This is a genomic window from Peribacillus asahii, assembly GCF_003570725.1.
In the GTDB taxonomy this organism is placed as follows: domain Bacteria; phylum Bacillota; class Bacilli; order Bacillales; family DSM-1321; genus Peribacillus; species Peribacillus asahii.
This window is the reverse complement of record NZ_QWVS01000004.1, coordinates 1-47453: the sequence shown is the minus strand read 5'-3', so window position 1 is coordinate 47453 and position 47453 is coordinate 1. Positions and strand designations below refer to the sequence as shown.

The 47453-nt window shown below is 39.9% G+C and carries 54 protein-coding genes; 51 read left to right on the top strand and 3 right to left on the bottom strand.

Translation table 11 applies throughout. The features are described from left to right. Positions 1-295 precede the first annotated feature (295 nt). The 40 genes from rho (at position 296) to murA (ending at position 37500) form a co-directional block, all read left to right on the top strand. Entirely contained in the window at positions 296-1576 is a 1281-nt protein-coding gene (rho, locus tag D1953_RS03610; RefSeq protein WP_119115803.1) for a transcription termination factor Rho, read from the top strand. Between the two features lie 151 nt (positions 1577-1727). Next, positions 1728-1931, top strand: coding sequence for a 50S ribosomal protein L31 (rpmE, locus tag D1953_RS03605; RefSeq protein ID WP_119115802.1), 204 nt, complete (start codon positions 1728-1730; stop codon positions 1929-1931). A 155-nt stretch (positions 1932-2086) separates the two neighbouring features. Beyond that, positions 2087-2659 carry a thymidine kinase gene (locus D1953_RS03600; RefSeq protein WP_119115801.1) on the top strand — a complete coding sequence of 191 codons (573 nt, stop codon included), beginning with the start codon at positions 2087-2089 and terminating at the stop codon, positions 2657-2659. A gap of 244 nt (positions 2660-2903) precedes the next feature. Then, on the top strand, positions 2904-3974 hold the full coding sequence (gene prfA, locus D1953_RS03595) for a peptide chain release factor 1 (RefSeq protein ID WP_119115800.1): 1071 nt from the start codon (positions 2904-2906) through the stop codon (positions 3972-3974). After that, positions 3967-4836 (top strand): peptide chain release factor N(5)-glutamine methyltransferase, encoded by an 870-nt coding sequence (gene prmC / locus D1953_RS03590; RefSeq protein ID WP_119115799.1) that lies wholly within the window; start codon positions 3967-3969, stop codon positions 4834-4836. The genes prfA and prmC overlap by 8 nt, the downstream gene beginning before the upstream one ends. Before the next feature lie 219 nt (positions 4837-5055). Then, the gene (spoIIR, locus tag D1953_RS03585; RefSeq protein ID WP_119115798.1) at positions 5056-5934 is read left to right on the top strand and encodes a stage II sporulation protein R; all 879 of its coding nucleotides are present in this window, start codon (positions 5056-5058) and stop codon (positions 5932-5934) included. Between the two features lie 232 nt (positions 5935-6166). Next, on the top strand, positions 6167-7210 hold the full coding sequence (locus D1953_RS03580) for an L-threonylcarbamoyladenylate synthase (protein ID WP_119115806.1): 1044 nt from the start codon (positions 6167-6169) through the stop codon (positions 7208-7210). 136 nt (positions 7211-7346) lie between these two features. Then, positions 7347-7901 carry a manganese efflux pump MntP gene (locus D1953_RS03575; protein ID WP_119115797.1) on the top strand — a complete coding sequence of 185 codons (555 nt, stop codon included), beginning with the start codon at positions 7347-7349 and terminating at the stop codon, positions 7899-7901. A 373-nt stretch (positions 7902-8274) separates the two neighbouring features. Then, positions 8275-8718, top strand: a complete 444-nt coding sequence (locus D1953_RS03570) for a low molecular weight protein arginine phosphatase (protein WP_119115796.1) — start codon at positions 8275-8277, stop codon at positions 8716-8718. Positions 8719-8742: 24 nt separating this feature from the next. After that, positions 8743-10032 (top strand): methyl-accepting chemotaxis protein, encoded by a 1290-nt coding sequence (locus D1953_RS03565; protein WP_119115795.1) that lies wholly within the window; start codon positions 8743-8745, stop codon positions 10030-10032. A 99-nt stretch (positions 10033-10131) separates the two neighbouring features. Then, on the top strand, positions 10132-10572 hold the full coding sequence (rpiB, locus tag D1953_RS03560) for a ribose 5-phosphate isomerase B (protein WP_119115794.1): 441 nt from the start codon (positions 10132-10134) through the stop codon (positions 10570-10572). A gap of 34 nt (positions 10573-10606) precedes the next feature. Then, on the top strand, positions 10607-11194 hold the full coding sequence (locus D1953_RS03555) for a TIGR01440 family protein (protein WP_119115805.1): 588 nt from the start codon (positions 10607-10609) through the stop codon (positions 11192-11194). A gap of 408 nt (positions 11195-11602) precedes the next feature. Further along, entirely contained in the window at positions 11603-12844 is a 1242-nt protein-coding gene (gene glyA, locus D1953_RS03550; RefSeq protein WP_119115793.1) for a serine hydroxymethyltransferase, read from the top strand. 257 nt (positions 12845-13101) lie between these two features. Next, positions 13102-13731 (top strand): uracil phosphoribosyltransferase, encoded by a 630-nt coding sequence (gene upp / locus D1953_RS03545; RefSeq protein WP_119115792.1) that lies wholly within the window; start codon positions 13102-13104, stop codon positions 13729-13731. 97 nt (positions 13732-13828) lie between these two features. Further along, positions 13829-14965, top strand: a complete 1137-nt coding sequence (gene wecB, locus D1953_RS03540) for a non-hydrolyzing UDP-N-acetylglucosamine 2-epimerase (RefSeq protein ID WP_245979887.1) — start codon at positions 13829-13831, stop codon at positions 14963-14965. 165 nt (positions 14966-15130) lie between these two features. Next, positions 15131-17347 carry a S8 family serine peptidase gene (locus D1953_RS03535; protein WP_119115790.1) on the top strand — a complete coding sequence of 739 codons (2217 nt, stop codon included), beginning with the start codon at positions 15131-15133 and terminating at the stop codon, positions 17345-17347. 221 nt (positions 17348-17568) lie between these two features. Then, positions 17569-17781: an AtpZ/AtpI family protein gene (locus tag D1953_RS03530; RefSeq protein ID WP_119115789.1), complete on the top strand. Its 213-nt coding sequence runs from the start codon at positions 17569-17571 to the stop codon at positions 17779-17781. A 17-nt stretch (positions 17782-17798) separates the two neighbouring features. Next, a complete protein-coding gene (locus D1953_RS03525; RefSeq protein ID WP_119115788.1) occupies positions 17799-18167 on the top strand; it encodes an ATP synthase subunit I in 369 nt (122 codons plus the stop codon). Positions 18168-18189: 22 nt separating this feature from the next. Beyond that, a complete protein-coding gene (gene atpB / locus D1953_RS03520) occupies positions 18190-18906 on the top strand; it encodes a F0F1 ATP synthase subunit A (protein WP_119115787.1) in 717 nt (238 codons plus the stop codon). Positions 18907-18977: 71 nt separating this feature from the next. Continuing rightward, positions 18978-19202: a F0F1 ATP synthase subunit C gene (gene atpE / locus D1953_RS03515; RefSeq protein ID WP_119115786.1), complete on the top strand. Its 225-nt coding sequence runs from the start codon at positions 18978-18980 to the stop codon at positions 19200-19202. Between the two features lie 150 nt (positions 19203-19352). Beyond that, complete coding sequence (gene atpF / locus D1953_RS03510) at positions 19353-19874, top strand: F0F1 ATP synthase subunit B (protein ID WP_119115785.1); 522 nt, start codon at positions 19353-19355, stop codon at positions 19872-19874. Further along, complete coding sequence (locus tag D1953_RS03505; RefSeq protein WP_119115784.1) at positions 19871-20407, top strand: F0F1 ATP synthase subunit delta; 537 nt, start codon at positions 19871-19873, stop codon at positions 20405-20407. The genes atpF and D1953_RS03505 overlap by 4 nt, the downstream gene beginning before the upstream one ends. Before the next feature lie 25 nt (positions 20408-20432). Further along, positions 20433-21941, top strand: a complete 1509-nt coding sequence (gene atpA / locus D1953_RS03500; RefSeq protein ID WP_119115783.1) for a F0F1 ATP synthase subunit alpha — start codon at positions 20433-20435, stop codon at positions 21939-21941. Between the two features lie 36 nt (positions 21942-21977). Further along, positions 21978-22838 (top strand): F0F1 ATP synthase subunit gamma, encoded by an 861-nt coding sequence (locus tag D1953_RS03495; RefSeq protein ID WP_119115782.1) that lies wholly within the window; start codon positions 21978-21980, stop codon positions 22836-22838. Positions 22839-22929: 91 nt separating this feature from the next. Then, positions 22930-24330 carry a F0F1 ATP synthase subunit beta gene (atpD, locus tag D1953_RS03490; protein WP_119115781.1) on the top strand — a complete coding sequence of 467 codons (1401 nt, stop codon included), beginning with the start codon at positions 22930-22932 and terminating at the stop codon, positions 24328-24330. A 25-nt stretch (positions 24331-24355) separates the two neighbouring features. Further along, positions 24356-24757 (top strand): F0F1 ATP synthase subunit epsilon, encoded by a 402-nt coding sequence (locus D1953_RS03485; RefSeq protein WP_119115780.1) that lies wholly within the window; start codon positions 24356-24358, stop codon positions 24755-24757. A 262-nt stretch (positions 24758-25019) separates the two neighbouring features. Further along, positions 25020-25397 carry an NADH-quinone oxidoreductase subunit A gene (locus tag D1953_RS03480; RefSeq protein ID WP_119115779.1) on the top strand — a complete coding sequence of 126 codons (378 nt, stop codon included), beginning with the start codon at positions 25020-25022 and terminating at the stop codon, positions 25395-25397. Continuing rightward, positions 25388-25900, top strand: a complete 513-nt coding sequence (locus D1953_RS03475; protein WP_119115778.1) for a NuoB/complex I 20 kDa subunit family protein — start codon at positions 25388-25390, stop codon at positions 25898-25900. Before D1953_RS03480 ends, D1953_RS03475 begins: the two co-directional genes overlap by 10 nt. After that, on the top strand, positions 25901-26608 hold the full coding sequence (locus D1953_RS21900) for an NADH-quinone oxidoreductase subunit C (protein ID WP_119115777.1): 708 nt from the start codon (positions 25901-25903) through the stop codon (positions 26606-26608). A gap of 3 nt (positions 26609-26611) precedes the next feature. Beyond that, positions 26612-27712 (top strand): NADH-quinone oxidoreductase subunit D, encoded by a 1101-nt coding sequence (locus tag D1953_RS03465; protein ID WP_119115776.1) that lies wholly within the window; start codon positions 26612-26614, stop codon positions 27710-27712. Next, positions 27712-28710 (top strand): NADH-quinone oxidoreductase subunit NuoH, encoded by a 999-nt coding sequence (nuoH, locus tag D1953_RS03460; RefSeq protein ID WP_119115775.1) that lies wholly within the window; start codon positions 27712-27714, stop codon positions 28708-28710. The genes D1953_RS03465 and nuoH overlap by 1 nt, the downstream gene beginning before the upstream one ends. A 24-nt stretch (positions 28711-28734) precedes the next feature. Further along, positions 28735-29154, top strand: coding sequence for an NADH-quinone oxidoreductase subunit NuoI (nuoI, locus tag D1953_RS03455; RefSeq protein ID WP_119115774.1), 420 nt, complete (start codon positions 28735-28737; stop codon positions 29152-29154). Further along, positions 29151-29660, top strand: coding sequence for an NADH-quinone oxidoreductase subunit J (locus D1953_RS03450; protein WP_119115773.1), 510 nt, complete (start codon positions 29151-29153; stop codon positions 29658-29660). The genes nuoI and D1953_RS03450 overlap by 4 nt, the downstream gene beginning before the upstream one ends. Positions 29661-29663: 3 nt before the next feature. Next, positions 29664-29978, top strand: a complete 315-nt coding sequence (nuoK, locus tag D1953_RS03445) for an NADH-quinone oxidoreductase subunit NuoK (RefSeq protein ID WP_119115772.1) — start codon at positions 29664-29666, stop codon at positions 29976-29978. A 46-nt stretch (positions 29979-30024) separates the two neighbouring features. Further along, on the top strand, positions 30025-31866 hold the full coding sequence (gene nuoL, locus D1953_RS03440) for an NADH-quinone oxidoreductase subunit L (RefSeq protein ID WP_119115771.1): 1842 nt from the start codon (positions 30025-30027) through the stop codon (positions 31864-31866). Beyond that, positions 31863-33377 carry a complex I subunit 4 family protein gene (locus D1953_RS03435; protein ID WP_119115770.1) on the top strand — a complete coding sequence of 505 codons (1515 nt, stop codon included), beginning with the start codon at positions 31863-31865 and terminating at the stop codon, positions 33375-33377. Before nuoL ends, D1953_RS03435 begins: the two co-directional genes overlap by 4 nt. 4 nt (positions 33378-33381) lie before the next feature. Next, positions 33382-34911: an NADH-quinone oxidoreductase subunit NuoN gene (gene nuoN, locus D1953_RS03430; protein ID WP_119115769.1), complete on the top strand. Its 1530-nt coding sequence runs from the start codon at positions 33382-33384 to the stop codon at positions 34909-34911. Between the two features lie 148 nt (positions 34912-35059). Further along, on the top strand, positions 35060-35299 hold the full coding sequence (locus tag D1953_RS03425; protein WP_119115768.1) for a DUF1146 family protein: 240 nt from the start codon (positions 35060-35062) through the stop codon (positions 35297-35299). Positions 35300-35422: 123 nt separating this feature from the next. Continuing rightward, the gene (locus D1953_RS03420; protein WP_119115767.1) at positions 35423-36169 is read left to right on the top strand and encodes a YwmB family TATA-box binding protein; all 747 of its coding nucleotides are present in this window, start codon (positions 35423-35425) and stop codon (positions 36167-36169) included. A gap of 32 nt (positions 36170-36201) precedes the next feature. Next, complete coding sequence (gene murA / locus D1953_RS03415) at positions 36202-37500, top strand: UDP-N-acetylglucosamine 1-carboxyvinyltransferase (RefSeq protein WP_119115766.1); 1299 nt, start codon at positions 36202-36204, stop codon at positions 37498-37500. On the opposite strand, the gene D1953_RS21130 is transcribed toward murA, so the two are convergent. Beyond that, the gene (locus D1953_RS21130) at positions 37490-37642 is read right to left on the bottom strand and encodes a hypothetical protein (protein WP_182480486.1); all 153 of its coding nucleotides are present in this window, start codon (positions 37640-37642) and stop codon (positions 37490-37492) included. The two genes, murA and D1953_RS21130, sit on opposite strands and share 11 nt — an antisense overlap. 87 nt (positions 37643-37729) lie before the next feature. Between D1953_RS21130 and spoIID the strand changes: the two genes are divergently transcribed. Further along, the gene (spoIID, locus tag D1953_RS03410; protein ID WP_245979881.1) at positions 37730-38761 is read left to right on the top strand and encodes a stage II sporulation protein D; all 1032 of its coding nucleotides are present in this window, start codon (positions 37730-37732) and stop codon (positions 38759-38761) included. 18 nt (positions 38762-38779) lie between these two features. Here spoIID and D1953_RS03405 read toward each other — a convergent pair whose 3' ends face one another. Then, positions 38780-39205: a VanZ family protein gene (locus D1953_RS03405; protein ID WP_119115765.1), complete on the bottom strand. Its 426-nt coding sequence runs from the start codon at positions 39203-39205 to the stop codon at positions 38780-38782. Between the two features lie 303 nt (positions 39206-39508). Between D1953_RS03405 and spoIIQ the strand changes: the two genes are divergently transcribed. The 8 genes from spoIIQ (at position 39509) to D1953_RS03365 (ending at position 45448) form a co-directional block, all read left to right on the top strand. Then, on the top strand, positions 39509-40321 hold the full coding sequence (spoIIQ, locus tag D1953_RS03400) for a stage II sporulation protein SpoIIQ (RefSeq protein ID WP_119115764.1): 813 nt from the start codon (positions 39509-39511) through the stop codon (positions 40319-40321). Between the two features lie 392 nt (positions 40322-40713). Continuing rightward, positions 40714-40986 carry a sporulation transcriptional regulator SpoIIID gene (spoIIID, locus tag D1953_RS03395; RefSeq protein WP_119115763.1) on the top strand — a complete coding sequence of 91 codons (273 nt, stop codon included), beginning with the start codon at positions 40714-40716 and terminating at the stop codon, positions 40984-40986. Positions 40987-41277: 291 nt separating this feature from the next. Then, positions 41278-42279 carry a rod shape-determining protein gene (gene mreB, locus D1953_RS03390; protein WP_119115762.1) on the top strand — a complete coding sequence of 334 codons (1002 nt, stop codon included), beginning with the start codon at positions 41278-41280 and terminating at the stop codon, positions 42277-42279. A 215-nt stretch (positions 42280-42494) separates the two neighbouring features. Then, positions 42495-43331 (top strand): flagellar hook-basal body protein, encoded by an 837-nt coding sequence (locus D1953_RS03385; protein WP_119115761.1) that lies wholly within the window; start codon positions 42495-42497, stop codon positions 43329-43331. Positions 43332-43366: 35 nt separating this feature from the next. Next, the gene (locus D1953_RS03380) at positions 43367-44200 is read left to right on the top strand and encodes a flagellar hook-basal body protein (RefSeq protein ID WP_119115760.1); all 834 of its coding nucleotides are present in this window, start codon (positions 43367-43369) and stop codon (positions 44198-44200) included. A 111-nt stretch (positions 44201-44311) separates the two neighbouring features. Then, on the top strand, positions 44312-44563 hold the full coding sequence (locus tag D1953_RS03375) for a DNA-directed RNA polymerase subunit beta (RefSeq protein WP_119115759.1): 252 nt from the start codon (positions 44312-44314) through the stop codon (positions 44561-44563). Between the two features lie 33 nt (positions 44564-44596). Then, entirely contained in the window at positions 44597-45028 is a 432-nt protein-coding gene (gene fabZ, locus D1953_RS03370; RefSeq protein ID WP_119115758.1) for a 3-hydroxyacyl-ACP dehydratase FabZ, read from the top strand. 108 nt (positions 45029-45136) lie between these two features. After that, on the top strand, positions 45137-45448 hold the full coding sequence (locus D1953_RS03365) for a hypothetical protein (RefSeq protein WP_182480485.1): 312 nt from the start codon (positions 45137-45139) through the stop codon (positions 45446-45448). 123 nt (positions 45449-45571) lie between these two features. Here the strand turns inward: D1953_RS03365 and D1953_RS03360 are convergent, their stop codons facing one another. After that, positions 45572-46006 (bottom strand): YwpF family protein, encoded by a 435-nt coding sequence (locus D1953_RS03360; protein ID WP_119115757.1) that lies wholly within the window; start codon positions 46004-46006, stop codon positions 45572-45574. A 318-nt stretch (positions 46007-46324) separates the two neighbouring features. Between D1953_RS03360 and D1953_RS03355 the strand changes: the two genes are divergently transcribed. Together D1953_RS03355 and D1953_RS03350 are read left to right on the top strand one after the other, a co-directional pair. Continuing rightward, a complete protein-coding gene (locus tag D1953_RS03355) occupies positions 46325-46687 on the top strand; it encodes a single-stranded DNA-binding protein (RefSeq protein WP_119115756.1) in 363 nt (120 codons plus the stop codon). A gap of 21 nt (positions 46688-46708) precedes the next feature. Then, positions 46709-46912, top strand: coding sequence for a hypothetical protein (locus D1953_RS03350; protein WP_119115755.1), 204 nt, complete (start codon positions 46709-46711; stop codon positions 46910-46912). Positions 46913-47453: the final 541 nt, after the last annotated feature.

Sequence of the window (47453 nt, the reverse complement as noted above, 5' to 3'; positions counted from 1 at the left end):
AAAATAATACATTTATTTTCCCTCTACTCGATTAAAAATTTTTTAAGTTGAATATTTAATTTAAAGGAAGTACAATAAAACTTAATTTCCTATAATATAAAAAAATATTCTACCTTTAACTCCTAACTTCAAGAAGCCTTCCATTTATTTCTTCATTAAAGTGAGAGTGTATCATCCTTTCTAAAAGAGAAAAGCCGGTTCAGGTACAAGATTATGGTTTTTCTTTCTATCCATTAATCATTTCTTTTTTCAGTATGGGTGAAATATGTCTAATTAACTAAAGTGTGGTGTCAGAATGAATTTAACTATTTCTAATTTAGAAAACATGAAACTAAAAGATCTATATGAGCACGCACGTCAGTATAAAGTGTCTTATTACAGCAAGCTCTCGAAGAAGGAACTGATTTTTGCTATTTTGAAGGCTCAAGCTGAACAAGACGGGTTGCTGTTTATGGAGGGTGTATTAGAAATTATTCCTTCAGAGGGATTTGGCTTCTTACGTCCGATTAATTATTCTCCTAGTTCGGAAGATATTTATATTTCTGCGTCGCAAATTCGCAGATTTGATTTACGTAATGGGGATAAAGTATCGGGGAAAGTACGCCCACCGAAGGAAAACGAGCGTTATTATGGACTCTTGCACGTGGAGGCGGTTAATGGAGATAATCCGGAGTCCGCTAAAGAGCGTGTGCATTTCCCTGGTTTAACGCCGTTATATCCAAATCGTCAAATTAAATTGGAAACGACTCCTAGAAACTTATCAACAAGAATTATGGATGTGTTAGCCCCTGTTGGATTTGGTCAACGTGGTTTAATTGTTGCCCCTCCAAAAGCAGGGAAAACGATGCTCATTAAAGAAATTGCTAATTCCATTACAACGAATCATCCTGATGCGGAATTGATTGTTTTACTTATTGATGAGCGTCCGGAAGAGGTAACAGATATTGAACGTTCGGTAGCGGGCGATGTTGTAAGTTCAACGTTTGATGAAGTGCCTGAAAATCATATTAAAGTAGCTGAACTTGTGCTGGAACGTGCAATGCGTTTAGTGGAGCATAAACGCGATGTTATTATTTTAATGGATAGTATTACGCGTTTGGCTCGTGCCTATAACCTTGTCATTCCACCAAGTGGACGTACATTGTCCGGAGGGATTGATCCAGCGGCTTTCCATCGACCAAAGCGCTTCTTTGGTGCTGCGCGTAATATTGAAGAGGGCGGCAGTTTAACGATTTTAGCTACGGCATTAGTCGATACAGGTTCGCGTATGGATGATGTTATTTATGAAGAATTTAAAGGGACAGGTAACATGGAGCTTCATCTAGATCGTTCATTGGCAGAAAGACGTATTTTCCCAGCGATTGATATTAGACGTTCTGGAACAAGGAAGGAAGAGCTTCTGATTCCGAAAGAACATTTAGACAAGCTGTGGGCTATCCGTAAAACGATGTCTGATTCTCCTGATTTTGCCGAGAAGTTCCTGCGTCGCTTAAGACAAACGAAGAGCAATGAAGAATTTTTTAGCAAGTTAGATGAGGAAATGAAAAAGGGAGTTGCAAGTGCAAAACGCTCTTAGTCAGGAGTATTCATGAAACTACTTGCACAACGCCCTTGGACTTGTTATAATAGATTCATGTGTTTTTACAATAAATGTGTGGTTATTGCAATCACATCTTGGTTAATATAACTCTGTTTCGCAAGATTCAGGGCAGAAGGAGCTGAAAAGAATGAAAGCTGGAATCCATCCAAATTATAAAACTGCAAAAGTTATTTGCTCTTGTGGTAACACATTTGAAACAGGTTCAGTAAAAGAAGAGATCCGAGTTGAGACTTGTTCTGAATGTCATCCATTCTACACTGGACGTCAAAAATTCGCTGAAGCTGGCGGACGTGTTGACCGTTTCAACAAAAAATACGGCCTTAAATCATAAGGTGAAGTTAAAAAACAGGCAAGTGCATTATCTTGCCTGTTTTTTTATGGCTTTAAACGGATAAACGAAAAGGGATTTTTGTATTTGGCTTGGTAAAATGGATAGAAAGCAAGTCATTCGGTATGCTGTGAAGTAAGTGAGCAAGGAGGATTTTAATGGCACAATTATTTTTTAAATATGGGGCTATGAACAGCGGGAAGTCTATTGAAATTTTAAAAGTAGCGTACAATTATGAAGAACAAAATAAGCCGGTCTTAATGTTTACTTCTGGTATCGATACAAGGGATGAGGTAGGGCATGTTTCGAGTAGAATAGGACTAAAACGAAAAGCAATTCCTATTTTTGATGAAACGAATATTGTGAATATCGTCAAAGAGCATGCTGAAAAGCCGTATTGTGTATTAGTAGATGAGGTGCAGTTCTTAAAAAAAGAGCATGTTCTGCAATTAACAGAAATCGTCGATGAATTAGATATTCCTGTTATGGGATTTGGTCTTAAAAATGATTTCCAAAATGAATTATTTGAAGGAAGTCGCTATTTATTAATATACGCTGATAAAATTGAAGAAATGAAAACTATATGCTGGTTCTGCCATAGAAAAGCCATTATGAATTTAAGAGTAGATGAACAAGGGAAACCAATTTATGTAGGGGACCAAATACAAATTGGCGGAAATGATACCTATTATCCAGTTTGTAGGAAGTGCCATGCTCATCCACCGCTATAACTTTGAAAATGAGCGAGAAATAAAGAATATTCCATGATAAAGCTGATTTTTCCTGCGCTAAGAGAGATCAGCTTTTTATATATAGGAAGGATAAGTTCTTGATGTTCGTTTCGTTTTTTAGTATTGTTTGCAGTTCATTTGAATCTCTTTGACGTTCATTATTTGCATATACTATAATGAAAGAAGTGTGATTACAAAGTCGAGTTCTTGGTGTACGGCAGAGAACATAATGAGGTGAATAAGCGTGTTTGATCGATTACAAGCAGTAGAAGATAGATATGAACGATTAAATGAATTATTAAGTGATCCGGAAGTAATTAATGATTCGAAAAAACTTCGTGAATATTCGAAAGAGCAATCAGATATTCAAGAAACGGTTATGACATATAAAGAATATAAATCAGTAAAAGAACAAATTCAAGATGCGAAGGCGATGCTTGAAGAGAAGCTGGATGCAGATATGCGAGACATGGTAAAGGAAGAGCTTAGTGAGCTAGAAGAAGCAGAAGAACAGCTTCAAGGGAAATTGAAAATCTTGCTGATTCCGAAAGACCCAAATGATGATAAAAACGTTATTATGGAAATTCGAGGTGCGGCTGGTGGAGATGAGGCTGCTTTATTCGCTGGGAACTTATACCGCATGTACAGCCGTTATGCTGAAATGCAAGGCTGGAAAACAGAAGTCATTGAGGCGAATGCAACAGGTTTAGGCGGCTTTAAGGAAATTATCTTTATGATTAATGGTCAAGGGGCGTATTCGAAGCTGAAGTTTGAAAATGGCGCTCATCGAGTTCAACGTGTTCCTGAAACAGAGTCAGGCGGCCGCATTCATACGTCTACGGCAACAGTAGTCGTTTTACCTGAAACAGAAGAAGTAGAAATTGAAATTCATGATAAAGATATCCGTTTTGATACATATGCATCTTCTGGTGCAGGTGGTCAAAGTGTTAATACGACGATGTCAGCTGTTCGATTAACCCATATTCCTACAGGCGTCGTTGTTACGTGTCAAGATGAAAAATCGCAGCATAAAAACAGAGAGAAAGCGATGAAAGTGTTGCGTGCTCGTGTGTATGATAAGTTTCAAAGAGAAGCTCAAGCGGAATACGATCAAAATCGAAAGCTTGCGGTTGGTACCGGAGACCGTTCAGAACGTATTCGTACGTACAATTTCCCGCAAAATCGAGTAACTGACCATCGTATTGGTTTAACGATTCAAAAGTTAGATCAAATTATGGAAGGGAAACTAGATGAAGTAATTGACGCATTAATTTTAGAAGATCAATCTTCGAAATTGGAGCAAGCTAATGAGTAGTTCCGTGCGTAAAGTATACGAAGCCCTCAATTGGGCTTCTTCTTTTTTAAAGGAATACGGTCGTGATGCAAATGCTGGGGAGCTGTTATTGCAGCATGTTTTACAAATGAGTCGCTCGCAGCTATTTGCAAGCTTGCGTGATGAATTATCGGGTGATGCATTCACTGCTTTTGAAAAAGCTGTCAAACAACATGCAGAAGGAATGCCAATTCAATATATTATAGGAAGCGAAGAGTTTTATGGACGAACGTTTTTGGTTAATGAAGAGGTACTTATTCCAAGGCCGGAAACAGAAGAATTAGTCTATCATACACTGCGCAAAATTCAATCGATGTTCCCTAAAGATAAAGAAGTGCATGTAGTGGATGTAGGTACTGGCAGCGGAGCAATTGCCATTACCATGAAGCTTGAAGAACCGCGTCTACAAGTCACGGCGACGGATATCGCTAGTCCTTCCCTGCAAGTAGCGAGGCGGAATGCTCAAGCTTTAGAAGCGGATGTCCAATTCATTCAGGGAGATTTATTGAAGCCCTTTATAGAAGCAGGTCAACAATTTGATGTGTTATTGTCCAACCCGCCTTATATTCCGGATGCTGATAGGATGGAGATGTCTGAAGTGGTGACGGAGCATGAACCGCATCGTGCGCTATTTGCAGGTATGGATGGCCTCGATTTTTATCGACGGTTTATGGAAGAATTGCCATCTGTAATGAGTATTCCTGGATTAATTGGCTTTGAGGTTGGTGCGGGTCAAGGTGAACGTGTGGCCGAGCTTTTGCGCGGTGCGTTTAGCCAGGCTGAAGTATCGGTGGAATATGATATAAACGGAAAAGATCGTATGGTATTTGCGAGGCTGGTCTAGACTCTTTAGGCAGCCTTTTTATCCTGCGCTGTAAAACTCTGCTGACGTAAGTTTCACTTTATGGGAGAGTCTTTTTTGAAATAGGCTGTCTACACAGCCGGTCCATATGAGGAAGTTTTTCAAGCCCCTTTCCCATCTCACCATTTAGAAAATATATTAATTTACTAGTTTAAGATATGGAAAAATTGGTGAGACTGTGGGTACAAGGGGGCGAGAGGAATGAAGAAACGAAACTTAGCTATTATATATCTATTAATCTTAACAATAGGAACAATTATTAGTTTATATATACCGAAGCAGGAAACGGCACAAGCGGATACGATGGTTATTCCGGATGAGGCGATTCGTTTAAGAATACTAGCTAATAGTGATCGGGAAGCAGATCAGGCTGTTAAACGTTTAATTCGGGATGAAGTGAATAAAGATATTACAGAATGGGTGGCGGAATTAACGTCATTAGAGGAAGCAAGGAAAGTGATTACGTCACATTTAGATGATATTCAGGCAACGGCTGAGCGTGTAATGGCTGAGGAAGGATTGGATCAGTCGGTACAAGTAGATTTTGGTCAAGCAGAATTTCCGACAAAACTGTATGGTCAATATTTATATCCAGCAGGTGATTATGAGGCTGTCATTATTACATTAGGTGAAGGGGATGGAGCGAATTGGTGGTGTGTGTTATTTCCACCGATGTGTTTCCTTGATTTTTCAAATGGGACAGCAGTAAGTCAAACTCCATTTGAAGAGGAACAAGTACCTGCTGAATCTGTGTCTGTACAACCCATTGAGACAGAAAATAGTCAAGTGGAAGAAAATAAGACTGATGCTAATGTTGAAGAGCAGGAAGAACAACAGCAAATCGCGCCAAAGAAAGCTGCTGAAAGCCAACCTGTACACGATGAGGAAAAACCACAACAGGAAGAACCAGCACAAGAAGTGGTTACGGCTAATCAACCTGTATATGATGAGGAAGAAAGACAACAAGAAGAACCGGCACAAAAAATCGTTACCGCCAGTCAACCTGTATATAACGGAGAAGAAGAGCCGCAAATCGTAGAAAAATCTTTATTTGCAGAAATCTTTTCTAAAGTGTTTTAGGTAAGTTATACACAAATTTATCCACATTATGTACACAGCTATCAAAGTCACTGTGATATATTTATCCACAGTCTATACACAGTTTGTGGATAATATTTGTATTATAGGGTGTATTCTTCTATACTTTCTAAGTGTATGAGAGGATAATTGTTGATAATTTATGTCGATATTTGTTGTTTTAATAACAATTTGAAGTAAGATGAAATGTGAAGATGAAATGAAGGTGTTAGTTGTGGAAACAAAGCTTTGGATAGTGGATAAAAATGTGGATAATATACAGTCTTATCCACAGATAATAGAGGCTGCTCATTTATTAGCTAAAAATGAAGTAGTGGCCTTTCCAACAGAGACGGTATATGGATTAGGAGCAAATGCGAGAAGTGAAGAAGCTGTTAAAAAAGTGTTTGAGGCAAAAGGGCGCCCGAATGATAATCCGTTAATTGTCCACATTGCATCCCAATCTCAGCTTGAAGAGATTGTTATGGATATTCCGCCTATTGCGAAACAATTAATGGATGCATTTTGGCCGGGGCCTTTAACACTTATTTTGAAGCAAAAGCCTGGAACCCTAGCTGCAGCGGTTACAGCTGGACTAGATACAGTAGCTGTTCGTATGCCTGATCATGCTGTAGCTCGTCAGTTAATTGAGGCAAGTGGTCTTCCTATCGCTGCACCAAGTGCTAATACATCTGGAAAGCCTAGCCCTACTTTAGCGAAACATGTTCAAGATGATTTATATGGTCGTATAGCCGGTATTGTGGATGGTGGTCCTACGGGAGTAGGGGTGGAATCGACGGTATTAGATTGTACAGAAGATATTCCAATCATTCTTCGTCCGGGTGGTGTGACGAAAGAACAATTAGAAACGATTATTGGACCGGTAAAAGAAGACCGAGCATTCGTAAAAAAAGACGAGGCTCCAAAGGCACCAGGGATGAAATATACTCACTATGCCCCAAAGGCACCACTTATATTAGTAAAAGGTGAGAATGCTTTTATACAGCAATTGATTAATGAGAGACGAGCAGAGGGAATGAAAGTAGGTCTGCTTGCGGCTAGCGAGCATCAAGCGTTGTATGAAGCAGACTATATTGTAGCTCCAGGATCTTTAGCGGAGTTATCCACAGTTGCGAGCGGTCTATATGATGCACTGCGGCAATTTGATGATGTACATGTGGATATTATTTATAGTGAAGTGTTCCCGGAGGCAGGCATTGGTCAAGCGATTATGAATCGTTTGTGTAAAGCGGCGGGTCAACAAATGATTGAACAATAATCGAGTGTATTTTAAAGGGAAGCGCCCAGCTAATCATTAGCTGGGTGCTTCCCTTTTTTATGGTTTCATTTTGATTCTAACTTTTCTCCGATGTACATAGCTTGTATAAGTACAAGCATATTCGAGGAGGAATCGTATGCAGGCTGTTATGGGTGAACTGATTACATTAATCATTATGGCATTTGCTTTAGGGATGGATGCTTTTTCTATAGGATTAGGTATGGGAATGTTTAAATTACGTCTAAAACAAATATTCAAGATTGGGCTGACAGTTGGATTCTTTCATATCTGGATGCCCTTGTTAGGTATGATGTGCGGTCGGTTTTTATCGGAACAATTTGGTACATTTGCTGCTTATGCGGGAGGGATATTGCTTATTCTTCTTGGAATTCAGATGTTGTTTTCAGGTATAAAAGGCGGGGAAAGTGCTGCGCTTGCACCAGTCGGCAAAGGGTTGCTAGTATTTGCTTTAAGTGTGAGTTTAGATAGCTTTTCCGTTGGTTTAACACTTGGGATTTATGGAGCGAGGACTATTCTGGCACTTACATGCTTTGGTTTGGCGGCGATGATTTTAACATGGAGCGGGCTATTGATTGGAAGGAAGATTCAAGGTCTTTTAGGGTTATACAGTGAAATATTAGGTGGAAGTATTCTTTGTGCGTTCGGACTAAAATTGTTACTGTTTAATTAGATACTAATACAGTTGTAGTTGTGAAAAAGTTCATAAAAATTTAATAGTGCGTGAATTGTTTCTGCTCTTGATATGCGTTACGATTAGGGATGTGGGTAATTATCCCTATTAAACCGCGCTTTTGATGTAGTGTCCCGATTGCTGATGCAATAGTAGAGCGATATACATAACAAAACTTCGTAAGCTCTGAGATTTTGAAGTTTGTTGAATAAAGGGGGATGTCGGAAATGTGAAATTACTGTAAAAATTACAGAGAAAATCTAGTTTTTTACAGTAATGATATGTTACATTTTAATAATAAGTAGGCCAAAAGTATCAACAAGACTCATAGGGCTGTCATGTATAATTATAAAAATAAAGGAGGTTCGATAAAATGATTAAAATACTTTTCGTTTGTACAGGGAATACATGTAGAAGTCCTATGGCAGAAGCGATTTTGAAAGACAAGAATATTCCAGGAGTTCAGGTGAAATCAGCAGGTGTATATGCAGCTACGGGTCAAGAAGCCTCCGTATATGCCGAAAAAACATTACGTGAGCATAATATTATACATCATCATTCCTCTATGTCGTTGTCAGAAGAAGAATTGGAGTGGGCTACTCATATTCTTACGATGACAGAAGGACATAAATCCACCATTATTAATTCTTTCCCAAATACTTTGGATAAGGTTTTCACTTTAAAAGAGTACGTAAATGACGATATAAACAATACGGATGTTATGGATCCCTATGGTGGTTCGCAAGATGTATATCGAGAAACATTTAGGGAGCTTGAGTCCTTAATTACTAAACTAATTAAGAAATTAGGAGTGTAGGCACGTGTACAAGGGGGAAAAGCAATGGCAGAGAGAAAGCAATTTAAGTTCGGCTTACGAAAACAAATGGCCATTTTTATTACATTGGTAGCCTTAGTTACTTATACAACGTCAGGTTTGTTTATTTTTGTTCTACAACCATTATTTTTTCCAGAATGGAATTTAGTTGCTTTTATTATTATTACATTATCATTAGGAATTATTTGGTCGGGTATACTTGCCTTTTTTGCAGCAGGCGTGATTATTAATCCATTGCGCAAATTAGAGGCAGTAGCATTAGATGCAGCGAATGGAAATATTACAGAAGAAGTTGAATTAGCGAAGGCGGATGATGAAATTCGTTCTCTAGGTGTTGCTTTCAATCATATGTTGTTTAACTTAAGAGAAATGGTTCAAAGCATTGAGGAGAATTTTCAAGAAACGAATCGTAAAGTCATCCATATTTCAGAAGAAGCGAAGAAGGCTTCTCAGCAAGCGGAAACTATTGCAGCTACAATTGATGATATTTCAAAAGGTGCAGATACTTCAGCTGTATCTATTATGAGTACGGCTGAATCTATGGAAGATGTCACGATGATTGCACATCAAGTACAAAGTAAGGCGAAGGCATCCGTTGCTTCTTCAAGTGAAATGATGAATGAACTGCTGAAGAGTAAAGAAGTGATTGTTTCCCTCGTACAAGGAATTGAGAGTTTAGCTGAAGAAAATCGAGCATCCTTAAAGTCGGTCAAGCGTTTAGAGGAAAATGCAAATAAGATTGGCCAAATTATCGAGCTTGTTGGCGATATTGCAGCACAGACGAATTTGCTTGCTTTAAATGCCTCTATTGAAGCTGCTCGTGCTGGAGAGCATGGGAGAGGCTTTGCGGTTGTGGCGGAGGAAGTTCGTTTATTAGCCGACGAAAGTGCGAAAGCGGTTCAAGGTATCACGGGCTTTATTCAAAATATTCAGCACGAAGTTCAAGTTGTTGTTAGACAAATTACAGAGCAAGTGGCAGCGGCTAATGAAGGTGCGCAAAAAGGGGCCAAAACCGATGTGGTCATTGCTGATATGACGAAAAAGGTTCACGCTGTGGTAGCGGAAGTTCAAGATATTACTGAGCTTGTCGATCGTCAAATGGAGAGCATTGAGCATACGTCTCAGCAAACGGAGGAAGTAGCAGCTATTGCAGAAGAAACGTCAGCAGGAGCAGAGGAAGTAACGACAACTACACATGAACAAGCTTTAATTATGGAGAATGTAGATAGTTTGGCTTCGGATTTAAAAGATCAAGCAGAGAAATTGAAGCAAACTATTACTCGATTTCGGATTTAATAGTGGAGCAAGAAATCATGATAAGATTTCTTGCTTTTCTTTATCTTTTTATACTTTTGTGACACAATACATATATCAAATATCTAGGGGGATATAAGGATGAAAGTAGCAATTGCATCAGATCATGGAGGAATTAAAATCCGTGAAGAAATTAAACAATTAATGGATGAATTACAAATTCCATATGAAGATTTTGGCTGTGAATGTTCAACATCAGTGGACTATCCAGATTATGCACTACCGGTTGCTGAGAAGGTAGCTCAAGGAGAATTTGATCGTGGTATTCTTATTTGCGGCACAGGGATTGGAATGAGTATTGCTGCGAATAAAGTAAAGGGTGTTCGCTGTGCACTTGTGCATGATGTGTATAGTGCAAAACTAACACGTCAACATAATGATAGCAATGTATTAGCTATGGGAGAGCGTGTTGTTGGACCTGGATTAGCACGTGAAATTGCACAAGCTTGGCTGACAAATGAATTTGAAGGCGGACGCCACGCAAATCGTATCGGCAAAATTGCTGATTATGAAGGGAAATAATTAAGTAAGCATTTTTGAAAGGATGCGCTAGATGATGGATGAGGCTTCTTTTTCAACAGAATTGAACAAGTGGAGAGAGCAACTTCGTACGATTTTAACAGAGTTTCAAGACGCTGCTCATTTAAATGATAAGCATTTGTTTGTGATTGGATGCAGTACAAGTGAAGTCATCGGTAAGCGAATTGGTACGGAGGGAACACTTGCCGTAGCTGAAATGGTTTACGGTGAGTTGCAGGCCTTTCAACTGCAAACGGGGGTTGGGCTTGCGTTTCAATGTTGTGAACACTTAAACCGTGCGCTCGTTTTACCGCGTGAAATTGCTGAGCAACGGGGATATGAAGAAGTATCTGTCGTTCCTGTTCGTAAAGCGGGCGGCTCCATGGCTACGTATGCTTATCAGCAGTTAAATAATCCTGTTGTTGTGGAGCATATTACAGCTGAAGCAGGTATCGATATTGGGGATACATTTATTGGAATGCATGTGAAACATGTTGCTGTTCCAATTCGAACATCAATCAAAGAGGTTGGGCACGCTCATGTAACCCTCGCTAAAACGCGTCCGAAACTAATTGGCGGCGAAAGAGCAGTTTATACGAATGATGTTATGAATACCAGTTGTTAAATAAAGCTGATGCAAGGGGTTGTAGTGAACAATCGTTTGCATCAGCTTTTTCTGTTTTATTTTCTAAGCTTTGTTAAACACTATTATTAAACACGCGATTTTTGGCTCGTTTGTCTTTACATAAATGAGCAGAAGTCAACAACATCCCATTTTTATAATTCACGTTGTAAAATAACGGTATAAGGAAGGATTATAACGGTGGAAGATGGAAAAAGCGAACGATTTTTTCTTGTTTAATTTTAAATGTTCGCAAAAAGAGACTATCGTTTCCAAAAAAGACGTGTTAAAATGGAGTAGAATTTTCGAAATAATTAAGCACTAGGCTTTTTCATGCCTATTTTGAGGGCATGTTGTCCATAAGTAAAAAAGCGAAGATACCCGCAACAATAACTTAGGAGGCTTTACGTAATGAGTATTTTAGAAAAACAAGATGAACAAGTGTTTAAGGCGATTCAACTTGAATTAGGTCGTCAAAGAAGTAAAATCGAGCTAATCGCTTCTGAGAACTTCGTAAGCGAAGCGGTAATGGAAGCACAAGGATCTGTATTAACAAATAAATATGCAGAAGGCTATCCTGGTAAACGTTATTATGGTGGCTGTGAGTATGTTGATATCGTGGAAGATTTAGCTCGCGACCGTGCGAAACAAATCTTTGGAGCGGAGTATGTAAACGTACAACCTCACTCTGGAGCACAAGCGAATATGGCGGTTTACTTTACAGTTCTTAAACCGGGAGATACAGTTCTTGGAATGAACCTTTCTCATGGTGGTCACTTAACACACGGAAGCCACGTAAACTTCAGTGGTGTAAACTACAACTTTGTTGAGTATGGTGTAGATGAAAAAGACCACCGTATTGACTATAACGATGTATTAGAAAAAGCACGTGAGCATAAACCAAAATTAATCGTAGCTGGTGCGAGTGCTTACCCACGTCAAATCGACTTCAAGCGTTTCCGTGAAATCGCAGATGAAGTAGGTGCATACTTAATGGTTGATATGGCGCACATCGCAGGTCTTGTTGCTACAGGTTTACATCCAAGCCCAGTGCCGCATGCACATTTCGTAACAACAACAACACACAAAACACTTCGTGGACCACGTGGTGGAATGATTCTTTGTAAAGAAGAGTTTGGTAAACAAATTGATAAATCAGTCTTCCCTGGTATTCAAGGCGGTCCATTAATGCACGTTATCTCTGCGAAAGCTGTAGCATTTGGTGAAACACTTCAAGACGATTTTAAAGAGTACGGAAAACAAATTATTGCAAATGCAAAACGTCTTGGCGAAGGCTTGAAAAAAGAAGGCTTTACACTTGTTTCTGATGGAACAGATAACCATCTTCTTCTAGTAGATGTTCGTTCCGTTAACTTAACAGGTAAAGTAGCTGAGATTGTGTTGGATGAAGTAGGGGTTACAGTTAACAAAAATGCGATTCCATTTGATCCGGAAAAACCATTCGTTACAAGCGGAATTCGTATCGGTACAGCTGCGGTTACTTCTCGTGGCTTTGTAGAAGAAGATATGGACGAAATCGCGTCTATCATCGGTCTTGTATTGAAAAACCATGAAGATGAAGCGAAACTAGAAGAAGCAAGACAACGTGTAGCGGCTCTTTCTGGTAAATATCAATTATATCCATCACTTTAATCAAATAAGAGAGTGACGTAAAGGGACTAGCTTCCACAACATGACCATATCAACATGGTCTTGTAGAGGCTGGTCCTTTTTCTTTTTGAAAAATCAGACTTTTAAACCTTTATTGAAGATTGATAGGTTTTTCTGTACAATGAGTTGATGTGAATATTAGAAGTGAAAAACATACGTACACATTTTATCAATATTTAATATTTGCTTAGTAAAATGTTAATAATGGAGTAGTAACATAAATGAAGGAGAGATGCAAAATGGGAAAAGTATATGTATTTGATCACCCGTTAATCCAACATAAATTAGCTTACATACGCGATGTAAATACAGGAACAAAGGAATTTCGCGAACTTGTTGATGAAGTAGCTTCTTTAATGGCTTTTGAAATTACAAGAGATATGCCGTTAGAAGAGGTAGAAATTCAAACACCTGTTAGTAAAGCAAAAGTAAAAATGCTTTCAGGGAAAAAATTAGGCATTGTTCCGATTTTGCGTGCAGGTATTGGAATGGTTGACGGGATTATTAAGCTCATTCCAGCTGCAAAAGTAGGTCATGTTGGTTTATACCGTGATCCGCAAACATTAAAGCCGGTTGAATATTATGTGAAGATGCCAAGTGATTTAGAAGAAAGAGAATGCATCGTTGTAGACCCAATGCTTGCAACAGGCGGATCTGCGATTGAAGCTATTCATTCTATTAAAAAACGCGGTGCGGTCAATATTAAATTCATGTGCTTAATTGCAGCTCCAGAAGGCGTAGATGCACTTAAAGAAGCGCATCCAGATGTTGATATTTATATCGCAGGTCTTGATGAGAAATTAAATGACCATGGCTATATTGTACCGGGACTTGGCGATGCCGGAGATCGTTTGTTTGGTACAAAATAAGCTGAGCGAAGAAAGCGACTGTACATGTTAAACAGTTGTTATTTTGTTTGACTATATGAAAATTGGGGTGTTTGATGTGATAAAACCAATTAAGGTTATGACCATTTTTGGGACAAGGCCAGAGGCTATTAAAATGGCTCCGCTTGTTCTTGAATTTCAAAAGCACCCAGAATTTTTCACGCCAATTGTGGCGGTAACGGCTCAACATAGACAAATGCTCGATCAAGTGCTTGATTTATTTTCTATCCAGCCTGATTATGACTTAAATATTATGAAAGACCGTCAAACACTGGCGGATATTACAACAAAAGCACTGTCTGGCTTAGACCGTGTGATGAAAGAAGCTGAGCCGGATATTGTCCTTGTACATGGAGATACGACGACGACATTTGCGGCAAGCCTCGCTGCCTACTATAACCAAATTATTATTGGTCATGTTGAAGCTGGTTTACGAACGTGGAATAAATACTCTCCATATCCCGAAGAGATGAATCGCCAGTTAACGGGTACGCTGGCTGACCTTCATTTCGCTCCAACGCTCCAAGCTGAACAAAATTTAGTTCAAGAACATAAAACGAACCATATTTTTGTTACAGGCAATACCGCAACCGATGCGTTAAAAACAACCGTTCAAGCTGCCTATTCTCATCCAGTTTTATCGGCACTTGGAGAGGATCGTCTCGTTTTATTAACGGCCCATCGTCGTGAGAACTTAGGGGAGCCGATGCGAAATATTTTTCGTGCAGTAAAGCGGATTGTGATGGAGCAAGAAGATGTTCAAGTCGTATACCCGGTTCATCTGAATCCAGCTGTTCGGGAATTGGCAGAGGAGATACTAGGCAATGATCCGCGCATTCATTTAATTGAACCATTAGATGTGTTAGATTTTCATAACTTTGCAGCAAGAGCGTATTTGATTTTGACAGACTCGGGCGGTATACAAGAGGAAGCTCCTTCACTTGGGGTACCGGTGCTTGTTTTGCGAGATACGACAGAGCGTCCAGAGGGGATTGCGGCTGGTACGTTACGCTTAGCTGGAACGGATGAGGAAACGGTTTATAAACTAACGCGTGAATTGCTGACGAATCCTTCTGAGCATGACAAGATGTCAAAAGCTTCGAATCCATATGGAGATGGACATGCTTCAGAGAGGATAGCAAAAGCCATTCGTTATTACTTTAAACAAATTGATACGCCGCCAAATCGATTTGAACCTGAGAAAGAGGTTGTCTAGCTTTAGACAGCTTCTTTTTTATGTGTATTATTTGGAAGTATTTTAATGAAATCCCGCCAAATGGCTGGGTAATCCCGCTAATTATAAAGAAAATCCCGCCAACTTTCTACGTATACTCTCTCTTTGTTGTGAAATTATAACCCTAAAGGGGGGAGGCGACTGCATGTGAAAAAGCTGATTTGTTTAATAAGCTTCTTGTTAGTTTTAGGAAATGGTAGTGGATTTGCGGCGATTCATGTACCGCCATTACCAAAGGTTTCAGAATTAACACATACAACAGCGGTTGTGATTCTTAAGGACCCAATGAAGAAAGAGCAAATTGAGCAGGTGTTAAAAAAATATCCCAAACTAAAGCTAAGGACTATATATAAACATGCGATTACAGGCTTTTCTGTATCTGGGAAAAAGCGTGATGTGGCCAAATTACAACAAGAATCGTTTATTCAAGCAGTAACGGAAATAGCAGTTTATCATGCTGCGTTAGATGAGAGTGTCCCTTTTATCGGAGGCGATCAAGTAAGAGGGATATATGATTCAAGGAAACAACGAATAACAGGAAAAGGAATTAAAGTGGGGGTTATTGATACAGGGATTGATTATACGCATCCAGACTTAAAGCATGCTTATAAAGGGGGAAAAGATCTTGTCGACCATGATAATGACCCAATGGAAACGAAGGGGAACGCGGAGTTAGCGACGATTCATGGAACACATGTTGCTGGAATTATTGCAGCGAACGGAAAGGTGAAAGGGGTTGCCCCTGAAGCTGAAATTTATGCCTATCGTGCTTTAGGACCAGGAGGAGCGGGGGATACAGAGCAAGTGTTGTTAGCGATTGATGCCGCTATTGAAGATGGGGTCGACGTATTAAATTTGTCACTTGGTAATGAAGTGAATGGTCCAGATTTACCAATATCTTTGGCTCTGAATAAAGCCGTAGGGCAAGGTATTGTTGCGGTTACTTCAAACGGCAATTCAGGTCCAGCCGTTTGGACAGTCGGTTCTCCGGGAACATCAGAAAAAGCGATATCTGTTGGAGCCTCTACACCACCGATGAACGTTCCATACCTTATATACGGGCTCGGAGTGGAAAAACGTGAAGTAAGTCTGCTGCCTGTACAAGGGGCGAAAGAGTGGTCTATCGCTTCTTCAGAAAACATAGTAGACGGCGGACTTGGTGAACGAAAAGAACTAAAAGGCGTTCAAGGGAAAATTGTTCTTATTCAAAGAGGAAAATTAAGTTTTTTGGATAAGGTAAAAAATGCGAAAAAAGCAGGAGCTAAAGCTGTTGTTATTTTTAATAATACAAAAGGATCTTTTACAGCTGGATTAGGGAAAAATGTCAACCTTCCTGCCGCAACGATTCCCAAAAAGGATGGAGAGCGTATCAAAAGGATGATTGCTAATAAAGAAGGCCGGACCGTCCGTTTTGTTTATCGAAAGGAACAAGATAGACTAGCTGATTTTAGCTCAAGGGGGCCAGTGACCGTAAGTTGGGATATTAAACCTGATATCCTCGCTCCGGGTGTCGGGATTTATAGTACGATTCCTAATGGATATACGAAACTTGCTGGAACAAGTATGTCAGCTCCCCATGTTGCTGGAGCTTGTGCTCTATTACTGCAAGCTCACCCTAATTGGACACCAGACCAAATTAAATCAGCCTTGATGACAACAGCCAAGCCTTTAAAGAATAAGAGTCAAGACTGGTATCATACGTTTGAACAAGGGGCAGGCCGCTTGCAGATTGCGGAAGCTCTTAAGGCAGATACTTTGTTGTATCCAAGTTCTCTTTCGTTTGGGATGTATACACGAAAAGAAGGAATTGACGAACATCAAGAAGAAATTGTGGTAGAAAATACAGGGCCGACAGAGCAGCATTACTCATTTCGTATGCCATTAAAAGAACCAGGTATTACTTGGAATATGCCAACGATCTTTACCGTTCAGCCAGGTGAAAAGAAAAAACTGATAATCGGATTACAAATAAACCCATCTGAAATGAAGAAAGGGGTCTATGACGGATATCTTACTTTAATGGAAGGAACTAGAGAAATTAACTTGCCATTTTTGTATGTAAAAGAAGAACCAGATTACCCTAGAATTATGGGATTTGAATTTGGCCAAGGAGATAAAATAGGTACGTATCGCTATGAAATGTATTTACCTCGCGGAGCAGATGAATTTGGCATTGCCCTGTATGATGTAGATAGCTTAGCCTTTGTTGGGTTTTTGGACTGGAAAAAAACAGTCTCACCAGGACTTATTAAACGAGAAGTGAAAGGAAAGAAACTACCTCCATCTGGGATATATAAAGCCATTATTTTTGCTAAAAAAGGTACAAGAGAAGATCGGATTGAAACGATGATACACATCGATTGAAAAAGTTGTCAAGTCAAAATTCGACAAAAGATGTGAACAATTCGTTAAAACTTACGAATCTGTGACAAATTTCACTAACCACTCATTGACATTGATTCTAGCCTATTGTATGCTAACTAAGGATATGAAATGAGAGGGTTTTCAAGTGCGAAAAATGTCGTTTGAGTGCCACTTTCTTCCTTGATTTATCCATCACCAAATTCAACCACGAGGATGCGATTATGAGTCAGAACAAGCGCCACCCATTTAAGGCCATGGCATTGATTTCAGTGATTCTTTCACAATTAGTCGGTCCAATCTTGATAGGCATTTTCTTGGGGAAATGGCTTGATAGCACATTTAATACCGAACCGCTGCTTTTAGTGGTAGGCCTTCTAATAGGACTTGCTACCGGCATTATTGCAATGCTCAGCACAGTTCGACAATATTTCTAGGGAGATTATATGACAACATGCCAGAATTAGATGCTATGTTCATTAGGCAACGAAAGTACATTTTGTATTTATTGAGTATTTACATACTAGGAGCAGCCTTTACTCCGTATGATACAGTTTTCCAAGGACTTATGCTTGGAACAATGTGCAGCCTAATTAATTTCTGGTCAATGGTCAAAAAAAACAGAAAATTCACTGAGGCAGCAGCAGCAGGCAGAAAGATGAAGTCCCTTGGCAGTGTAACAAGAATGTCAGTAGGAGCCCTAGCTGCGGTGATCGCTTTACAGTATCCTGACAAGTTTCAAATAGCAAGTGTGGTTATGGGATTAATGACATCCTATTTTGTCATTATGATAGATTATTTTATACAAATTTTACGTCGCTAGTAAAGAAGAGAGGTGAATACTGTTGAATCATGAAGCTCCTTTGTGGGAACTTATGGATACCGGGATATATTTCAATTTGGCCAACGTCCTTATGATTACTGTCGCAAGTCTTATAGTCTTTATTATCGCTGTAGCGGCAACTCGTCAACTTGCGATGAAGCCAACGGGAATCCAAAACTTTATTGAGTGGGTTATGGATTTTGTTAAAAATATCATCAACAGCAATATGGATTGGCGTACAGGTGGTCGTTTCCTTATGTTAGGGATGACATTAATCATGTACATCTTCGTATCCAACATGTTGGGATTACCGTTCGCGGTTGTAGTCGGGCATGAATTATGGTGGAAATCACCTACAGCCGATCCAGCGATTACGTTAACATTAGCCGTAATGGTAATGGGATTAACTCATTATTATGGTATTAAAATGCGAGGCGGAAAAGCTTACGCGAAAACTTATGTTCAGCCAATGGGGTTCTTATTCCCGCTGAAAATAATTGAAGAGTTCTCTAACACGTTAACGTTAGGTCTGCGTCTTTACGGGAACATCTATGCGGGTGAGTTGCTTTTAAGCTTACTTGTAGGATTAGGAACAAGTAGTGTTTTTGGTGCACTTGGTGCTGTTATACCAATGTTAGCTTGGCAAGGATTCAGTGTCTTTGTTGGTTCCATTCAAGCGTTTATCTTCACTATGTTAACGATGGTTTATCTTTCTCATAAAGTAAGTGACGACCATTAATTATAAACTTTGTTCAATATTTGAACATTCTATTTAAAAACTAATAAACATTTTCAAGGAGGAAATTTATCATGACAGGTTCTTTAGGTCTTATCGCTGCTGCAATCGCAGTTGGTTTAGGTGCATTAGGTGCTGGTATTGGTAACGGTCTTATCGTTGGTCGTACAATCGAAGGGATGGCTCGTCAGCCAGAAGCTCGTGGTATGCTTCAAACTACAATGTTCGTTGGGGTTGCGTTAGTTGAGGCCCTTCCAATCATCGCGGTAGTTATCGCATTCATCGTTATGGGTCAATAGGATAATTTTAAGAAGTTTAATAATGGCGAAGAGCATTCCAGGAGAACCTTCGCCATTGCTTTATGTTAACTTGAAACTTTTCTAGAATGGTATTGTGAAATAGAAACTTAAAGCTTCAATAGTGAATCTCATGAAGGGAGTGAATCGAGCGTGTTAACAAGCAATTTTGTACTTGGTGCAGCAGCAGCGCACTTTAATGGTGGAGATATCATTTATCAGCTTGTCGTGTTTATTGTTTTGTTAGCTTTGCTTAAAAAGTTTGCGTGGGGTCCTTTAATGGGCATCATGAAAGAACGTGAACAACATGTTGCTAGTGAAATCGAAGCAGCAGAGGCAAGCAGAAAAGAAGCGCTTCAATATTTAGAAGAGCAACGTGAAATCGTGAAACAATCACGCACGGAAGCAGCTCAACTAATCGAAAACGCGAAGAAACAAGGCGAGGCACAACGCGAAGATATTATCAATCAAGCTCGTGCAGAAGCTGAGCGTGTGAAAGAATCAGCAAAACGTGAAATCGTACAAGAGAAGGAAAAAGCAGTTGCGGCATTACGTGAGCAAGTGGCATCCTTATCTGTTATGATTGCGTCGAAAGTGATTGAAAAAGAACTTTCAGTAGCGGATCAAGAGAAATTAATTAATGAATACATTCAAGAGGTAGGAGAAGAGCGATGAGCGATTTAGCAGTAGCCAAACGTTATGCTGTAGCTCTTTTCCAAATTGCGAAAGAGCAAAATCTTCTTGACCAAATTGAAGAAGAGCTTCGCACCGTTAAAGAAGTATTCTCAAATGATACGGACTTGTTAGGCTTTTTAGCGCATCCAAAATTAACAAGTGATGCAAAAAGAGACATTATCTCTAGTGCTTTTTCTAGTCTGTCAACATATGTTCAAAACACATTAAAGCTAATGGTTGAGCGTCATCGTTCTGATATGATTGCGCCAATGGCGGATGAGTTTGTTGAATTAGCAAATGAAGAAAAATCAGTAGCGGATGCAACTGTATATACAGTGCGCCCACTAACTGAAGCAGAAACAGAAGCGGTTTCTACTTCATTCGCAAAGAAAATCGGTAAGAAAACTTTACGTATTACGAACATTACAGATAGCAATCTGTTAGGCGGAATCAAGTTGCAAATTGGCAACCGTATTTATGACGGTTCAGTGAGCGGAAAGCTTGATCGTTTAAGCAAACAACTATTAGGTTAGTATTCACAAGATAGGGGTGAAATTCATGAGCATCAAAGCTGAAGAAATCAGTGCACTGATTAAAAAACAGATTGAAAATTATCAATCTGAAATTAAAGTGAGCGATGTTGGTACGGTAATCTCTGTTGGTGACGGTATCGCACGTGTTCACGGTTTAGATAATGCGATGGCGGGAGAGCTTCTTGAATTTTCAAATGGTACAATGGGTCTAGCACAAAACCTTGAAGAAAATAACGTAGGTATCGTTATTCTTGGACCATTCAGAGACATTCAAGAGGGCAGCGAAGTACGTCGTACAGGTAAAATCATGGAAGTACCAGTTGGTGAAGAATTAATTGGTCGTGTTGTAAACCCACTTGGACAACCATTAGATGGTCTTGGCCCAGTTAATACAACAAAAACTCGTCCAATCGAGAGCCTTGCAACAGGTGTTATGGATCGTAAATCTGTTCATGAGCCACTACAAACTGGAATTAAAGCGATCGATGCTCTTGTACCAATCGGACGCGGACAACGTGAGTTAATCATCGGGGACCGTCAAACAGGTAAAACATCTGTCGCAATCGATACAATCCTTAACCAAGCAGACCAAGATATGATCTGTATCTATGTTGCTATTGGTCAAAAAGAATCAACAGTTCGTGGAACAGTTGAAACTTTACGTAAAAATGGTGCATTAGATTACACAATCGTTGTATCTGCATCTGCATCACAACCATCTCCAATGTTATACTTAGCTCCTTATGCTGGTGTATCAATGGCTGAGGAATTCATGTTCAACGGTAAACACGTGTTAATCGTATATGATGATCTTTCTAAACAAGCATCTGCATACCGTGAACTTTCCCTGCTACTTCGTCGTCCTCCAGGTCGTGAAGCATTCCCAGGGGATGTATTCTACTTGCACTCACGCCTACTTGAGCGTGCTGCGAAATTGAACGATACATTAGGTGCTGGTTCAATTACAGCTCTTCCATTTGTTGAAACACAAGCAGGCGATATCTCTGCTTACATTCCAACAAACGTAATCTCCATCACAGATGGACAAATCTTCTTACAATCTGATTTGTTCTTCTCAGGTGTACGTCCTGCGATTAACGCTGGTCTTTCTGTATCACGTGTTGGTGGTTCAGCTCAAATTAAAGCAATGAAAAAAGTTGCTGGTACATTACGTCTTGACTTGGCTGCTTTCCGTGAGTTGGAAGCGTTCGCTCAATTCGGTTCAGATCTTGATAAAGCGACAAAAGCGAAACTAGATCGCGGTGTTCGTACAGTTGAGGTTCTGAAACAAGACTTGAACAAGCCAATTAAAGTAGAGAAGCAAGTTATGATTCTTTTCGCTTTAACAAAAGGTCACTTAGATGATATTCCAGTAGCAGATATTCGTCGCTTTGAAGAAGAGTACTATGTATTCTTAGATAAAAATCATCCTGAATTATTAGATCATATTCGCACGACAAAAGGTCTTCCTGAAGATGCTGATATCGTAGCTGCGATTAACGAATTCAAAAAATCATTCGTAATCTCTGAATAATGAACTTTAAATAATTGAAAAGGGTGGTGAGAATCAATGGCCTCTTTACGCGATATAAAGACTCGAATTAATTCGACTAAAAAGACAAGTCAAATTACGAAAGCGATGCAAATGGTATCTGCCTCGAAAATGAACCGTGCTGAAGCAAATGCAAAAGCATTTGTGCCATACATGGAGAAAATTCAAGAAGTAGTAGCTAGTATCGCAAGCGGTAGTAATAATGCGTCGCACCCAATGTTAGTATCCCGTCCTGTAAAGAAAACTGGTTACCTTGTTATTACATCGGACCGTGGATTGGCAGGGGCATACAACAGTAGTGTGCTGCGTCATGTTTATAAAACCATTCAAGAACGTCATACATCGAGTAATGAGTATGTCATTATCGCAATTGGAAGAATGGGTCGCGATTTCTTCGTCAACCGTGGTATCAATGTAGAGCTTGAAGTAACGGGAGTACCAGATCAGCCAAGTTTTGCTGATATCAACTCTTTAACGAAATCAACAGTGAATTTATACTTAAATGAACTGTGTGATGAGCTATACATGTATTACAACCATTATGTCAGCCCAATCCAACAAGATGTAACGGAGAAGAAAGTTCTTCCGTTATCTGACATTAATTCTTCCGGCGGCAAATTGACTTCTTATGAGTTTGAACCGGATGAGGAAGCAATTCTTAAAGTCTTACTACCTCAATACGCGGAAAGCTTAATTTATGGTGCGTTGTTAGATGGTAAAGCAAGTGAGCACTCTGCACGTATGACAGCTATGAAAAATGCAACCGACAATGCGAAAGAGTTAATCTCAGCATTAGACTTGCAATATAACCGTGCACGTCAAGCAGCAATTACTCAAGAAATTACAGAAATTGTTGGCGGAGCCGCTGCTTTAGAATAGAACATTTTAGAATGGACGGGCAGCTTCCGACGATTTGCTGCTCGCTCCCTAATCTTGAATAGTCGTCACAGTAATGATAGGAGGGAAAACGATGAATTTAGGACGCGTTACCCAAGTTATGGGTCCAGTTGTTGACGTTAAATTTGAAGATGGTCAACTTCCTAAGATCTATAACGCTTTAAGAATCGAAAAAACAGCGTCTGGCGGTGAAGGTTTAACTCTTGAAGTAGCCCTTCAACTAGGCGATAACACTGTTCGTACAGTCGCAATGGCTTCTACTGACGGCTTAACTCGCGGTCAAGAAGTTGTAGATACAGGAGCTCCAATCTCTGTACCTGTAGGTGAAGTGACTCTAGGACGTGTATTCAACGTACTTGGAGAAAACATTGACCTTGCAGAAGCAATCCCTGCTGATGCTCGTCGTGATCCAATTCACAGACAAGCTCCAGCATTTGATAACTTAACAACACAAGTTGAAATTCTTGAAACAGGTATTAAAGTAGTAGACCTTCTTGCTCCATATATCAAAGGTGGTAAAATCGGTCTATTCGGTGGTGCCGGTGTAGGTAAAACCGTATTAATCCAAGAATTAATCAACAACATTGCACAAGAGCACGGCGGTATTTCTGTATTCGCCGGCGTTGGTGAGCGTACTCGTGAAGGAAATGACCTTTTCCACGAGATGAGCGATTCTGGCGTTATCAGCAAAACAGCGATGGTATTCGGTCAAATGAATGAGCCGCCTGGAGCACGTATGCGTGTTGCCTTATCTGGTTTAACAATGGCTGAATATTTCCGTGATGAACAAGGACAAGACGTTCTTTTCTTCATCGATAACATCTTCCGTTTCACACAAGCAGGTTCTGAGGTTTCCGCCCTTTTAGGTCGTATGCCTTCTGCGGTAGGTTACCAACCAACACTTGCTACTGAAATGGGTCAATTACAAGAACGTATTACATCTACTAATGTTGGTTCTGTTACATCAATCCAAGCGATTTATGTACCAGCCGATGACTATACGGATCCAGCTCCAGCGACTACTTTCGCTCACTTGGATGCGACAACAAACCTTGAACGTAAATTATCTGAGATGGGTATCTACCCTGCGGTTGATCCATTAGCATCTTCTTCTCGCGCTCTTAGCCCTGAAGTTGTAGGTGCTGAGCACTATGAAGTTGCTCGTAAAGTTCAATCTACTTTACAAAAATATAGAGAGCTTCAAGATATCATTGCGATCTTAGGTATGGATGAATTAAGCGAGGAAGACAAACTAACAGTTGCTCGTGCTCGTAAAGTTCAATTCTTCCTATCGCAAAACTTCCACGTAGCTGAGCAGTTCACTGGTCAAAAAGGTTCTTATGTACCTGTTAAAGAAACAGTTAAAGGATTCAAAGAAATCCTTGAAGGTAAATATGATGACCTTCCAGAAGATGCTTTCCGCTTAGTAGGAAGAATCGAAGAAGTTGTTGAACAAGCTAAAAAAATGGCTTAATTAAAGGGACCAAGGAGGGAATGAAATGAAGACCATTAAAGTCAGTGTAGTAACTCCCGATGGCCCAGTATATGATGCAGAAGTTGAAATGGTAAGTACAAAGGCAAAAAGCGGCGAGCTTGGAGTCATGGCTGGCCACGTTCCGATGGTCGCGCCTCTTGATATCGCAGCTGTACGTCTAAAAAAGGAGAATGGCACTGAGTATGTTGCCGTTAACGGTGGCTTCTTAGAAGTTCGTCCAGATGTCGTAACCATTTTAGCTCAATCTGCTGAAAGAGCTGAAACTATCGACGTTGCCCGCGCACAAGCTGCTAAAGCACGGGCTGAAAAAAGATTAGCAGACAATCAAGGAGCGATTGATGTGGAAAGAGCTGAATTAGCTTTAAAACGCGCAATTAATCGAATCCAGATTTCTGAAATGAAATAATAACTACCAAAGTACCTAGCTTTCTTTTATAAGAGGGTTAGGTGCTTTTTATTTTTCCCCTATATTATGTGAATGTGTTTTTTTATTAGGTTAGGAATCTCATCAGTTTCTGTCGAATACTGTCCATTTAGTTCTCCTATTGAATGCATACGCTTACATCCTTATTTCCTCAAGTCTTTTACTCATATCCACACTCTCTTGTGCATAATAATGAACCATAGCTAAATAGACAAGCCGATACTTTTTTAAAAAGGAGCCCAACATGGATTCTCAATGGTATCTTTATCAGAATAATTATGTGATGGTGTTTGTTTTCCTTTGCCTTGGGATTTTATTACCTGTAATCGCTCTTTTTCTTGGTAAGCTGCTTCGACCGCATAAACCGACTGAAGCAAAATATACCACTTATGAAAGTGGAGTCGAACCATTTCATGATTCTTGGGTTCAGTTTCATGTACGTTATTATTTATTTGGCTTACTATTTGTCATTTTTGATGTAGAAACCATTTTTCTTTATCCATGGGCCGTTGCCTATGAGAAATTAGGAATCTTTGCGTTAGTAGAAATGCTCATTTTTGTGATGATGCTGCTCATTGGACTACTCTATGCTTGGAAGAAGAGGGTGTTAACATGGAAATGAATGTGCCGGGTGTTACGGATGCTGAATTACATGAGCTTCGCCAAAGCGTTTTTTTATCCACGCTTGAACAGCTTAAAGGCTGGGCAAGAAGCAACTCTTTGTGGCCGATGACGTTTGGGTTAGCGTGCTGTGCCATTGAAATGATGGGTGTTGGCTCATCGCATTATGATCTGGATCGCTTCGGTTCTTTCTTTCGTACCTCGCCTCGTCAATCGGATGTCATGATTGTATCAGGGACGGTAACGAAAAAAATGGCTCCCATTTTAAGAAGGCTGTATGATCAAATGCCTGAGCCGAAATGGGTCATTGCGATGGGCTCCTGTGCAACAGCTGGCGGGCCTTATGTATATTCTTACTCCGTCGTCAAAGGCGTCGATCAAATCGTTCCGGTGGATGTGTACATTCCAGGATGTCCACCGAATCCAGCAGCACTCATCTATGGTATCCATAAGCTAAAAGAAAAGATTCGCTATGAAGCCAAAACGGGGAAGCGAGTGATGTAAATGGATAAGAACGAACTAACCCGATTAAAAAAAGAAGCCGCAGAAAAAGCGAAAGCAGCAGCTATCAAAAGAAGACAGGAGAAAGAAAGGCAAGCATCAGAAAGCGGACAGGATTTAGAACTGGCTAAGAAGAAAGCCGCCGCCGCCGCTAAAGCGAAGGCTGCCGCTGCTGCAAGGGCGAAAGCGAAAGCAGCTTCCACTGAGAAAAAAGAAGAGGAATCAAGCGTTGAACCATCACCGAATGAACCGCTTCTTCAACGCTATATACAGATTATTGAAAGACAAGTAGGTACGGATTCATATGAAGAATACTATATTAATAGATTATCAAAAGACGTGCCAACCATTTTAGCCAAGCCGCACACCTATATGGATATCGCACAAGTGTTGAAGCAGCAATTGCACTTTGACTTTCTAGCTGAACTACATGGAACGGATTTCGAAACACATATAGAAGTGTATGTTTATTTATGCTCTTTACAGAATGGACAGTCTGTCGTTTTAAAGGTAAAGCTTGACCGAGACAATCCAATGATTCCATCGTTAGTTCCATTATGGAAAGGAGCTGATTGGCCAGAATGTGAGGCGTACGATTTAATTGGAATTAAGTTTAGCGGGCATCCGAATTTGAAACGAATTCTCCTCGGTGAAGACTGGATTGGGTACCCGCTTCGAAAAGATTATAAGCCGCATGATGAGGGAGTGTAGTGTATGTTACGTACAGAGGAAATGCTTCTGAATGTAGGTCCGCAGCACCCTAGTACACACGGTGTGTTTCGACTTGTGATTAAAATTGAAGGAGAAATCATTAAAGAAGCAACACCTGTCATTGGCTATCTTCATCGTGGTACCGAAAAACTCGCAGAGAATTTACAATATACGCAAATTATTCCCTATACCGATCGTATGGATTATTTAGCAGCCATGACTAATAACTATGTATTGTGTCATGCAGTGGAAACGATGGCGAATATTACAGTGCCGGACCGTGCCGAATACTTACGAGTTATCACAATGGAACTTGGACGAATTGCCAGTCACCTTGTATGGTGGGGAACGTATTTATTAGATTTAGGAGCAACTAGTCCTTTTTTATATGCGTTTCGTGAACGAGAAATGATTATTAATCTATTAAATGAACTATGCGGTGCCAGACTTACCTTCAACTATATGCGCGTTGGCGGGGTAAAATGGGATGCACCGGACGGGTGGCTCGAGAAAGTCGCGGAGTTTATTCCATATATGAGAGAGCAGCTTCACGGGTATCATCAGCTTGTAACTGGGAATGAAATTTTTTTAAATCGAGTGAAAGGAGTCGGTACGTATACGCGAGAAGAGGCGATTGCTTATTCTTTAAGTGGTGCTAACTTACGGTGCACAGGAGTAAAAAGGGACTTGCGTAAAGATGAACCGTATTCGATTTATAATCGCTTTTCCTTTGGGGTTCCTACACGTGAAGCGGGTGATGCATGGTCGCGCTATGAGTGTCGTATGGAAGAAATAGAAGAATCATTGAAAATTCTAGAGCAAGCGGTTGCTCAATTCCCGAGTGACGGTCCTATTTTAGCTAAAGTTCCGAAAATCATTAAACCACCAAAGGGAGAAGCCTTTATTAGAATTGAATCGCCGCGTGGCGAAATTGGCTGTTATATTGCGAGCGATGGGAAAAAGGAGCCCTATCGACTTAAATTTCGTCGCCCTTCTTTTTATAATTTGCAAATTCTCCCGAAGCTGTTGGAAGGAGAAAATATGGCGAACTTAATTGCCATTTTAGGAGCGATTGATATTGTGCTCGGGGAGGTCGATGGATAATGATGCAAGAATTGCTGCAATCGGCTCCAAGCTGGACGAAAGTAGGCATCTTCTTCGGTTTAGCGGTCCTCTTTTTGTTTGTTGTACTAGGGTTTGTCACGTTTGCGATTTTATCAGAGCGGAAGATTATGGGGTTTATGCAGATGCGGATTGGACCTAATCAGGTTGGGGGAAGCTGGGGGCTTTTGCAGACAGTAGCGGATGTGCTAAAGCTGCTGTTAAAGGAAGATACAATCCCGAAAAAAGCCGATCGTCCACTTTATATATTAGCTCCTGTTCTCGCCTTTGCTCCCGCTTTTATGGTGCTGGCGACACTTCCGTTTACGAATCAATTTCAGTTCGCAGATATCGGTGTAGGCCTTCTTTATTATATTGCCATCTCAGGGATTACGACCATCGGGGTTGTAACAGCAGGCTGGGCTTCTAACAATAAGTATTCATTAATGGGTGGCATGCGTGCAGCTGCTCAAATGATTTCTTATGAAGTTCCTCTTGTGATGTCACTTGTAGGCGTAGTGCTATTAGCAGGTAGTTTAAATTTAAGAGAAATTGTGGCGGCCCAAGAAGATATTTGGTTTATTTTTTTACAACCAGTTGGATTTATCGTGTTCTTTATCGCAGCGATTGCTGAATTAAATCGAGTTCCATTTGATCTTCCAGAAGCAGAGTCAGAGCTTGTAGCTGGATTTCATGTAGAATATTCCGGTTTTCGCTGGGCGTTTTTTATGCTGGCGGAGTATGTGTATATGTTTGCGATGGCGGCCTTAACGACACTGCTCTTTTTAGGCGGATGGCATTCGCTTCCGTTTTTAGACTTTATTCCAGGTGCTGTCTCCTTTGCTCTAAAATTTAGCGTTGTTATTTATGTCCTCATTTGGATTCGAGTTTCTTTTCCACGTCTACGTGCAGACCAGCTTATGGAATTTGCTTGGAAGGTATTACTGCCGATTGCTTTAGCGAATATCTTCTTAACGGCTCTTTTAAAGGAATTATTTTAAAAAAGCGAAGGGAGGTTCACCCCCATGTTCGGACTAGCAAAAGGATTGGCCTATACATTAAAAAACTTATCGCGAAAAAAAGTGACCTATTCCTATCCTGATGAACCATTGCCGCTTCCTGATCGGTTCCGTGGTATTCAAAAGTTTTATCCAGATAAATGCATCGTCTGCAATATGTGTGTGAATATTTGTCCAACGGATTGCATTCAATTAACAGGTGTGAAAAATCCAGATCCAACGAAGAAGGGAAAAGTGATTTCCACCTATGATATCAACTTTGAAATTTGCATTTTATGCGATCTTTGCACAGAGGTCTGTCCAACGGAAGCGATTGTGATGACGAATAAATTTGAGTTAGCGGAATATAGCCGGGATGAACTATTTAAAGATTTACAATGGCTTGATGAAAATGATCAGCATGTTCGAAAGGAGAATAAAGTATGAGTGTTTCCGGTGAAATGCTCGCTTTTCTAGGGTTAGCCTTTGTTGCTGTTTTAGGAGGCATTTTACTGATTCAGTTAACGAAAGTCGTTCATATGGTTCTTGCGCTTGTGTTTACTTTTGTTAGTATTGCGGGAATTTACTTGTTGTTATCAGCTGAGTTTGTGGCCGTTGTTCAAATTTTACTGTATTCAGGAGCGATTACCATTGTGATGCTGTTTGGAATTATGCTCACAAACAATCAAAAACAGGAGGAAGAAAAGGGAAACAGGTGGCGTAAGATTCTTTTGTTACTTGGGATTCTCGGCTTTGCCTTTGCTGTGTATATCGGGATTTATAACTTAGATATCCCTGTTCAACCGACAACGTTGCATGAAGCAAATACAGAGCAGATTGGGATTGCTTTATTTTCAAAGTTTGTGATTCCATTTGAACTAATGTCAGTGTTATTGCTCGTTGCTTTAGTAGGAGCGATTGTATTAGCCAAAAAAGATGATGAGGGGGCATAAGTGATGACATCAGTCCCGTTGTCTGCGTATCTTGTTTTAGCGCTTATTTTATTTTGTATTGGGTTATACGGTGCCTTAACGAAGAGAAATACGGTTATTGTGCTCATTTCGATTGAGCTGATGTTAAATGCCGTTAATATTAATCTCGTTGCTTTTAGTAAATTTGGAATGACGCCAGCCATTACAGGGCAAGTCTTTTCTTTATTCACGATGACGATTGCAGCAGCAGAGGCAGCGGTGGGCCTAGCGATTTTAATGGCATTGTATCGCAATCGTAAAACGGTTCATATCGACGAAATGAATACGATGAAGCATTAATCATATCCGTGTCAAACAAGCCTGTTGAAAAAGGAGTTGGATAGTCATGGTCGACAATGCTTGGCTGATACCGCTTTTTCCGCTCGCCTCATTTTTTCTGTTGCTTCTATTCGGCAAGCGTTTTGGTTCGCGAAGCGCAGAGGTTGGCAGTCTATTTACGTTTGTGTCCTTTATATGTGCAGCTGTCGTTTTCACTAAGAGTTTACATGAATCAAGCTATAAACAAACGTTCAATTGGCTAACAGTTGGAGATGCGCAGATTACAGTCGGTTTTGAACTGAATCCATTGAATGTTCTTATGCTTGTACTTGTTTCGTTTATTAGTTTTCTCGTTCATATGTATTCAAAAGGGTATATGAACGGAGAAAAACGAATCTCCATTTTTTATGCTTACTTAGGACTTTTCACGTTTGCGATGCTAGCTCTTGTGATGTCTCCTAATTTACTTCAATTATATATTTTTTGGGAACTTGTTGGTTTAGGCTCGTTCTTGTTAATCGGCTTTTATTTTCATAAACAAGAAGCCAAGCGAGCGGCGAAAAAGGCCTTTATTATGACAAGAATTGGAGATATGGGCCTCCTCATTGGGATGATTCTTTTATTCTGGCAAACACGCAGCTTTGAATATAGCGTTATTTTTCAAGCTGTGGAAGCGGGGGACATATCGCAATCATTGCTCACGTTTATTGCGATTATGATCTTTGTCGGCGCGGTTGGTAAGTCTGGACAATTTCCTTTACACACCTGGCTTCCAGATGCGATGGAAGGCCCCACTCCTGTATCTGCTCTTATTCATGCAGCAACGATGGTCGCAGCGGGGGTGTATTTAGTCGCTGCCACGTATCCTCTATTTCAGGCCAGTGAAGTAGCCCTTTTAGTCGTAGCGGTGACAGGTGGTTTGACCGCTTTATTTGCCGCAAGCATCGCGGTTGTCCAAACAGATGTGAAGCGGGTTCTTGCTTATTCAACGATGAGTCAGCTTGGGTTTATGTTTCTTGCACTTGGTACGGCAGGGTATGTTGCGGCGGTCTTTCATTTAGTGACACATGCTTTTTTTAAAGCCCTCCTTTTTCTTGCAGCTGGAAGTGTCATTCATGCTGTGCATACGCAAAATATTGAGAAAATGGGCGGGCTTTGGAAGAAGCTGCGATGGACAGGACCTTTATTTTTAATCGGGACGTTGGCCATTTCAGGAGTCCCGCTATTATCGGGTTTTTTTAGTAAAGAGGAAATTCTTCTTTCCGTTTGGGATAATGGGAACTATTTCTTATTTACGCTGGCATTGCTTACTTCGCTTTTAACAGCTTTTTATATGTTTCGTTTATTTTTTTCCATCTTTGGCGGCGAAGAGAAAACACCCATTCATGCTGTGAAGGAATCACCTATGATTATGTGGCTGCCAATGATCATTCTCGCTGTTTTTTCGATAGGCATTGGCTATGTTCAAACACCGTGGTTTGGCACATTTCTTGGGGATTGGCTGACAAATGAAAATAGTCATCATGAGTTCTCGCTTTGGCTCATGCTTATCGCGACCATTGTTTCGGGAATCGGTATAGGGATTGCTTATATACTGCATCGCAAAAGCAGCTTGCTTACAGAAGGTGAGTCGAGTGCCTATCGAGTAGTTGCCAATAAATATTATATCGATGAATTGTATGAACGAACTATGATTGTATCCACGAAAGCTGTTAGCCGTAGTTTGGTTTATATAGAACGATATGTAATAGACGGTTTTTTGTTGGTTGTAATCCGAATTACTCGTATGTTTGCGAAGAAGGCAACAAAGCTGCAATCGGGACAAGTGCAGCAGTATGGCGCAATTGCCTTTCTTAGCTTAGCCGTCTTAGTGGTCGTATATTTGGTTGCAGGGGGGTACTTGCGATGAATGACTATTTGCTTCCCTTATTAGTATTCTCACCAGTCATCGGGATGATTATGATTTGGCTGATGCCAAAAACAGAGGAAAAAACACTGAAGCAATTTGGGTGGATAGGTACATTAATGCCGCTGTTGATCTCATTATTTCTTTATCAACAATGGCTGACAGGTGTTTCACTATCTTCTTATCAGATTAAATGGAATTGGATTCAGTTTGGTAATTTAGCGATGTATGATGACACCTTGTATACGATTGATTTTGAATTAAGCCTTGACGGATTTAGCCTGGTGTTTATCCTATTAACAACCGTTTTGTCGATGCTTGCAGCACTGGCTTCCTTTTATATTAAAACAGAATGGAAAGGCTACTTTTTGTTGTTCTTGCTGCTCGAAATCGGGATGTTAGGTGTGTTTATGGCAGATAATTTACTTTTATTCTTCCTCTTTTTTGAAGTGACATTTGTTTCTCTTTTCTTCTTAATCGGAAGATGGGGGTATGTAAATAAGGAGAAGGCAGCCTATCATTTTCTCGTCTATAACGGTATTGGCTCTGTCTTATTGTTATTTGTCATTGCAACGTTATTTGTTCGAGTAGGAACAACGAATATTGATGCGTTAACGCATATTTTAAATGTTGGTGATGTAGCGCTATTAGCACCAATCTCTCCTTTCTTGACAGACATGCTTTGTATTCTGCTATTTATCGCTTTTGCAATTAAATTGCCGGTCTTTCCATTTCATAGTTGGATGGTTCGTGTACATCGTGAAGCCGCTCCGCCTGTTGTCATGCTTCATGCAGGCGTACTGTTGAAAATTGGAGCTTACGGCATGATTCGCTTCGGCCTTGGAATCTTTCCAGAACAGGTGGAAAAGCTTGCGCTGTTGTTTATGATTGTCGGGGTTATCAGCTTTTTATATGGAGCGTTTTTGGCGCTTGTTCAAACGGATTTAAAGCTTGTTTGGGCGTATTCCTCCGTATCACATATGGGCATTGTTTTCTTCGGGTTTGGAACGCTTAATGATGCTGGTCTTCAAGGTGCTGTTTTTCAAGCTGTCTCTCATGGTGCGATTGCCGCGCTTCTGTTTTTCTTAATTGCGCTATTATATGAGCGGACAGGAACAACAGAGCTGAATGAACTCGGAGGCTTGGCTGAACATCTGCCCATTTTCTCAGGTGTGCTTCTGACGGCAGGGCTAGCGGCGCTTGGTTTACCTGGGATGTCAGGGTTTATTAGTGAATTTATGGCTTTTTTAGGCCTCTTTAAAGAACAAATGCTGTTAGCCATCATCGCTGTAATCGGTCTTATTTTAACAGCAGCTTATACGCTGAGAGCTGTTTTAAAAATAACGTTTGGAAAAAAGACATACTCCATGACTTGGCGGGATGTGCAGGGCATCGAGTATGTGCCTATTGCCATTTTGTTTATGGTTATTGTAGCGATTGGTGTTTATCCGATGTGGCTTGGTCAACTAGTGCAAGAGGATATTACGACATGGCTGTTAAGGATCGGAGGATGATGAAATGGATATGAAAACCGTGCTCTCATATGAATGGGGCGCCATGATGCCAGAATTTATAATCCTTGGGACAGCGATTCTTTTATCCTTATTTGACTTATTTGCACCGAAGCGATTCAACCGGAGGCCGCTCGCTTGGTTTGCGCTAATAGGCATTGTGCTTGCTTTCGTATCACTCATCAGTTTGCTGCCGTTAGCCGAAACGAGTATTTTAGCGGATACATTTCGTCTGGATTCTTTTGCAAAGGCCAGTAAGCTTCTTTTATTAATAGGAGCAGGTCTTGTCATTGTATTGGCGGCAAGTCATTCAGCTAATGATGGTTTAGGAGGCTATCAAGGAGAGTTTTATTATTTATTCTTAACTGCTTTACTTGGTGCTATGATGATGACATCGAGCGGTGACTTAATTACGTTAGTTGTTGGGTTAGAGCTATTGTCTATTTCTTCTTATATATTGGCAGGGATGAAGAAAAAAAATCTGAAGTCTAATGAAGCGGCATTAAAATATGTAGTGATGGGCGGTATTTCAACAGCGATTACATTGTTTGGCATGAGTTATTTATATGGATTAACTGGTTCGACGAATTTAGGAGAGATGAGTGAAACGATGGCGAGAGTAAGTGATAGCCAAGTGCTCTATTTACTCGGTCTAGCTTTCTTTATGGTTCTTGTCGGGTTGTCCTTTAAGCTGGCAACAGCACCGTTTCATATGTGGGCACCAGATGTATATGAAGGCGCCCCTACGCCAGTAACAGCATTTTTAAGTGTAATTTCTAAAATAGCAGGCTTTGTCATTTTGTTACGCTTGTTATTATCGCTCTTTCTTGCAGCATCGGGTGACACGTTCGGAACGGTGGCGTTTTTAGAGCAAAATCGCGTGTTTATTGCCGTTTTAGCTGGGGCAACGATGATTATTGGGAATGTGTTAGCGTTAAGGCAGCAAAATGTGAAGCGATTACTGGCTTATTCAGGCATCGCTCATGCAGGCTACTTGTTAGTAGCGGTGGCCACATTAGGGGGAGGCTACTTTTTATTAGATACGGTTTGGTTTTACTTTCTTGCCTATTTATTCATGAATATCGGAGCCTTTGCTGTGTTTCAATGGTTAGCAGATGCAAATAGTTCGGAACAAAGGTTTATTTTTGTCGGATTAGCGAAACGGTCTCCCGCAGCAGCGGTTGCTATGACCATTTTTCTTCTTTCATTAGCAGGCATTCCAGGAACGGCAGGGTTTATTGGAAAGTTTCATATTTTTCTAGGAGCGCTGTTAGGAAGCACGCCAACGGATTATATTCTAGCTAGCATTCTATTAGCAACAACGATTCTTTCCTATGTTTATTATTTTAGTTTACTCGTTCAAATCTTTTTTCGCCCAGCTGCAACAAAAGAAGCGGTGCGGTTCCCTGTCAGCTTGATGATTGTACTTCTTGTTTGTGTAGTGGGTACGATGATTTTTGGACTTGCTCCAAATATAGCATTAGATTTTCTTCATCAACATTTTGGTGATTTTACGGACTTTATTTCCATGGGGTAATCGAATGATATAGAAGAAAGGCTTGCACGTGCAGAAGGCAAGCCTTTTGATCCTGTCGAAAAATATTTTTGCGTAATTGAGATGATTAATTCCAAATTAAGAGGTATTTTGTGATAGAATGAACATGTATGTATATAGGAGGGTTTATATGTTTTCAGCAATTGGCCAGCAAGCCTTACTCAGCATGATTGTACATCTATGTTTTATTGCAGTAACTTGGTGGGCTTTGCAAGCGTTAAACTTTCAGAAGCTTTTACGATCGAACGCGGTCTTACAAGCGAGAGTATTATATATTTTATTAACGATTGCGATTGGATCAGTTGTAAGTAATTTCTTCCTCGATTACCTAGTTTTTGCGAAACAGCTGCCATATATATTCAATCAGTAAGCAGCATGTACTATGTATAACTAATTATTGCTAGTTATTTAACGAGCATGTCATCAATTGGCGAAAAAAACGAAGTATGAACTCCCTTCCCTGGGCAAGAATGATAGGAGGGAGGGATTTAACATGTACAAATGGAACAATAAAATGTTAACATACATACTATTTAGTAGTTTGCTGGTGATGGTGTGGGGGAACAGTACAACGGTGGCGAAGGACCAATTAGATATTGTTACAATCGCTGAACATCTAGAAAAAGAAGAGAATGTAAGCATAGAAGAGTGGTCTGTATTTGCGAGAGAAGTAAATAACGAGATTGCTACAAAAGAAGAGTTCGAGAGAAAAGTGCATACTTTAAAACAAAAGTATCCAGACTTTCAATGGAGCTTTTTCGACGAAGGTGATGCTTGGAAGGCAGAAGCAACATTCAGCCACGGATCTCATCTGACAGAATCAATCAGAATGGTTACAACAAAGGAACATGCGAACATCGTTACCTATATCATATATGAAGTAAAGGGATACAAATGGGACAAAGGATATCCCCATTTCTTAATTACAACCTTTGAACACAGGATGAATGGCATATTTATGGGTACTCCTTCAGTTTTTGCTTGTATGGAAGGGTACATCAGTGATAATATGAATTCGGCTTTACTTGCACAAATGGAAAAATTGTTACAAAGATTTAATGCAAGCGAAATAGAGGGTGTAGAGGATGAGAACTTTATTTCTACTTCTGCTCATTCTACCTTATTTACACAAAGTTTAAAGAATACTAAAATCAATATGCAACTTGGTTTACGGACAGATGGATTGGGCGCAAGGACAAGTTTTGTTATTGGCACACCCATCATTACGTTTGAATATTAATATAGAGAAAATGGACGCGGAGGGGAATACTTTTGGAAAAAATCATTGTCCGCGGCGGAAAACGGCTTAGCGGAACAGTTAAAGTAGAAGGGGCTAAGAACGCTGTTTTGCCGGTGCTCGCTGCAACCTTATTAGCAAGCGATGGAAAAAGTATCATTCATGATGTTCCAACGCTCTCCGATGTATATACAATTAACGAAGTTTTGCGCAACTTGAATGCAGAGGTTGCCTTTCACAATAATCAAGTAACTGTAGATGCATCAAAGGAGCTTTTAGAAGAAGCGCCATTTGAATATGTACGTAAAATGCGCGCGTCTGTATTAGTAATGGGTTCACTACTTGCAAGAACTGGCCGTGCTCGTGTAGCATTGCCTGGCGGCTGTGCAATTGGTTCACGTCCAATTGATCAGCATTTAAAAGGCTTTGAAGCAATGGGAGCAAAGGTGAAGGTCGGGAACGGCTTCATTGATGCGGAAGTAGAAGGCGGATTAAAAGGTGCAAGAGTTTACCTTGACTTTCCAAGTGTAGGTGCTACAGAAAATATTATGATGGCTGCTACATTGGCTGAAGGTACAACAATTCTAGAAAACGTTGCAAAAGAACCGGAAATTGTTGATTTAGCAAACCTTTTGAATAAAATGGGAGCTAAAGTCAAAGGTGCTGGAACAGCAACGATAAAAATTGAAGGTGTCAAGAAATTATATGGTGCCGAGCATACGATTATTCCTGATCGTATTGAGGCAGGTACATTTATGACAGCGGCTGCGATTACGCGTGGAAACGTACTTGTTAGAGGAGCCGTTCCTGAACATCTAACTTCTTTGATTGCAAAGATGGTAGAAATGGGTGTTGAGATTACGGAAGAAGAGGACGGCTTGCGTGTAATTGGACCAGAAAAACTAAAAGCTGTCGATATTAAAACGATGCCGCATCCAGGTTTCCCAACGGATATGCAATCACAAATGATGGCCTTGCTTCTTCGTGCAGAAGGAACAGGAATGATTACAGAAACGGTGTTCGAAAACCGTTTTATGCATGTAGAAGAATTCCGTAGAATGAATGCGAACATCAAGATTGAAGGCCGTTCTGTTATTACAAATGGTCCATCTGATTTACAAGGTGCTGAAGTGGCAGCAACTGATTTACGAGCGGCTGCGGCGTTAATTTTAACAGGTCTTGTTGCAGATGGCATTACGCGTGTAACGGAGTTGAAGCATCTAGATCGAGGCTATGTGAATTTCCATGGCAAATTAGCTGCACTCGGAGCTGATATCGAACGTGTGACAGAGGTAACGCCAACGGAAACGATTGCTTTGGATATTAATGCGTAATAGATAGAGAGACTGCGATTAAACGCAGTCTTTTTTCTGTTTGTGAGTAAGGAATCCCGCCAAATTCTCCGATAATCCCGCCAAATTTGCAAAAAATCCCGCCAATTTCCCCGATAATCCCGCCAAATTCGTGAAAAATCATGCCAATTGATTATTTTAGTTCTACTTGCTTGTCCACTTCCATACATTTATGAGGAGAGTAGAAAATGTGTAGGGAGGCCAAGGAACTTTGAAAGCACTTAAACCGATGCTCATGCTAGTAGTCGTTGTAATCGTCGTGATCATCCTCCTTCCAGCTATGCTTGTGCTTCCGTTTTCCAATGATACAACGTTTGGAAAATTAACGGAAAAGATTGAACAAAAGGCAACGAAAGAACAAAGTAAGGAGAAGATGAAAGAGCCGGCTGTCGAAGTATCTGTGCTTCGAACAACGTCTAAGCAAGTTCAAAAACTACCGCTTGAATCATATTTAATTGGTGTTGTTGCAGCTGAAATGCCCGTTAACTTTGAAAAAGAAGCGTTGAAAGCTCAAGCATTAACAGCTAGAACGTATATTGTCAATCAGCTCATTCAAGGAGACCGAACAGGGTTACCAGCTAATGCAGATGTAAGTGACGGTGAAAACCACCAAGTGTATAAAAGCGATCAAGAGCTAAAAGAATTATGGGGCTCTCAGTATAAACAGAACCTTCAAAAGATAAAGGCAGCTGTGCAGGAGACAGCGGGGCAGATTTTAACATATGATGGTGATCCTATTACAGCTACTTTTTTTTCCACGAGTAACGGATATACGGAAAACTCTGAAGAATATTGGAAAGCTGATTATCCTTATTTAAAAAGTGTTTCAAGCCCTTGGGACACAGAATCTCCAAAATTTTATAACAAGGTCGCGATGACAGTGGCAGATTTTGAACAAAAATTAGGTGTAAATGTTCCGAGTGGGACAGAAATTGGAACGATTGTTGAACGGACAGCAGGGAAGAGAGTAGGAGTTGTAAGAATTAACGGAAAAGAATTAACAGGGAAGCAAATTCGGGAAAAACTACATTTAATGTCCTCCGATTTTAGCTGGGAACGTCAAGGTAATCAAATTATCATTACCACAAAAGGATATGGCCACGGAGTAGGGATGAGCCAATATGGCGCGAACGGCATGGCTCAGGAGGGAAAAAGCTATAAAGACATCGTAAAGTATTATTATAAAGGGGTCACGATTCAGTCATCAAACAAGTGGGTGAATACGCTAACAGTAAAAAAATAAGAGCTGGGATCCCAGCTCTTATTTTTTGTCGGTTAATTTTTCAATAATTGTTAAGAAGCCTCGCTTACGTTTGAAATAGTGATATTGAACGTGGAAATAAGCGGCAAGTACTCCGATGATATCTTTCACGACATCAATCAGTGTAGCAGAACGCGCTGGTACAAATGATTGATGGATTTCATCAACAATTCCATACAGGCTAGCGGCAATCGCAGCCAGCAAACTCAAACTAGCTGTTAGCTTGTGGTTAGCAGCAAAAGCGGCCACAAACAGCATATACAAAATCGCAAACTCCACTAAGTGAAGTGCTTCTTTTACGAAACGATCTGTCGTTGATGAAGGCAATTCAACGAACGTATCATCCGGCAAGCTCGACATGACCCAAACCGCAATCATATAAAGGAGCGGTAACAGCGTCAAAGTAACACGAAAAACTTTCTGCATCTATAAAACATCCTTTGTTATCTATACTACTAGTCATTTTAACAGGAAATGCAGCAGAGTGGAATGAACAAGCGAGATTATCTCAGTAAATGTTGCCATAATCTTTACGTTTTACATTTGTTTTGTATAAAACTATTAGATGACACTGTTAATCTTTGGCTCTGGCGCTATGAGCCAAAAATATTATTTAACAGAGCCGTGCATAAAAGAAATACCTTTGTCGCAAAATAAATCTAAAAATATTTTTCAAGATATGTATATTCTTCCAGTAATCTGTTCAGAATGATTGCTGAGGTGATAATTATGAGAGAGGAAGAAAAGAAATCTACTTCCAAATTCCGACGTATTCTGAAAAAACGTTGGGCGTTACCAGCAATCTACATTTCAAGTGCAGCTCTTATCCTAGCTTTGGTATTTATCGTTCAAAATAGCTTCAACAACTCAGCTAGTCCTGATAAGGTAGAGGATTCAGCACAATCAGGTGAAAATTACGATGAGCCTGCAGTTGAAGTAAACAGTAGTCTTGAAACGATTCAAATGCCGGTGAAAGATGTTGCGAGTACTGTCGTAAAGAAGCCATTCTATGATGTGAATGCTGATGAAAAAGCACAAGAAGAAGCATTGGTTTCTTATGATAACCGTTATGAGCCAAATAAAGGAATTGATATCGCACAAAAAGATGGAAAAGCCTTTGATGTAGTAGCTGCTTTAAGTGGCGTCGTAACAAAAGTGCAAGAAGATGCTTTATTGGGAAATGTTATTGAAGTAGAGCATGAAGATGGTGTTGTAACACGTTATCAAGCTGTTACAGACATTCAAGTTGCGGTTGGAGATCAAGTGAAGCAAGGACAAGCAATTGCTACTGCAGGAAAAAGTCAAATCAATGAAGACGCAGGTACACATGTTCACTTTGAAATTCGCAAAGATAAAGTTGCAGTAAATCCAAGTGATTATGAAGGTAAACAAGCTTCTTCTATTCAAGTAGAATCAGTATCTTCAGATAATGAAGAAGTAGAAGCAGAACCAAAAGAAGCTACACAAGAAGATACAAAAGAAGAACCAAGTCAAGAAGAGAACAGCAATTCAAACGAAGCAGACGAACAACCAGTACAATAAAAGCATTCGTCAACCCATGTTATGATGCGACAACTGAACAATTTGGTGCAGGAAACTCGTCGACAGGCGGGTTTCTTTTGCTATAGATAAAATGAAAAACTCGACGATAAATTAAAAATTTCGATAGATAAAACAGAAAACTCGAAGATAAACAGCTATTTATATTTATTATTTATTCCAAAAGCCCAATATCGTCAATTTTTTGAAAAAAAGGTTTATCCTATGGTATATATCCTTACCCAAGCTAATACACTGTTAGAAACCGTACAAAGAGAGTGTTTGAGGTGAGGACTCGTCTATTTTATAATTGAAGGAAAATGTTAGCACCATTAGATTCGACAAACGAATCTCATTTCACACTTCTCACATCCAACTTGGGGAGGTCGAGTGGTGTGCACGATTACATCAAAGAAAGAACTATCAAGATAGGAAAGTATATCGTGGAAACAAGGAAAACAGTGCGTGTCATTGCAAAAGAGTTTGGTGTATCCAAAAGTACCGTTCACAAAGATTTAACCGAAAGACTTCCAGAGATTAATCCCGAATTGGCTAATGAAGTGAAGGATATATTGGATTATCATAAATCCATTCGTCACCTTAGAGGAGGCGAAGCAACCAAGCTCAAATATAAGCGCTCTGAGAGAGAGGAAGAAATTGTGAAGTAATAACTGAAACCACTTACAAATGTTGTAGGTGGTTTTTTTTAGGCATTTTAGGCAGGAATATGGTACCTTATAAAGGTCGTGATTTTTTTACTAGACATGAAAACACTCGGTACGTTTTGATGTTTAGTTTGTCGTGAAAAGATAAGAGTCGCCTATGTATTTCTTACTGTAAGAGACATGATTCGACAGGATTTCTGTTTTGACTCTTACTTGTCATAAGACAATATGATAAAATATAAAATTAGGATAGTTTCGGTTTCATGTGAGGATAATCAAGGAGGATATAAACAAATGTTTGCTAGAGATATTGGGATTGATCTTGGAACAGCAAATGTTCTAATACATGTTAAAGGCAAAGGAATCGTTTTAAATGAGCCATCTGTTGTGGCGATTGATAAAAATACAAATCGTGTGTTGGCTGTCGGTGAAGAAGCAAGAAAAATGGTCGGACGTACACCTGGGAATATTATGGCTATTCGTCCGTTAAAAGATGGAGTAATTGCAGACTTTGATGTTACAGAAGCGATGCTTAAACATTTTATTAATAAATTGAATGTAAAAGGTTTTCTTTCTAAGCCAAGAATTTTAATCTGTTGTCCAACAAATATTACAAGCGTTGAACAAAAAGCGATTAAAGAAGCAGCAGAAAAAAGCGGCGGTAAAAAGGTGTATTTAGAAGAGGAACCAAAGGTAGCTGCAATTGGAGCAGGAATGGATATTTTCCAACCGAGCGGAAACATGGTCGTTGATATCGGTGGTGGAACGACAGATATCGCCGTTCTTTCTATGGGGGATATCGTTACATCTTCTTCGATTAAAATGGCTGGGGATAAGTTTGACAATGAGATTTTACACTATGTTAAACGTCAATATAAACTGCTTATTGGGGAGCGCACAGCAGAAAATATTAAAATTCAAGTAGCGACTGTTTTCCCTGGTTCACGTAAAGAAGAAATTGAAATTCGCGGGCGTGATATGGTTTCAGGTCTACCGAGAACGATTACGGTGAATTCAGAGGAAATTGAAGAGGCTCTTCGTGAACAAGTATCGGTTATCGTTCAAGCGGCGAAGAGTGTGCTTGAAAGAACACCGCCAGAACTTTCAGCGGATATTATCGACCGTGGTGTTATTTTAACAGGCGGCGGTGCGTTATTGCACGGTATTGACTTACTTCTTGCAGAAGAGTTAAAAGTACCGGTATTAGTAGCGGAAAATCCAATGGATTGTGTGGCAATCGGAACAGGTGTCATGCTTGATAATATGGACAAGTTGCCAAAACGTAAATTTAATTAAATGATGTGAAAGAAGGATCTAACGTTCAGATAAGCAGGGATGAAACAGAAGCCCGTTGAGCAATAGATCCTTTTTTGTATAGCCTTTAAAAGAGTTCCTTGATACTTCGTACCAATATTCTCCTTCATTTTTCACTTCAAATATAGATAGAAACAGCCGATAATGTACATATACGGTCAAAAATGGAACGGTACATATGAGAAGGAGCGATAAGGATGCTAAAAGGATTTTATACAGCAGCTTCAGGGATGCTAACTCAGCAAAGACGGACAGAAATGTTAACAAACAATATGGCGAATGCGAATACCCCGGGCTATAAAGCTGATCAATCAAGCGTACGTTCTTTTCCAGAAATGCTGCTGAACCGAATGGAAGATGAAACGATTCCAAATGGGAATGGAAAGAAAATGCCTTCCTTTGCACAGGTCGGCAGCTTGCATACAGGCGTATATATACAAGAAACGAATCCGCTATTTAAACAAGGTGATATTAAACAAACAGATTTGAAAACAGATCTTGCCTTAGTACATGGCGAAATGCCCATTGATGAAGAGACGGGGGTAGCAGGTGCGTTGTTTTTTACTGTTCAAAATGGGAATGGTGATGTACGGTACACACGCAATGGAAACTTTACCTTGGACAGTCAAGGATATTTAACGACGTCCGGCGGCTATTATGTGTTAGATGGGAATAACGAGCGGATTCAACTAGATAATGATCAGTTTACAGTATCGGATAATGGCGTTATTTTACAAGATGCTGCACAAGTCGCTCAAATTGGCATTGCTTATTCCAATGACCCTGCTGGGCAGCTTGTAAAAGAAGGCGATGGTCTTTTTAGTGCCAATGCAGAACTTACGAATGCGTACGATGAGGACGATGTATTTTTTACAATCAAGCAAGGGTATATTGAAAACTCTAATGTAGATGCAGCGCAGACAATGACGGAAATGTTGTCTGTATATCGTTCTTTTGAAGCCAATCAAAAAGTGCTGCAAGCTTATGATCAAAGTTTAAATAAAACGGTGAATGAAGTAGGTAAAATTGGCTAATTTCAAGGAATCAGCGTAAATGAAGGAGGATAGCGATGAATCGAACGATGATAGCAGCAAGCAATACGCTAGGCCAATTGCAAAAACAAATCGATGTTATTAGCAATAATATGGCCAATGTTGAGACAGCTGGTTTTAAGCGAGGCGAAGCAAGCTTTACAGATTTACTTGTTCAGCAATTGAATAATCAACCGAATCAAGTGGCTGAAGTGGGCCGTTTAACACCGCTTGGAATTCGCCAAGGAAATGGAGCAAAAATTGGTCAAATTCAAAATGTCCAGTCTCAAGGTTCCCTAAAAACGACAAATCGGGATTTAGATGTAGCTTTCACAAAGGAAAACTTATACTTTATGATTGGTGTAGAAGAAGGGAACGTCATTCGTTTATCAAGAGACGGTGCGTTTTATCTATCGCCTAATGGAAATGAAAACATGCTTGTAACAGCGGACGGGCATAATGTGCTTGATGAAAACGGTAATGATATTGTCATTGAAGGTGACATTAAAGAAATCCGGATTTCTGATGAAGGCGTAGTAAAAGCAATTACAACCGATGGCGGGGAACAAACCTTCAATCTAGGTGTTGTATCGGTTCAAAAACCGCAATTCCTTGAAAAGCTAGGCGATAATTTGTATGGGCTTCCGGATAACTATGATGGTCTAGGTGTAACGGCTGATGATGTATTGACTGAACTAACAGGCGCTTCACGCACAGATATCTCGATGAAACAAGGTGCACTTGAATCATCGAATGTCGATCTTTCAAAGGAAATGACAGATTTAATCACAGCTCAAAGAATGTATCAATTCCAATCCCGTTCCATCACGATGGCAGATCAAATGTTAGGCTTAGTAAATTCGATTCGTTAAAGATTTCATAAATAAATAGGCCTAGTCCTGCCAAAGGTTGGGACTCGTACTGTTTATGAAAACATGATAAAGTTAAAGCGAATCTCTAAAAAGGAGCTTACATGATATAAAATGGAGCAAAGAAGTTTAACAAAACAACAGTGGGAAGAAGAACCAAAACAGGAAGTAAGACAAGATGAGAAAATTAAAATTCGACTGTTACCAATTTGGCTTCGGTTGTTGATTGTTGCTGCTTTAATTGTCCTTATGGTTATCATAGGGGTATTAATTGGGTATAGTGTCATTGGGAGCGGAAATGCAGTAGATGTATTTAAAATCTCAACGTGGACTCATATTGTTGACATCGTCAATGAAGGTGCATGATGCGGTTGTTTTTAAATCAAGGAGGTCTAATTTATGTTAGATATTACGCAAATTAAAGAAATTATTCCACATCGCTATCCTTTTTTATTAGTGGATCGAATCATTGAAATCGAAGAGGGAAAACGAGCGGTTGGATTGAAAAACGTAACAGCAAATGAAGAGTTTTTTAATGGTCATTTTCCAGATTATCCAGTAATGCCGGGGGTGTTAATTGTTGAAGCGTTGGCTCAAGTGGGTGCTGTTGCCGTGTTAAAGCAAGAGGAGCATAAAGGACGCTTAGCTTTTTTTGCGGGTATTGATAACTGCCGCTTCAAACGTCAAGTGAAGCCCGGAGATCAACTTCGCCTAGAAGTGGAAATTTTACGTTTAAGAGGGTCTGTTGGTAAAGGAAAAGCAGTAGCAACGGTTGATGGTGAGGTAGCCTGTGAAACCGAGATTATGTTTGCTTTTAGCGATAAGGAATAGGGCTAGAGAGGAGATGAACATCTCCTCTCTTTTTTTGAAAAACACGCAAGTTAATGTCGAATTCGGGCAACATATTTACTGTCGAGAAAAGAAGGGAGGTTACGCATAATGAAAAAGCGGCTATTAGCACTACTTGGTGGCTCATTCCTATCAGCGATGTTTCTAGTTGGTTGCGGGACAGATGACGATAATGATCCGGCACCAGAGAATGATAACAATATTATCGATGAAGATAACAACGATGTAAATGATGACGTAAATGATAACAACGTAGATGATGATTTGGGAAATGATGTAAATGATGATGTTAATGATGTAGAAGATGATGTTGAACAAGGCGTAGATGACGTAGAAGATGCCTTAGATCCAGACGATAATGATGACACATTAACAGATCAAGACGACAATGACAACAAATAACAATGGAAAAGACTGTTTCTTACGGGAAACAGTCTTTCTCTTTTTGGTTAGTAGTTGAATTTAACTATTTGTTAAGAGACATTGTCCCACTTATTGTAGATGTGGGATGACAGAGAAATGGAGTTATTTATGAGTGGTAAGCTTAGGTCTAGAGCGGATCTTTTCTTTGAATTCTTTAATGAGTAAATCGCCGGTGAAGCCTTTGTGGACTAAATCTTCAAGAAGTAGTTCTGCATATTTGCTGCGTGTATTTTGAAGGTGGCCAACGAAAAGAAGACTAATGTGACCGTCGATAAGTTTTTGCGTTTTTAAAACCGTTTTAAACATGGCCGGGTCGTTTTCTTTTTTCGTAATCACTGCTTGGATAAGCGCATTTTCATGTTCACGTGGTAGGGAATGTTTTAATTCTTCATAATGTTCAGGGGGGATAATTGCTTCAAGAAGCCATGTATTTGCACGATCTTCTTTATTAATAATGAGCCCATCGACTAGATGAATATCAATAAGCTGCAGTTTTTCATTCACAAGTTGTAATGAAATAAGTTTAAATGACTTCATATGCTTCCTCCTACTTCTCAGTTTCGTAAAAAAATGTAAATATTCCAATTTATTATAACACACTCAAAAATAACGAAGAAATAGAAAGAATGCGATACGTTTGTCTAAAATATGAACAAAGGAAAAATTTTTAAGAAAAATACTAAAATGGCATATTTCCTCTATTTTCACTATAAATATAGCCTCAAAATAGTAGTTTTAAACGGGAAAATGCCATTTTAGCACGAAAATGGGTGAAAAAAATGGCATTTTGTCGATTTGGTAATTTGAGCAAGCTTCAGTATGATAAAAGCATCTTACAAGAAAGGAGCTGAGATGTTGATTAACCAAGTAACCCTGGTTGGACGCTTGACGAAAGATCCTGAGTTGCGGTACACAGCAGATGGAAAAGCTGTTTCGAATGTAACGATTGCGGTGAATCGCCCTTTTCGAAATCAAGCTGGTGAATACGATGCTGATTTTGTGCAATGCACGCTATGGAGGAAAACGGCTGAGAATACGGTCCAATATTGTCGGCGCGGCTCAATGATTGGGATTACTGGAAGAATCCAGACACGTCGTTACGAGAATCAAGAGGGTAAGCAAGTATATGTAACAGAAGTAGTGGCTGAAATGGTTCAGTTTGTTGGACCGAGGAAGTTAGACGTTCCAAAGCAAGCATATGAGTCTATTGGTTTGTAGTGTGTAGGAGGTGAGATATATTTGAAAGGAAATCATTCATTCCACTCATTTCAAGACGTTGAACGAACAGAGAAGCTGATTCAAAACTTGATTCGATTCATTGCGAATACGCAAGTGAAAACAGTCACAAACGAAGCAATGCTAGCCAATTTTGAGCGAAAGCTACAGCTCGTCGAAGCACGTTGCGAAGCTTTGGAACAAAAGTTAACAGAACTCCAAAACTAGAAAGTAGAATTCAGCGCTGAGCAACATACATCTTAGTCCCCTCTGAACTTTGAATCACGGCATGGTGATTCACCACGTAAGACCACCCCCGAACGTTCCTTCTATTGAATCAATAATAATTGATTCCCCTCACTTTTGAATGGCTGCTTCTGCAGTCATTTTTTTTATCATTGGCTCTGTTAGGGGATGGTGTTTTCCGAACAGCGTTATAGTGAAGGAACGACAGAAAAGAAAAAAGTCTACGTGCTATACTCTAATAAAAGAGCGTGGAGTGAATTGAAATAGAGGCGATCTTAAAATAAATTCTAAGTTCAAAGACAGGTAAGCACGATACGGAGCTTAATAATATCATGAACAGAATTAAAGGTTAGAGTTTATGAAGATTTCTTTTTATTTTTCATGGGGCTGTTCCAAAAGTCAGAAAAAATGGCTTTCGGGACAGCCTTTTCGTTTAGTTGAAGGATAAAATGAGAGAATCGATTCCGGCAAAAGGTCTTCATAAGGGTGATGATGAGGTTAGTCTAAAAAGTGGACACGTTAA

Excerpts from the sequence above, each read along its gene's own strand:
- rho (WP_119115803.1), top strand. The coding sequence starts at position 296 with ATGAATTTAACTATTTCTAATTTAGAAAACATGAAACTAAAAGATCTA.
- rpmE (WP_119115802.1), top strand. The coding sequence starts at position 1,728 with ATGAAAGCTGGAATCCATCCAAATTATAAAACTGCAAAAGTTATTTGC.
- D1953_RS03600 (WP_119115801.1), top strand. The coding sequence starts at position 2,087 with ATGGCACAATTATTTTTTAAATATGGGGCTATGAACAGCGGGAAGTCT.
- prmC (WP_119115799.1), top strand. The coding sequence starts at position 3,967 with ATGAGTAGTTCCGTGCGTAAAGTATACGAAGCCCTCAATTGGGCTTCT.
- spoIIR (WP_119115798.1), top strand. The coding sequence starts at position 5,056 with ATGAAGAAACGAAACTTAGCTATTATATATCTATTAATCTTAACAATA.
- D1953_RS03575 (WP_119115797.1), top strand. The coding sequence starts at position 7,347 with ATGCAGGCTGTTATGGGTGAACTGATTACATTAATCATTATGGCATTT.
- D1953_RS03570 (WP_119115796.1), top strand. The coding sequence starts at position 8,275 with ATGATTAAAATACTTTTCGTTTGTACAGGGAATACATGTAGAAGTCCT.
- D1953_RS03565 (WP_119115795.1), top strand. The coding sequence starts at position 8,743 with ATGGCAGAGAGAAAGCAATTTAAGTTCGGCTTACGAAAACAAATGGCC.
- rpiB (WP_119115794.1), top strand. The coding sequence starts at position 10,132 with ATGAAAGTAGCAATTGCATCAGATCATGGAGGAATTAAAATCCGTGAA.
- D1953_RS03555 (WP_119115805.1), top strand. The coding sequence starts at position 10,607 with ATGGATGAGGCTTCTTTTTCAACAGAATTGAACAAGTGGAGAGAGCAA.
- glyA (WP_119115793.1), top strand. The coding sequence starts at position 11,603 with ATGAGTATTTTAGAAAAACAAGATGAACAAGTGTTTAAGGCGATTCAA.
- upp (WP_119115792.1), top strand. The coding sequence starts at position 13,102 with ATGGGAAAAGTATATGTATTTGATCACCCGTTAATCCAACATAAATTA.
- wecB (WP_245979887.1), top strand. The coding sequence starts at position 13,829 with ATGACCATTTTTGGGACAAGGCCAGAGGCTATTAAAATGGCTCCGCTT.
- D1953_RS03530 (WP_119115789.1), top strand. The coding sequence starts at position 17,569 with ATGAGTCAGAACAAGCGCCACCCATTTAAGGCCATGGCATTGATTTCA.
- D1953_RS03525 (WP_119115788.1), top strand. The coding sequence starts at position 17,799 with ATGCCAGAATTAGATGCTATGTTCATTAGGCAACGAAAGTACATTTTG.
- atpE (WP_119115786.1), top strand. The coding sequence starts at position 18,978 with ATGACAGGTTCTTTAGGTCTTATCGCTGCTGCAATCGCAGTTGGTTTA.
- D1953_RS03505 (WP_119115784.1), top strand. The coding sequence starts at position 19,871 with ATGAGCGATTTAGCAGTAGCCAAACGTTATGCTGTAGCTCTTTTCCAA.
- atpA (WP_119115783.1), top strand. The coding sequence starts at position 20,433 with ATGAGCATCAAAGCTGAAGAAATCAGTGCACTGATTAAAAAACAGATT.
- D1953_RS03495 (WP_119115782.1), top strand. The coding sequence starts at position 21,978 with ATGGCCTCTTTACGCGATATAAAGACTCGAATTAATTCGACTAAAAAG.
- atpD (WP_119115781.1), top strand. The coding sequence starts at position 22,930 with ATGAATTTAGGACGCGTTACCCAAGTTATGGGTCCAGTTGTTGACGTT.
- D1953_RS03485 (WP_119115780.1), top strand. The coding sequence starts at position 24,356 with ATGAAGACCATTAAAGTCAGTGTAGTAACTCCCGATGGCCCAGTATAT.
- D1953_RS03480 (WP_119115779.1), top strand. The coding sequence starts at position 25,020 with ATGGATTCTCAATGGTATCTTTATCAGAATAATTATGTGATGGTGTTT.
- D1953_RS03475 (WP_119115778.1), top strand. The coding sequence starts at position 25,388 with ATGGAAATGAATGTGCCGGGTGTTACGGATGCTGAATTACATGAGCTT.
- D1953_RS21900 (WP_119115777.1), top strand. The coding sequence starts at position 25,901 with ATGGATAAGAACGAACTAACCCGATTAAAAAAAGAAGCCGCAGAAAAA.
- D1953_RS03465 (WP_119115776.1), top strand. The coding sequence starts at position 26,612 with ATGTTACGTACAGAGGAAATGCTTCTGAATGTAGGTCCGCAGCACCCT.
- nuoH (WP_119115775.1), top strand. The coding sequence starts at position 27,712 with ATGATGCAAGAATTGCTGCAATCGGCTCCAAGCTGGACGAAAGTAGGC.
- nuoI (WP_119115774.1), top strand. The coding sequence starts at position 28,735 with ATGTTCGGACTAGCAAAAGGATTGGCCTATACATTAAAAAACTTATCG.
- D1953_RS03450 (WP_119115773.1), top strand. The coding sequence starts at position 29,151 with ATGAGTGTTTCCGGTGAAATGCTCGCTTTTCTAGGGTTAGCCTTTGTT.
- nuoK (WP_119115772.1), top strand. The coding sequence starts at position 29,664 with ATGACATCAGTCCCGTTGTCTGCGTATCTTGTTTTAGCGCTTATTTTA.
- nuoL (WP_119115771.1), top strand. The coding sequence starts at position 30,025 with ATGGTCGACAATGCTTGGCTGATACCGCTTTTTCCGCTCGCCTCATTT.
- D1953_RS03435 (WP_119115770.1), top strand. The coding sequence starts at position 31,863 with ATGAATGACTATTTGCTTCCCTTATTAGTATTCTCACCAGTCATCGGG.
- nuoN (WP_119115769.1), top strand. The coding sequence starts at position 33,382 with ATGGATATGAAAACCGTGCTCTCATATGAATGGGGCGCCATGATGCCA.
- D1953_RS03425 (WP_119115768.1), top strand. The coding sequence starts at position 35,060 with ATGTTTTCAGCAATTGGCCAGCAAGCCTTACTCAGCATGATTGTACAT.
- D1953_RS03420 (WP_119115767.1), top strand. The coding sequence starts at position 35,423 with ATGTACAAATGGAACAATAAAATGTTAACATACATACTATTTAGTAGT.
- D1953_RS21130 (WP_182480486.1), bottom strand. The coding sequence starts at position 37,642 with ATGATTTTTCACGAATTTGGCGGGATTATCGGGGAAATTGGCGGGATT.
- D1953_RS03405 (WP_119115765.1), bottom strand. The coding sequence starts at position 39,205 with ATGCAGAAAGTTTTTCGTGTTACTTTGACGCTGTTACCGCTCCTTTAT.
- spoIIQ (WP_119115764.1), top strand. The coding sequence starts at position 39,509 with ATGAGAGAGGAAGAAAAGAAATCTACTTCCAAATTCCGACGTATTCTG.
- mreB (WP_119115762.1), top strand. The coding sequence starts at position 41,278 with ATGTTTGCTAGAGATATTGGGATTGATCTTGGAACAGCAAATGTTCTA.
- D1953_RS03385 (WP_119115761.1), top strand. The coding sequence starts at position 42,495 with ATGCTAAAAGGATTTTATACAGCAGCTTCAGGGATGCTAACTCAGCAA.
- D1953_RS03380 (WP_119115760.1), top strand. The coding sequence starts at position 43,367 with ATGAATCGAACGATGATAGCAGCAAGCAATACGCTAGGCCAATTGCAA.
- D1953_RS03375 (WP_119115759.1), top strand. The coding sequence starts at position 44,312 with ATGGAGCAAAGAAGTTTAACAAAACAACAGTGGGAAGAAGAACCAAAA.
- fabZ (WP_119115758.1), top strand. The coding sequence starts at position 44,597 with ATGTTAGATATTACGCAAATTAAAGAAATTATTCCACATCGCTATCCT.
- D1953_RS03365 (WP_182480485.1), top strand. The coding sequence starts at position 45,137 with ATGAAAAAGCGGCTATTAGCACTACTTGGTGGCTCATTCCTATCAGCG.
- D1953_RS03360 (WP_119115757.1), bottom strand. The coding sequence starts at position 46,006 with ATGAAGTCATTTAAACTTATTTCATTACAACTTGTGAATGAAAAACTG.